Raw genomic sequence first — 57,671 nt, forward strand, 5'->3', positions numbered from 1 at the left:
AACTCTGGGACCAGACCTTTTTTCATGTGTAGACGGAGTAGGAATTGTCGTATGACAAATCAAGAAGCGCATCGCCGAGTAACTGTTGTGCTATTCCCCGGGTTCGAGCTCTTGGACGTATTTGGACCGGTTGGCCTTTTTGGCCATGTCCCAGAGATTGAGGTCGAATATGTCGCCAACATTGCCGGTCCGATAACCAGCGCTCAGGGGACGGAGGTTATCGCCACGCGCTGCATCGCTGAACTTGAGGCAGTCGATATTCTCCTGGTGCCCGGTGGAGCAGGGAGCAGAACACTAGTTGAAGATGCAGAGTTTTTGGAGTGGCTTAAGCGCATCGGATCCCAGGCGCGGTTAGTGGCGTCGGTCTGCACGGGTTCGGCGCTGCTTGCTGCGGCTGGGCTACTTGAAGGAAAGCGGGCAACTAGTAATAAGTTGGCTTTTGATTGGGCCACCTCGTTCGGAAACGAAGTGATGTGGGTGAAAGAAGCCCGATGGGTCGAAGACGGTAATCGGTGGAGCTCATCAGGGGTCGCAGCAGGTATGGATATGGCTGTTGCTTTAATTAGCAGCATCCTTGGCAAGGAAGCTGGTCGATTGGCCGCCAGAAAGATTGAGTATCGGCCCCAGACAGACGCCACTGTCGACCCTTTTGCGAATTGAGCGAAATAGCGGCGCCGGACTTCTTCTAAATATCGAAACCGTCGAATCCGCCGTCGAAGAATCCGCCACCGTCGTCGCCACCGTCGCCGCCGAAGAGGCCGTCGAAGAAGCCACCGCCGTCGCCTGCGTCACCAGCATCGGCAGCGCCGCCACCGAAGTCGTCTCCACCGAAGTCATCGGAACCAAAGTCCTCAGTGCCGCCGAAGTCGTCAGCACCGGTGCCCATGCCGCTGGCGAACTCATCAGCGCCGTAGGCAACACCGGCCATACCGTGGAAGAGAGTAGAGAACAGCAGCATCGAGCCAGCGGTCCAGACACCGGTGCGGAGCGCGGACTTCCACCAGGGCTCGGAGTACCAACCGGCTGGAACCGGACGGCCAGCGACACGGCCGCCGGGGTAGTAGTTCGGAGTTTCCGGGGTGGCGTATGGCGAGGCGGTAACCGAGTGGCCTTCGTGCTCAATGGTGCGAGTTTCGGTCACAGAACCAGCGGCCTTCTGCCCCTCCAGCGGTGGCAGTGTCGGCCCCGCCGGCAGACCCATAATTTCGCGAGCAGCATTGATGTAGTGCAGGCCCTCCAGCGCCGATTCGCGCGCCATTCGGGCCTGTGCCGGGGTCCGAGCAGTAGAAATCTGCGAGGATGCGGCGTTGTAACGCTCGGATGCGTCGGCAAGAGCCTGCGTGGAAGCCGAATCGGTGCCAGCGAGATTCAGCACCTGTGAGCCCAGCCGCTCAATCCAACGGCGGGCGTCTGCGACGGCGTCTTCCAATTGATTGTTCTGGCGGGCATCAAATGCCCTGTTAGAGCGGTTTTGAGCCATCGACGCGATGATAATCGCACCGCCGACGGTGATAGCGATCAGGATTAAAGCCCCCATGGGCTAGGCCTCCAAAAGGAAATTGCGAGTATTGCTAGTAATTACTTGAAATAACGCACGTAGAGCGCAAAAAGTTCCCGAGCTGACATCTCTGTGCGACAGAGGCAGCTCGGGAACCAGGAAAAGATTGGGTATGGGTAGGTATCTATGACTCGGCGGAGTCGGTGCGCTTGGTGCGGCTCTTTCGATTGGCGTGCCATGCGCGAACTTCTTCGGAATCCCACAGGGTCAACCCATGAAGCTTCGCGACGGGCTCAGGAGCCTTCTTGCGGCCAGCGTAGCTGGTGAAAGTGCCACGTGCGGTGCCGGAAAAAGCAGCGCATTCGACCGCTGTCCATAGTTCGTGTCCAGTATCGGCATCGATAATGGTGGGCTTCATGGTGCCCAGAGTACCCGTAGCACTGGATCCTGAACAGAGGTCAGAAGAATTTCTGGTCCCCGGACGTCGGCTCAGAAAGCAAAAACCGGGAGCAATGCGCCCGGTTGCGTGGAGGGGATGACGGGAATCGAACCCGCGTCTTCAGCTTAGAAGGCTGACAAGTGGGGTTCCTAACGTGATTTTTGATTTTTTTGGGGGGGGGGGACATCGTCAACAACGGGCCGGGGCTCCGATTCGTTCCAGGGGGAGCGGATTTTTCGCGAACGATCCGGTTGCTCTACTCGGTTGCTTTACGACGACCCCGTCGACGCGCGAAACCCATAACATTTTGTTTGAAAACCAAAAACTACGCGTGATGTGTGACATAGGATGTCGGCATGTCAACCAATGTGCCTGCCAATGACCGAACTCTCCATCCTCAGCCGCGCACGTCGCCGCTCGCGAAGCCGTTGCATCACGACGTCGATCTGCGGGGTCTGCTGATCGGCACGGCGTCGGCCGCCGGGCAGATCGAGGGCGGTGACGAGAACAACGACTGGTTCGATTGGGCCCGCGAGCCCGGCAACATCGCCGATGGTTCGACCCCGCTGCGCGCCACCGACCACTGGAACCGGTGGCGGGAGGACAACGAGCTCATGGCGTCGCTGGGTCTGCCCATCGCTCGCATCGGCGTGGAGTGGGCGCGTATCGAACCGCGGCCGGGGGAGTTCGACCATGCGGTGCTGGATCGCTACCGTGAGGAGATTGCCGACCTGCGGGACAAGGGGATTCGTCCGCTGGTGACGCTCCATCACTTCGTCAATCCGCTCTGGTTCGCTCGGCGCGGCGGCTTCACCTCCGATGAATCGCCGGCGGCTTTCCTGCGCTATGCGGAGACGACCGTGCGGGCGCTCGACGACCTCGTCGACGAGTGGATCACCGTCAACGAGCCGAACGTGTACGCCACCCAGGCGCACATGTTCCGCTCGGGCCCGCCGGGCAACCGCTCGTGGGGCGACACGATGGCCGTGCTGCGCAACATGGCGGTGTCCCACATCCGCGGTTACGAGGTCATCCACGGCATCCAGGGGGATCGGGCGAAGGTCGGCATCGCCCACCACGCACGGGCGTTCGCGCCGCGCAATCCGCGCAACCCCATCCACCGCGGCCTGGCGCGGATCAATCGGCATCTGTTCCAGGACATCGTCGCCGACGCGCATCTGGCGGGGAAGTTCCATCCGCTGCTGGGCGGGGCGAAGGTCGGCCGCGGGTTGCCGTCGGGCCGCCACCACGACTTCCTGGGCCTGAACTACTACTCGCGCACGGCCGTCGACAAGTTCGACGACGGCACCTTCGTCGGGGCTCCGGTCAACGACCTCGGGTGGGAAATCCACCCCGAGGGCCTGGTCGAATGCGCCCGCGACCTGAACGAGCGTTTCGGCGGACCGGTCTGGATCACCGAAAACGGCACCTGCGATCTCGGCGATCTGGAGCTGTCGGTCGGTGGCGTGGACGCGGGCGTCGAAAAGACGAATCCGGCCGGGGACTACGCCAACCCGGACGCCGGGGCTGCCGACCGCAGGCTGGAGTCGTTCCGGCCGCGGTTCATCCTGGAGCACCTGCGGGCCATCGCCGAGTCGGACGTGCCCATCGAGCGCTGGTACCACTGGTGCTTCGTGGACAACTGGGAATGGGCCGACGGCGAAGAGCCGCGATTCGGCATCGTCCACCTGGACTACGAGACGCAGGAACGGACGATGAAGCCGTCGGGCCGCCTGCTGGCCGAGCTGGCCCGCACCGGGCGGATCACCCCGGAGCTGCACCGGCGCTACACCGCAGGCCGTCGTTACCCCGTCGCGGACGAACACACCGACCCCAACGTGCGGGCGCAGCCGCCGGAGCCGGATGGGGTGCAGGGATGAGCTCCTCCGAACACGCCGGCTCCTCCGAACGCGCCATCTCCGACGTCGGGCGTTTCACCGCCGACCCCGCCCAGCGCACGCCGGTGACCACCGGCTGGATCGTGCGGTACGGCCTGCTGTACCTGGGGCAGAACATCTCGTGGGCAGCGCCGACGCAGCTGTTGTTGGCGCAGCAGATCCTCATCTGGCATCCGGGGGAGAAGGAGGAGAAGTTCGCGCTCCTCATGGCGGTCGGCGGGTTCTTCTCCATCATCGGGCATCCGCTGGCCGGGTGGTTGTCGGACCGCACGGACACGCGCTGGGGCCGCCGCGCCCCGTGGATCCTCTTCGGCGGGCTGGCGGCGGCCGGGTCGCTGGTGTTCCTGGGCGCCGCGCCGGGCTTCATGGCGTTGACCATCGGGTGGGCGGTGTTCCAGCTGGCCATCGCGGCGTCAATCAACGCGGCCCAGGCGGTGGCGCCGGATACGGTGCCGGACAATCAGTACGGCGTGGTCTCGGGTGTGCTGGGGCTGACGTACACCCTCGGCGTGGTGCTGGGCACCGTCGTGGCCACGGTGTTCGACCTGGGGCTGGCGTACATCGTCACCGCGGCGCTGCTGCTGGTGCTCATCGGCCAGTTCCTGCCGGGCTTCCGCGACGTGTCCCGGGTGCGGTCGCAGGCGGCCGCATCTCCGGTGCTTGACGACGCCGGCGGGGACGCTGACGCCGTGGTGCCCGCCGTCGCCGAGGTGCCCGGAGGGCTCTACCGCGACTTCACGTGGGTGTTCATCGCCCGGTTCCTGGTGACCACGGGCAACTCGGTCGCGTTGTTCTACCTGTTCTATTACCTGCGCGATCACATCGGCCACCCCGATCCGGATGCCGGCGTGCTCGTCCTCACCGGCGCGTATGCCCTGTGCGTCATCGTCACCGCGATCCTGTCGGGCAAAGTGTCCGACAAGATGGGCAAGCGCCGGGTGTTCGTGGCGTTGTCGTCGATGGGCGTCGCCGGGGCCTGCGCGATCATGGCGTTCGCCGGGAGCTTCGCCATGGTCGTCGGCGCGGCGGTGCTGTTGGGTCTGTCGTGGGGCGTGTTCATGGCCGTCGATCAGGCCCTGATCAACCAGGTGCTGCCCAAGGCCGATGAGCGCGGGCGTGACGTGGGCGTCATGAACCTCGCCGTCGCCGGCCCGAACATGGCCGCCCCGGTGCTCGCCGCCTTCGCGTTGGCGAACCTCGGCGGGTACCCCGGCCTGTACGTTTTCGCGGGCGCGCTCACCGCCGTCGGTGCGGTGCTGGTGTACCGGGTGCGGTCCGTGCCCTGATCTCCGTGCGTTGAACAGCGTGCGGCCGGTGCCCTAATCTTCGTGCCTTGAACGGCGTGCGGTCGGCGTTACGGTTTGATACCGTTCGTTGCAGTCGATGAAAGGTGTTTATCCCCGTGCGCCCCACGAAGAAGTTGTCCCCCGCCGAATTCGGCGCAGCGTCCCCCGCCGTCTCCTCTGTGGAGACCGGTGCCGAGGCCCGGTCCGCGAGCCGAGTCTCAGCGGCCCCGTCGTCCCGGACGTCCTTCGTCCGCAGGGCGTTGGCCCCGGTCACGGCGCTCGCGCTGGCGGGCACGTTGCTGTCGGTGCCGCAGGCGTCGGCCGGCGGCTCCGCCGGTCCGGCCGATCTCGGCGGGTTGGACTGGGGCGCGTGCCCGACCGCGGCGATGACCGCGCCGGGCACCGTGTGCGCGGACATCGACGTGCCACGTGATTATTCCGACCCGGAGGGCGCGACGATTTCCCTCACTGTCAGCCGGGTTCCGGCGACGGGGGAGCGCCGTGGCGTCATCGCAGGCAATCCGGGTGGCCCCGGCGGCGACGCGTTGGGAATGTTCTCCGACGAGGCCGTGAGGATGCCGACCGCCGTCCGGGAGCACTTCGACCTCATCGCCGTCGAGCCGCGCGGCCTGGCCTGGGGCACCCCGCTGAACTGCAACGTGGCGGACATCCCGATGACGGGTCTGCTCTCCGGGCAGGTCGGCGCGATGTACGCCTCCTGCGAAGCCAACGAACCGGGATACGCGGCGACCATCACCACGGAGAACACCGCTCGCGATCTCAACCATGTCCGCGACGTGCTCGGCCAGGACGTCATGCACCTCTACGGCCTGTCCTACGGCACGGATCTGATGAGCACGTACGCGACTCTGTTCCCGGACAAGACGGGCCGGATGGTGCTGGATTCCTCGGTCGATCCTGCCGACCGTTACTTTCGGCTCGGAGACTCGCGCGAGCCGTGGCGCCGCGAGGCTCTCAACGCGATGTTCCAGTGGATCGCCGACCGTGACGACGAGTACGGCCTGGGCACCACCGCCCTGCAGGTGTACGCGCGCTGGTCGCAGCGCATCAACGAGGAGGTTGGCGCGCCGGGTCAGGTCTACCCGCCGCCGACGCAGGTGGGCGACGTGCCCGCCGCCTTCGCCGACGACCCGGAGGCGTTCATGCAGCTGGCCGACGGCGTTCTGCCCGTCGCGTGGCGCAGCCATTCCTTCGCGGCGAACCTGATGCGCCCCGGCGCCGGCAATCAGTCGGTGCTGCTGCAGCAGACCTTCGCGGCGACGTACTCGGAGAGCATGTGGCCCGACATCGCCGACGCCGTGGTCACCGGCGAGGTGGAGACCCCCGAACTACCCGAGGGCGTGACCCCGGAAGACATGATGGCGCAGACCGAGGCGATGGGAACCATCGAGCGGGCGATCATCTGCAACGACAACGTCACCGCCGCCGACCCGTCCCGCATTCCCCGCACGTACCTCGACCAGTTCACCGGCGGCGACATCTTCCGCCTCAACGCCGATGCGCTGTCGTCGGGGCAGCTATGCCTCGGCTGGCCGGGGCAGGGCGCTGCCGTGGAACTCAGCGGCGACGCCCTCGAGTCGAAGCCGCTGCTGCTCCACTACGACCGCGATGCGGCGGTGACCGGCACGGGCGGCCGCGCGATGCAGGCGGTCATGGGCGGCGAGCTCATCGAGCTGCCGGGCCACGGCCACGGCGTGCTCGTCGCCCACAACGACGCCGACGAGATCGCCAACGTCGTCGCCGCCCACTACTTGGGCTGACCGGTCATGCCGGGCTGACCGGTCCGAGATTGGGCCGGCTACTTGCCCTTCGCCTCGTGGCCTTTCTGCCACTCGCGCACGTCGTCGGAGTTCCGCGGGTTCAGCCCGTGGAGCTTCGCCGCCGGCACCGGCGCTTTGCCACGGCCCGCATAGCTGGCGAACGTGCCGCGCGCGGTACCGGTGAACTCCGCGCATTCGGCGACGGTCCACAGCTCGACGCCGGTGTCCTTGTCGATGATGCGAGGATTCATGCCGCCGGGACTAGTTGTGCGTGACGACGGCAAAAGACCCGACATGACAGTGCCACCGACTTGTTACCGACGCTGTATGAAACCGTGACGCGCGCACGCGGTCGTGACATGCCTGTGACGGATTTCGGGACGGATCCCGTCAAAAAGAAGAACACCCTCCGACGCTGGCCGGAGGGTGCTTTCACATGGAGGGGATGACGGGAATCGAACCCGCGTCTTCAGCTTGGAAGGCTGAGGTATTAGCCACTATACGACATCCCCATAGACAGAAATCCGGTTTAGATGCGCACTCGCCTCAACCAGACCGTGTCTTGGTACAAGGCATATTAACTCGTTAAAGCGCACATACAAAAATCGATGCCAGGTTTTTCTCGAAGGATTTAAAGAAAAGTGGCTGTGGCCGGGAAAAACAGAAAATGAAACTAAAGCAATATGGGGTATATGAAACAGGCGTATAGCCGTTGATTACACTGTCACACGACTCAACAAAGGGGCAGTCGTTTTAGGCGGCTTCTTTGGAGGGTCGGCCGACGAATGGAGTGTTTGCAGTAAACGAGGCCGCCAAAAGCAGTGCCGAGGTGATGCAAACGCCCTGTGATATGCATGGATTTCATGAAACCAGTAGTAGTTGGCAGGTTGGCTCTCGATGGCGTCGTAAAGCGTTTTCAGACAGAGTAATGGCCTGGTTGAACGCGTGGTTTTGTGATTTCATTAATCGTCAGGTAAATCTATACGGGTCCGTTGTGGAAACGCGATTTCGCGCCTATGAGGGCCCCGGTGCAGATGCTCCAAAGGGGTTTCTGCTAGGTTTCGAATGGCGCATACGGGGTATGGCGCAGCTTGGTAGCGCGTCCGCTTTGGGAGCGGAAGGCCGTGGGTTCAAATCCCGCTACCCCGACCAGTATCACGGGCACTCCCGTGGTCTATGAATTAATCATCGAGTTGCAGGAGAGTGCACCAGTGAAGTCTTCCGTTGAGAAGCTCAATGAGACCCGAGTGAAGATTACCGTCGAGGTCCCGTTTGACGAGCTGAAGCCAGAGTTCGACAACGCCTACAAGGCACTGGCTCAGCAGGTCCAGATTCCGGGCTTCCGTAAGGGCAAGGCACCGGCAAAGCTGATTGAGGCCCGCTTCGGCCGCGGCCCGATCCTGGAGCAGGTGCTCAACGACATGGTCCCGTCCCGCTACGACGAGGTCGTTCGCGAGGAGGACCTGAAGGTTATCGGTCAGCCTGAGGTCGACATCACCAAGCTGGAAGACGGCGAGCTCGTTGAGTTCACCGCTGAGGTCGACGTCCGTCCGGAGATTGAGCTGCCGAAGTTCGAGGACATCGCAGTTGAGGTTGACCCGCTGGTCGCCGACGACGAAGCTGTTGAGGCTGAGCTGCAGAACCTGCTCGCTCGTTTCGGCACCCTGACCGGCGTCGAGCGTGCAGTTGAGAAGGACGACTTCGTCTCCATCGACCTGTCCGCCACCATCGACGGCGAAGAGCTGGAAGAGGCCTCCACCGAGGGCCTGTCCTACCAGGTTGGCTCCGATGACCTGATTGACGGCCTGGATGACGCTGTTGTCGGCCTGTCCCAGGGCGAGTCCAAGGAGTTCACCACCAAGCTGGTTGCTGGCGAGCACGAGGGCGAGGACGCTCAGGTCACCGTTACCGTTCAGTCCGTCAAGGTCCGCGAGCTGCCGGAAGCTGACGACGACTTCGCTCAGATGGCTTCCGAGTTCGACACCATCGACGAGCTGAAGGAAGATCTGGCTCGCCAGGTTGAGAACACCAAGAAGGGTGAGCAGGCTCAGCAGGTTCGCGACAAGGTTCTGGCTGCCGCTATGGAGCAGACCACCATCGCTCTGCCGGAGGGTGTTGTCAAGGAGCAGGTCGAGGGCCAGCTGCAGCAGCTACTGGGTCAGTTCGGCGGCGACGAGAAGGTTCTGAACTCCATGCTGGAGGCACAGGGCACCACCCGTGAGCAGTTCGACGAGGACTCCAAGAAGTCCGCTGAGGAAGCTGTCCGCACCCAGCTGTTCCTGGACGCACTGGCTGAAGAGATCCAGCCGGATGTTTCCCAGCAGGAACTCACCGACCACATCCTGTTCACTGCTCAGTCTTACGGCATGGACCCGAACCAGTTCATCCAGCAGATTCAGCAGTCCGGCCAGCTCGGCAACCTGTTCGCAGACGTTCGCCGCGGCAAGGCTCTGGCTACCTCGATCCTGAAGGCTTCCGCCAAGGACACCGAGGGCAACGAAATCGACCTGAACGAGTACTTCGGTGAGGTCGAGCCGGAGGCTGAGAAGGCTGAGTCCGACAAGGCTGAGGACACCTCCGCTGAGTAAGCCCCGCAATTAGCGCGGCGCGTTCGACATGACGCAACGCTTATAGCGAACAAGGGCCGTTCCCGAAACAAAGGGGCGGCCCTTTTCGTTACCCTCTAATGAACGACAAAACTCGCACACGTACGAAAAAGGAGTACACAGATGAGCGATAACGCCCAGATGTCGACGAACACGGTTTTCGACAAGCTGCTCAAGGAGCGCATTATTTGGCTGGGTGAGCAGGTCGACGATGAGATTGCCAACAAGCTCTGCGGTCAGATGCTGCTCCTGGCAGCCGAGGACCCGGAGGCGGATATCTCGCTGTACATCAACTCCCCGGGCGGCTCCGTCACCGCTGGCATGGCCATTTACGACACCATGCAGTTCGTTCCGTGCGACGTGGCTACCTACGGCATGGGCTTGGCAGCTTCCATGGGCCAGTTCCTGCTCGCCGCAGGTGCTAAGGGCAAGCGTTACGCGCTGCCGCACGCCCGCATTATGATGCACCAGCCATCTGCAGGTATCGGCGGAACCGCATCCGACATCACCATTCAGGCTGAGCAGTTCGCTGCCACCAAGAAGGAGATGGCTCGCCTGATTGCGCAGCACACCGGTCAGCCGGTCGAGCGCATTGAGGAAGACTCGGACCGCGACCGCTGGTTCACCGCGGCTGAGGCTAAGGAATACGGCCTGGTTGACCACGTCGTAACCGCCCTCAAGGACACTGCACGCTAAAAGCGGACAGTAGCGAATAATTAGAGGCGATTTAATCAACATGGAGATGAACAATATGCAGATGCCGCAGTCGCGCTACGTGCTTCCTTCTTTCGTGGAGCACTCCAGCTTTGGTGCTAAGGAATCCAACCCATACAACAAGCTCTTCGAAGAGCGCATTATCTTCCTCGGCTCCCAGGTCGACGACACCGCCGCTAACGACATCATGGCGCAGCTGCTGGTGCTCGAGGGGCTGGACCCGGATCGTGACATCACGATGTACATCAACTCCCCAGGTGGCTCCTTCACGTCGCTGATGGCCATCTACGACACGATGCAGTACGTGCGTCCCGACGTGCAGACGGTGTGCCTGGGCCAGGCTGCTTCCGCGGCAGCCGTCCTGCTCGCTGCGGGTGCACCGGGTAAGCGTGCAGCTCTGCCGAATGCGCGCGTGCTCATTCACCAGCCGGCCACCCAGGGTATCCAGGGCCAGGTTTCCGACCTGGAGATTCAGGCGAACGAGATCGAGCGCATGCGCAAGCTGATGGAGGAGACTCTGGCTCGCCACTCCGGTCGCACTGCAGAGCAGATCCGCAAGGACACCGATCGTGACAAGATCCTGACCGCCGAAGAGGCCGTCGAGTACGGCATCATCGACCAGGTCTTCGAGTACCGCAAGCACAACGCTTAAAAGGGGACATGGTCTCTCTGGAGTGCTGTGCACTGGCCGTCGTAAAGCGCCGAGCGAGATTGCGTGAAATTCGCCTCGCCCTGGCGTGGAAGCCGGTAATTGCGCACTCTCACGGTAGGCTGGTCTGAAGCAATTATTGGCAACGAAGCGGAAAGGCGGCGGCGGGAGCCTCATGGCGCGTATGCAAGAAAGTGCGGATTTGCTGAAGTGCTCTTTCTGTGGAAAGAGTCAGAAGCAGGTCAAGAAGCTGATTGCCGGACCTGGTGTGTACATCTGTAATGAGTGCATCGAGCTCTGCAACGAGATCATCGAAGAGGAGCTCAACACCGGCGGCGAGGCAACTGGCAACGACGACCGCCTGCCGCGGCCGATGGAAATTCGAGACTTCCTCGATGAGTACGTCATCGGCCAGGACATGGCTAAGCGCACGCTGGCCGTCGCGGTCTACAACCACTACAAGCGCCTTCGTGCTGCGGAGACCAAGTCGGACAACGACGTCGAGCTGCAGAAGTCGAACATCCTCTTGCTGGGGCCGACTGGCTGCGGCAAGACTTACCTCGCGCAGACACTGGCTCGCAAGCTGGATGTGCCGTTCGCGATCGCTGACGCCACCAGCCTGACCGAGGCCGGCTATGTCGGTGAGGACGTGGAGAACATCCTGCTGAAGCTGCTGCAGGCTACTGATTTCGACGTCGAGAAGGCACAGCGCGGCATCATTTACGTCGATGAAATTGACAAGATTTCGCGCAAGTCCGAGAACACCTCCATCACCCGCGATGTCTCCGGTGAAGGTGTGCAGCAGGCGCTGCTGAAGATTCTCGAGGGAACCGTAGCCGCCGTGCCCCCGCAGGGTGGGCGCAAGCTGCCGAACCAGGAGTTCATTCAGTTCGACACCTCCAACGTCCTGTTCATCGTCGCGGGTGCGTTTGCCGGTCTGGAAAAGGTCGTTCAGGAGCGCGTCGGCAAGAAGGGCCTGGGCTTCGGCGCAGATGTCACCTCGGCTAACGACGAGGACATGAAGGATCCATTCCGCGACGTGCTGCCGGAGGACCTCGTTCGATTCGGCCTGATTCCTGAGTTCATTGGCCGCCTGCCCGTTATCGCATCGGTCACCAACCTCGATGAGGACGCGCTGGTTCGTGTGCTCACCGAGCCGAAGAACTCTCTGGTCCGCCAGTACCAGCACCTGTTCGACATGGACGGTGTGCGTCTCACCATCGACGATGAGGCACTGCGCGCCATTGCTGCCAAGGCGATTAGCCGCAATACCGGCGCCCGTGGTCTGCGCGGCATCATGGAAGAAATCTTGGTTCCCGTAATGTTCGAGGTACCAGAGCGTGACGACGTTGCGGAGGTCATTGTCCACAAGGAATGCATCACGGACGGTGCAGCGCCGGAACTCGTTGAACGCAGCGAGGATAAGAAGACTGCGTAAAGGTAGCTAAAACCCGGTTAGAGTAGCCGCTCTAACCGGGTTTTTGATGTCTGTATGGAGCCCTAGTCGTCCATGCCGTAGATGTCGCGGTAATCCGGGGCATCGTCAGTGGTCAAGTCCTGAGTCTCTGGGTTGGGCTGATCGCCGTAGACCTCTGCGCCAAGCGCGGACGAGTTCGCGCCATGGGAGGCCAGCAGGGAAGTGTACGAGCTGCCCGGTTCGTTGCGAGGCGAGGCCGTCAACAAGCTGGTCACAGTGTCCTGAGCAAACTCACGCAGCTTGTCCGACAGCACCGTCGATTGCATTTCAATGCCGTAGAGGTTTTCAAAAGTCCGCTGGTGAAGGGTGGGGAAGGTAGCCAGCGAAAGCACGAGAATATAAAGATCAAGTGCGGAAATATCAGTGCGGAATGCACCGTAATCGCGGCCGAGCAACAAGATGCGGTCAAACTCCAACACAATAGGGCTCTGACCACCAAGCCCAGTCATGCCTTCTAGCGGCAGGACCGGGTGTAGGTTTTCCTGGATGATGAACCGCACGGCGAGCGGGTTCGCCGAGAAGTAGTCGTAGATAACGCCGACCACATGCTGCAAGGCTTCCACCGGCACATTGGAGTGCGGTCGCAGGTCGTCGTCGTCAGGCCTTACGGTCTCCAGCACATGTGCCCACGTCGCCCTGTAGAGTCCCAACTTGTCACCACAGTGGTAGTGAAGCATGCGCTTGGAGACACCAGAGGCGGCAGCAATGGCATCCAAACGGGCATCTGCATACCCCTTTGCGGTGAATTCTTGAAGTGCTGCCACCAAGACTGCATGGGGGATTGCATCAGAGGAGCCTGGAGACTTCATGAAAATCCTTTGCTTGGACTAGAGGGCGACTACGGGGTTTTGGCTATCTAACGGGGGTGAAATTGCTCGGTCGCGGACTTCTTTCTAGTGAAATGAGTACATGACCGTAAGTCATGCCTAATGCTATCCGTTTTTCAGAATTGGCCTGAGCCCGTCGCCCCCGTCTGCGCCAATTCTGTAGTCGCATTAGAGTGGGCAGCGAATTGATTCTCTCTCGAGAAAGGCCTGAAGTGAACAAGACTCCCGTAAAGGTTGCAGTTACCGGCGCCGCCGGACAGATCGCTTACTCCCTGCTCTTCCGCATTGCCAGCGGTTCGGTTTTCGGCCCTGAGACCCCGGTTGAGTTGAACCTGCTGGAGATCACTCCGGCGCTGCACGCCACCGAAGGCGTCGCCATGGAGCTGTTTGACTCCGCCTTCCCGCTTCTGACTGGCATCAACATCACCGATGATCCGGCAAAGGCATTCGACGGTGCTAACGCCGCCTTCCTGGTCGGTGCAAAGCCGCGCGGCAAGGGCGAGGAGCGCTCCGCACTGCTGGGCGCCAACGGCAAGATCTTCGGCCCGCAGGGTGCCGCACTGAACGATCATGCAGCAGACGACATCAAGGTTCTGGTTGTCGGCAACCCGGCCAACACCAACACCATGATTGCCGCATCCCACGCTAAGGACATCCCGGCAGAGCGCTTCACCGCCATGATGCGCCTGGACCACAACCGCTCCCTGTCTCAGCTGTCGGAAAAGATTGGTGTTCCGACCACTGAGATCAAGAACATGATTGTCTGGGGTAACCACTCCGCAGACCAGTTCCCGGACATCACCTACGCCACCATTGCAGGCGAGAAGGTCTCCGACAAGGTGGACGCTGCATGGGTCGAGCAGGACTTCATTCCGCGTGTCGCCAAGCGTGGCGCAGAAATCATCGAGGTCCGTGGTTCCTCCTCCGCAGCTTCCGCTGCCGCTGCCGCAGTTGACCACATGCGTGACTGGGTCACGGGTACCCCAGAGGGCGAGTGGGTCTCTGTCGCCCTTCCGTCCGATGGCTCCTACGGCATCGACGAGGGCCTGGTCGCTGGTGTTCCGTGCTACGCCAAGGACGGCGAGTGGGTTCGCGTTGAGGGCCTGGATCTCTCCGAGGTTCAGCGCGCTGGCATCGAGCGCAACGTCAAGGCACTGCGCGAAGAGCGCGAGGCTGTTAAGGACCTGCTGGTCTAAGAGTTGTTCAACGGCCGTTTAGAGGCGCTCTCTTGTGATGATTTCACAAGAGAGCGCTTTTATTTTGCGCGGTAATCGCGGTTTGGCTCGGAGCGGGAGAAAGGCTTGAATTAGGCGGTGTATAAGTCGCCGATGGCAGATATGGGTGGGGTGCAAGGGCCGTCGTAAAGCCCCTGGAAAACCAAATCCGGGCAAGGCGCTAAGATGTGACGCGTGACTGAGAACAACGTGGACCTAAACAGAGCAGATAAGTTGCCCAAGTCGTGGAACCCGGCTGACGTGGAGTCGGACCTGTACCAGGGCTGGGTAGACGCCGGTTATTTCAAGGCTGATCCGTCTAGCTCCAAGCCGGCTTACTCTATTGTGCTGCCCCCGCCGAATGTGACGGGTCAGCTGCACATGGGCCACGCACTGGACCACACTTTGATGGATGCGCTGGTGCGACGTAAGCGCATGCAGGGCTACGAGGTGCTGTGGCTGCCGGGTATGGACCACGCGGGTATCGCAACGCAGACCAAGGTCGAGGCGATGCTGAAGGAGTCCGAAGGTAAGGACCGCTTCGATTATGGCCGCGAGGAATTCGTGGAGAAGGTCTGGGAGTGGAAGCATGATTACGGCGGACGTATCGGCAACCAGATGCGCCAGATTGGTGACTCCCTGGATTGGTCTCGTGAGCGCTTCACTCTGGACGAGGGGCTGTCCCGTGCGGTTCAGACGATTTTTAAGGAACTGTTTGACCGCGGCCTGATTTACCGCGCCAAGCGCATGGTCAACTGGTCGCCAGTGCTGCAGACTGCAATCTCGGATATTGAGGTCAAGTACGAGGACGCTGAAGGCGAGCTCGTGTCCTTCCGCTACGGCGATGGGGAAGACTCCATTGTTGTGGCGACGACTCGTGTGGAGACGATGCTGGGTGACGTGGCAATTGCCGTGCACCCGGAGGATGAGCGCTACACGCACCTGGTGGGCAAGGTTCTGGACCACCCGTTCCGCGAGGACCTGAAGATTCAGGTCATCGCCGATGACTACGTGGATCGCGAGTTCGGTACCGGCGCGGTGAAGATCACGCCGGCGCACGATCCGAATGACTTCGCCATGGGTCAGCGCCACGACCTGGATATGCCGGAGGTCATCGACACCACTGGCCGTATCTTCAACACTGGCACGCGTTTCGACGGCATGGATCGTGCGGAAGCCCGTACTGCGTTGACGGAGGCGCTGCGTGAGCAGGGACGCATTGTCAAGGAGATTCGCCCGTACGTTCACTCGGTCGGTCACTCGGAGCGCTCGGGTGAGCCGATTGAGCCGCTGCTGAGCCTGCAGTGGTTCGTTAAGGTCGATGAGCTGGCCAAGATGTCTGGCGATGCTGTTCGCGAGGGCGACACGGTTATTCACCCGGCTTCGCAGGAGCCGCGCTGGTTCGACTGGGTCGATGACATGCACGACTGGTGTATCTCCCGCCAGCTGTGGTGGGGTCACCGCATCCCGATCTGGTACGGCCCGAATGGCGAGGTCGTCTGTGTCGGCCCGGATGATGAGGTCCCGACGGGCGAGGGCTGGACGCAGGATCCGGACGTGCTGGATACCTGGTTCTCCTCTGCGCTGTGGCCGTTTTCCACGATGGGCTGGCCGGAAGCCACCCCAGAGCTGGAGAAGTTCTACCCGACATCCGTGCTGGTCACCGGCTACGACATTCTGTTCTTCTGGGTCGCGCGCATGATGATGTTCTCGACCTTTGCTGCCACCCTGCCTGATTCACCGCTGGGTAAGGGCCGCGACGGTCGTCCGCAGGTGCCGTTCAAGGATGTCTTCCTGCACGGTCTGGTCCGCGATGAGCAGGGCCGCAAGATGTCGAAGTCTCTCGGCAACGGCATTGACCCGCTGGACTGGGTGCGTGACTACGGTGCGGACGCACTTCGCTTCACGCTGGCTCGTGGCGCTAACCCGGGCTCTGACCTGCCGGTCGGTAACGACGCCGCACAGAGCTCCCGTAACTTCGCTACCAAGCTGTTCAACGCCACCCGCTTTGCGCTGATGAACGGTGCCCACGTGGGCGAGCTGCCGGACCGTGACCAGCTCACCGACACCGACCGCTGGATTTTGGACCGCCTGGAACAGGTCCGCGCCGAAGTCGACTCTGCGCTGGATAAGTACGAGTTCTCCAAGGCCAACGAGGCCCTCTACCACTTCGCATGGGACGAGGTCTGTGACTGGTACCTGGAGATGACCAAGGTCGACTTCCCACGCCTGAATGACGGCGAGACCATGACCGAGGAGCAGGCCGCCCGCGCCGCCTCCACTCGTCTGGTTCTAGGCCGCGTGCTGGATACGCTGCTGCGTCTGCTGCACCCGTCCATGCCGTTCGTCACGGAGACGCTGTGGAAGGCGCTTACCGACGGCGCGGAGGGCTTCGAGGACTCTCTGGTTATTTCCGCCTGGCCGGATGCAACCATGACCACCGACAGCGCTGCTGTCGACGAGGTTGCCGCACGTCGTATTGCCGATGCCCAGAAGTTGGTTACCGAGCTGCGTCGTTTCCGCAATGACCAGGGTGTGAAGCCGTCGCAGCGCGTGCCGGCACGCATGAACCTGGCGGATGCTGATCTGACTGCTCAGGAAGAGATGATTCGTTCGCTGGCTCGTGCTGAGGCACCGGAGGATGGATTCACCGCTACCGCTTCCATTGAGGTGCGTCTGTCTCAGGCCACGGTCCTGATCGAGCTGGATACCTCCGGCACCGTCGACGTGGCCGCGGAACGCAAGCGCCTGGAAAAGGACCTGGCCAAGGCAGAGAAGGAACTGGCCGGCACCGAGAAGAAGCTCGGCAACGAGGCCTTCTTGTCCAAGGCTCCGGAGCAGGTCGTGGAGAAGATTAAGACTCGCCACCAGTTCGCACTGGAGGAGATTGACCGTATTAAGGCTCGTTTGGAGGGACTTCCGCAGGCATGACCGATCCACGGGATGCTGAACCACGTGATGAGGCCGCAGGCGAGATTCGTTTGAATCTTGGCGGCGGCGACGATTCGGTGACGCAGGAAGAGTCTGCGCTGCGAGAGGAGTCCACTGCAGCGCCTGAGTTCGAATTCGATCCGGCTGACTCCCAGATCGTCGAGGACCTCGAACCTCGCGAAATCGCCGGTGTGATGGCTGATGACCGCATGCCCGATGACATGCGCCTCGGTGAGGTCTCCGTGTCAGAGGAAGGCCTGAGCCTGCCGGTGGATGTGGATCGCCCAGTCAACGAGCCGGCTCCGCTGGAGGCCACCGCAGAGGAACTGCGCGAGCTCGCAGAGGTGGAAGCCGAGCTGGATCAGCGCTGGCCGGAGACCAAAATTGACCCGTCGCTCGAGCGGATCGAGATGCTGATGGACATCCTTGGCCATCCCGAGCGTGCCACTCCGGTCATTCACGTTGCCGGCACGAATGGCAAGACTTCCACTGTGCGCATGATTGAGTCGTTGGTGCGCGCTCTCGGTCGTCGCACCGGCCGCACCACCAGTCCGCATCTGCAGCTGGTTACCGAGCGCATCGCCATCGATGGCCAGCCCATTCATCCACGCGATTACGTGCGCATCTGGCGCGAGATTCAGCCCTACGTGGAAATGGTTGACGCCAAGTCCGCCGAAAAGGGCGGCCCGCAGATGAGCAAGTTCGAGGTCCTCACGGCCATGGCCTACGCCGCTTTTGCCGACGCTCCTGTCGATGTCGCCGTGGTGGAAGTCGGCATGGGTGGCACATGGGATGCGACCAACGTGGTGGAGGCCGACGTGGCAGTCATCTGCCCAATTGGTCTCGATCACACGGAGTACCTCGGAGATACCCTGGCTGAAATCGCTTCTGAGAAGGCCGGCATCATCAAGTCGCGGTGGAATAAGGACGACTTGCTCACGCCACCGGACAATGTCGCCATTGTCGGCGAGCAGGAACCGGAAGCAATGGACGTCGTTTTGCGCCGTGCCGTGGAAATGGACGCCTCCGTCGCCCGCGCCGGAGTTGAGTACGGCGTCGTCAGTCATCAGCTGGCGGTCGGCGGGCAGAACCTGACGCTCAAGGGCCTGGCCGGCGAGTATGACGACATCCATCTGCCGCTGCACGGTCCGCATCAGGCGCGTAACGCAGCCACAGCACTGGCTGCGGTGGAGGCGTTCTTCGGCGCAGGTCCGGGGCGTCCGCTCAACATTGATGCGGTTCGCGAAGGCTTTGCGACGGTCGCATCGCCCGGCCGCCTGGAGCGCGTGCGCTCGACCCCGACGGTGTTCATCGATGCCGCCCACAATCCGCACGGTGCCCGTGCGCTACGCACGGCCCTCTCCGCTGAGTTCGACTTCCGCCGTGTCATCGGTGTGCTGTCGGTGCTGGGGGAGAAGGATGCTCGTGGGCTGCTGGTTGAGCTGGAGCCCTACTTCGAAGAAGTGGTTATCACCCAGAACACCTCGCCGCGTGCGCTGCACTACGACGACCTGGCTGACCTCGCGGAGGAGATTTTCGGCGAGGAGCGCGTGCATCGCGTGCCAACTCTGCCGTCCGCCGTTGAGCTAGCTGTCGCGCTGGCTGAGGAAACCGACACCGGAGACGGTATTGTCTCTGGATCCGGTGTGATCGTCACTGGATCTGTTGTCACTGCGGGCGAAGCCCGGACACTATTTGGAAAGGACCCGCAATGAGCGAATCTCAGGCGAGCCAGCCACAGGGCAATAGCGCGGAGGACTACACCGCTGCCGACCGCGAGGCCCTGCGCGCCTACCGCGAGGGGCGTGACCTGAGTGAGGGCGGCAAGTATGGCCCGCTCGGTGCGGGACACGATCCGGCTAAGGACCCGCTGAAGGGTCTGCGCGGTGTTATGTCCGGAACGCTGATTATGCAGGCTATCTCGGTGCTGCTTGGTCTGACTGTGGTCACGCGCATTCCCGACGGCCAGATCAACCAGACCTTTTCGGTTACGTACATCACCATCCTGGGCCTGGCTCTGATTGCGATGGCCTTCCTGCAGAAGCAGCCCTGGGCACTGAAGGCGAACATTGTGCTGCAGGTCTTTGGTGTGCTGGCTATCTTCACGCATGTGTCCATGGGCGTGGTGGGTATCTTCTTCGCCCTAGTGTGGGCCTACATTCTGCACCTGCGGAAGAACCTCCTCCAGCGTATGGAGCGCGGTCTGTTGACCACCCAGCACTCGTAAGTCTCCCGCGCTCGTAGTCGCGACTTTCACCCCGCTGCACCACCACTCCGGTGCAGCGGGGTTTGTCATAGTATGATGCTCACCATGACTGAACGTACTCTTATTCTGATCAAGCCAGACGGCGTTTTCCGCGGTCTGGTCGGCGAAGTTATCTCCCGCATCGAGCGCAAGGGCCTGAAGCTGGTCGCGCTTGACCTCCGTGTTGCTGACGAGGCAACTGCGAAGGAGCACTACGCAGAGCACGTCGATAAGCCGTTCTTTGGTGAGCTGGTTGATTTCATCACCTCTGCACCGCTGGTCGCTGGTGTTATCGAGGGCCCGAACGCAATCGCTGCTTGGCGTCAGCTCGCTGGCGGCACCAACCCGGTTGAGGCCGCAACCCCAGGCTCCATCCGCGGTGACTTCGCACTCGAGGTTGCTAACAACGTTGTTCACGGTTCCGATTCTCCGGAGTCCGCTGAGCGCGAGATTGGTATTTGGTTCCCAAACCTCTAAACGTTGACGGTTCAGCATTGACCCGTGAGCGTTGAACTGGCGCCGAACTGAGCAAGCAAATTGTTTGCCGGTTCGGCGCTTTTTGCTTGTCGACGACCGTGGGGCGGCCCTTCAGCGGGCTGCACGAGTGAATGCGGGCACGGGCTGCACGTGTGAATGCGGGCACGGGCTGCAAATGTGAAACTGTAGGAGTTTATGACACTTTCCGGCAATTTTTCAGGCCATTTCTGTCATAAACGCAGTCAGTAACTCGGATTGGCCCGCCGCCACCAATGTCGGTGCGCGCCACCTGCTCGATATGTGCGACAATGGACAGCAGCAGTAGTGCCCGGGAGTTCGCTCCGGCGGATGAAATATGCCGCATGTGATCGCTGAATCCCCGAGTCAGCCGGTAGGCCTGCCAATAAGACTTTCATAATTGTTCATCGTTTTCGGCCCTCTATCTGCGCATTTGGCGCAAATGAAGTGGCTGTCGCAACATCGTTGCTCCGCCTGGTTTCCAAGGCCACAACGGATGTAGGCGCACATGGAATGACAAAGAGTGTGCTTCCTGTTGTCGGGTTTTGCGTGGTGGGGTGTCAAGGAGAAACAAATACAGTGGCAAATTTCAGCCAGGATGTTGTCGCTAAGGCACGCGAATTTGATCGTGAGTCAGCGGCTCTGAAAACCCGAGTCCACCACCTGGCCAAGAGCTTGGGGTTGACCTCGAAGGAGACCATCGAAGCACTGGGGCACGCGGGGATCGTCGTAAAGTCCGCTGCGTCCACCATTAATCAAAATCAGCTCGACGCAGTGCTGAATTTCATCGGCGATCATCCAGAGGATGCCTCGCTTGACGACGGGGCTGCTGCGACCAAGCCAACCGGCGAAGAGCCGGCCGCGAAGGAAAAGCAGTCGGCAGGTAAGCCGAACGCGGCGGATGAGAAGTCGGACGAGCAAACCGCAGCTAAGTCCGAGAAGAAGCCAGCTGCTAAGAAGAACAGCAAGAAGTCGGCTGCGAAGAAGGCCACAAAGAAGGCTGCGCCGAAGGCAGAAAAGAAGGCCGACCAGAAGGCAGCTCAGAGCGAAGCTAAGTCGGACGCAGCGCCTGCCGAGGAAGCGACCGAGAAGAAGGACACCAAGAAGGCCTCGGCTAGAAAATCCTCGGCAAAGCAGAGCGCAGAGAAGCAGGCTGAAGAGAAGCAGAGCGCAGAGAAGAAGAGCACGACTAAGAAGCGAGCAACGCGTAAGCGGGCTGTGAAGAAGACCGCTGGCGCTCCGGAAGAAACCGCTGCGAAGGACGAGCAGAAGGACTCGAACTCGGTCGTCGAGGAAGCTGTTGAGGCTGTCGTTCAGTCGTCGTCGAAGAGGGCTGCAGATAAGAATGCTTCCGATAAGAAGGCTGCCGACACCGTAGCCGAGACCGCTGAGAAAACCTCCGCTGAGGAAGCTTCCGCCGAAGCACCTGCTGCAAAGAGCGCTGCAGTGACCACACGTCGTGGTCGCCGAGTTCGCCGTGCGGTCCGCACGACCAGCGCTCCAGCAGCAGAGGAAATTCAGGAAGCGCAAGAGCCGCAGGAAACTCAGGCAACTCAGAGCGAAGCCCTGCAGGACATCGAGCCGCCGGTAGTCCCGGAGCCGCCGGTTGCGGAAGAGCAGACCGCGTTTGCGCCTATCTTCCTGGCGCCGCAGGCTGTCCCGGCTACGGCCAAGAATTCGGCCACCGAGGATGCAGCTTCAGCTGACAACGGGGCCTCCAACCAGGGCACCGATGACAACGCGGGGGAGGGGCAGGACGGCTCGTCGTCAAGCGAAACGGAGCGTCAGCCGCGCCCGCGTCGTCGCCGTCGTGGACGTGGGCGTCGTAATGATGACGCGCAACAGGCGGAGAAGACCACCGAAAACACAGAGCGCGAGGAAGAGGACACCCGCGAAGAGGTCGAGGAACCGCAGGCGATTAAGGGATCGACTCGCCTGGAGGCGCAGCGACGTCGCCGTATCGAGCGTCGTGAGGAATCGCGCAAGCGCCACGTAATCTCGGAGGCGGAATTCCTGGCTCGTCGTGAGTCGGTGGAGCGCACGATGGTGGTGCGTGAGCGCAAGCGCCATGACCACGCGGGCATTGTCACTGAGGTGGGTGTGTTGGAAGACGACCTGTTGGTCGAGCACTTCGTTACCTCTGACACGCAGACCACGCAGATCGGCAATATCTACCTCGGTCGCGTGCAGAACGTCCTGCCCAGCATGGAAGCGGCGTTCATCGATATCGGAACCGACCGCAACGGTGTCATTTACGTAGGTGACCTGAACTGGAAGCTGCTGGGCACGAAGTCGCGTTCGCGCAAGATTGAACATGCGCTGAAGGCCGGCGACCAGATTCTGGTCCAGGTGTCCAAGGACCCGATTGGTCACAAGGGTGCGCGTCTGACCACCCACATTTCGATGGCTGGTCGATTCCTGGTGTACGTGCCGGGCGGCCGTAGCGCGGGTATTTCCCGCAAGCTGCCGGAGCCGGAGCGCAAGCGCCTGAAGTCGATTCTGAGCGAGGTTACGCCGGAGGGCTCGGGCACGATTATCCGTACCGCCGCCGAGGGTGTGTCCAAGGAGGCCATCGAGGCCGACATTAAGCGCTTGGAGACGCAGTGGCAGGAGATCTGGGAAGCCTCCGAGGCGGCGAAGGCGAAGCGTGGAGCAAAGCCGATTGCGCTGTACGAAGAGCCAGACATGCTGGTCAAGGTCGTCCGCGACGTCTTCAACGAGGACTTCTCGCGTCTCGTGGTGGAGGGCGATCGCCCGTGGAACACAGTGACGGACTACATCGGCGACCTGGCGCCGGAGCTGGAGCCGCGACTGCAGCGCTACTTCGCCAAGGAGCACGGCGGCGCCGATGTCTTCGAGCACTTCCGCATCGATGAGCAGCTGGCCAAGGCACTCGACCGCAAGGTCTGGCTGCCTTCGGGCGGCACGCTGGTCATCGACCGCACCGAGGCCATGACGGTCATCGACGTCAACACCGGTAAGTTCACCGGCGCTGGCGGAAACCTGGAAGAGACGGTCACTCGCAACAACCTGGAGGCCGCTGAGGAAATCGTCCGCCAGATGCGTCTGCGCGATCTGGGCGGCATGATTGTCGTCGATTTTATCGACATGGTGCTGCCGGAAAACCAGGATTTGGTGCTGCGCCGTCTGAAGGAGGCTCTCGGCCGCGACCGCTCGCGTCACGAGGTCTCCGAGGTCACCTCGCTCGGCCTCGTCCAGATGACGCGCAAGCGTCTGGGCACAGGCCTGTTGGAGACCTTCTCCACGCCGTGTAGCTGCTGTAATGGCCGCGGTCTGATTATCCACATCGATCCGGTCGAGCAGGACAATCAGAGCCGTGGCCACAAGAATGGCCGTCGCAACGACGAGCAGGGCAAGTCCAAGCGCCGCAACAAGTCGCGCTCGGAGCACAATCCGGCCAACCACCCGGCCGCGCTGGCCATGCACCGCGATCAGGGCGACCAGGCAGGCTCTTCCAAGGCAACGCGTGACGACGACGCGGAGACCAACCAGCGCGACAAAGACGCAGCCGACAAGCGTGTTGCAGCTGCTGTCGAAGCTGTCATCGTCTCTTCTGAGAACGATGAGCCGAAGCCGCCGCGTCGTCGCCGGGTTCGTAAGAGCCAGGGCCGAAACGATGAGCAGCGACAGAACGGCCGTGGCCGTCAGGAGCGCCGCGAGCGTACTGAGCAATCGGAGAACTCCAATGACCTGGCTGCTCTGGCGGCCGCAGCTGTTGCGGAAGCCCGTGAGAAGGACCCAGAGGAACCGTCGGATGACCGTTACATGCCGCAGGAGGGGCAGCGCCGCCGCCGTCGGGCTACGCGTCGCCGGGTAGCGGAGCATGTTGCCGTTGATTCGGCTGCACGCGACGCTGATGACCGCGACGAAGAATATGGTGATCGTCGTAAGCGTTCGGAGCGCCCGACCCGTGCTGAGCGTGCCGAGCGCACCGATAACGGTGGCTCCGGTGGAGGCCGTGGCGAGGCTGAACGCTCCAGCAGCGCTAGTGCTCGACGTCGCCGTCGTCGCGCTGTGCGTCGTACTGCTGTGGATGAAACCACTGCGCCTCAGGCTGAGTCTCAGGCAGCTGCCACCACAGATGTGAGGGAGCCAGCCAAGGATGGCAAGGGCGGCAACGCTAACAAGACCGGTAAGGCTGTGGCCGCGGAGTCCCAGACCTATGAGGAGGCCAAGGAGGCGTTCGAGCGTTCTCCACGCCGTCGTCGTCCGACGCGCGGTAACTCCCGCTCGGATCGCGCACCGCGTCGCGAGGACTTCGAGTCCACTAAGCCAAAGGCGGACTCTGAAGGCAGCAAGGGCGGAGATCGTGCGAAAGACAACCGCGATGACAGCAACCGCAGCACCAACCGCAGTGGCGGTGGACGCCGCTCGGGCAAGTCGCGTGTTGAGGTCGTAGCGGTTCAGGGCTCGGGAGCTCGCCGTAATCGCCGTCGGGCGGTGCGCAGGGTTTCGTCGCAAAGCGATGCCGGAGCGACTGCGCCGAAGCAGCGAAAGGACTCTTCGAACCGGAGCGCTAAGCCGGAGCGGAAGCAGTCTAATCGCAGTGCATCGGCGCCGGAGACGAAACCGGCCAATCGTCGCCGCCGCGTGCGTCGTGCGGTGCGCCGAAGTGGCCAGAACTAGGTAGCGGAAATCTGGAATAAGGCCAGATAGAAGACCATTTTCCGTTCCCTAAAGCAGGGAGTGGAAAGTGGCTTCGGAAACTGCCCGAGATGACCGTGGAAACCAATGGGGGACAGGGTCTTACTCGGGCAGTTTGTAATTTAGGGGGATTTTTCGCTACTCTTGACCAGTCGCTGATTAGTAGGCGTATCTGGTCATGCCCACGGGTGCTTGAGGCGCTGGTGGTAAGGAAACGGCCAGAGCGGGGAAATCTACTCGGATTTGGCTTTCGGGTATGTCCCTGAAGTGTTCTGCACACGCAACTAATCGCAATTCCATTGTCCAGTCAAGGAATTACAAAGATTCCTTGAGTCGAGTTTCTCAGATAAAGGGGTAGCCCTCCTATGTACGCGATCGTCAAGACCGGCGGCAAGCAGTACAAGGTTGCCGAAGGTGACCTCGTCAAGGTCGAGAAGATCGAGGGTGAGCCGGGTTCGTCCGTGGCTCTCACCCCGGTTCTGCTCGTCGATGGCGCAGATGTCATTGCGGATGCCGACAAGCTTGCCAACGTTACCGTTAACGCAGAGATCGTCGAGGCCGCAAAGGGCCCGAAGATCCGCGGCATGCACTACAAGAACAAGACTGGCTACAAGCGCCGCTACGGCCACCGTCAGCCGCTCACTGTTCTGAAGATTACCGGCGTCTCCAAGTAAACCGCCGAAATTCCAATTAGCTTTTCCCTAGGAGAAAATCATGGCTACTAAGAAGGGTGCATCCAGCACCAGCAACGGCCGCGACTCCGAAGCTAAGCGCCTCGGCGTGAAGCGCTTCGGCGGCCAGCAGGTTAAGGCAGGCGAGATTCTCGTTCGTCAGCGCGGTACCTCGTTCCACCCGGGTGAGAACGTTGGCCGTGGCGGCGACGACACTCTCTTCGCTCTGAAGGCAGGCGCAGTCGAGTTCGGTACCCGCCGTAACCGCCGCATTGTCAGCATCGTTGAGAATAACTCCTAAGAACAACCCTCGGTTGTCCACATAGGATTACTGCAACGTTGAATTTGAGGCAGGTTTAACTGCCTTGCAGAAGAGCCGATTCCTTTCCCACTGCGAAAGGTAATCGGCTCTTTTGTTGTTTATGTACTGTTTCGCGCTTTTAGGTTGCGAGGCAGCGTTTTGTTACCGCCTAGACTTCTGCCCGTCGGCTCGCTTAAATTAGGGCATTACTCCAGGCACTAGAAGATGGCTCTCCGCTCGGAAGTGTGTGTGATTTTATGTCTCGTTTTGTAGATCGTGTCGTACTGCATTTGCAGGCCGGCGACGGTGGTCACGGCTGTAACTCGGTGCTGCGTGAAAAGTTCAAGCCACTCGGCGGTCCCGATGGCGGCAACGGCGGCCACGGTGGCGACATTGTGCTGGTCGTCGACCCGCAGATTCACACTCTGATGGACTTCCACTTCCACCCCCATATCAAGGCTGCCAACGGTAAGCCGGGCGCGGGCGATCACCGCAACGGTGCTCGTGGTGAGGACCTGGTTCTCGGAGTGCCGGAGGGCACGGTTGTCATGACCGAGGATGGGGAAGTGCTCGCGGACATGACAGGTAAGGGTGCCCGCTTCATTGCCGCTGAGGGCGGTTACGGTGGCCTGGGCAACGCAGCGCTGGCGAACAAGAACCGCCGTGCGCCGGGCTTCGCTCTCCTCGGTGAGCCGGGTGAGGCCAAGGACCTTGTCTTGGAGCTCAAATCCATGGCAGACGTTGGACTGGTGGGCTTCCCGTCAGCCGGAAAGTCCTCGCTGGTCAGCACCATGAGCGCTGCTAAGCCGAAGATTGGTGACTACCCATTTACCACGCTGCAGCCGAACCTGGGTGTAGTCAACGTTGGCTACGAGTCCTTCACCATCGCAGATGTGCCGGGTCTTATCCCGGGGGCATCTGAAGGCCGAGGTCTTGGGTTGGACTTCCTGCGTCACATTGAGCGCTGCGCTGTGCTGGTTCATGTGGTTGACGCTGCTGCGCTGGAGGGCGACCGCGATCCGGTCTCTGACATCAGGGCGTTGGAGACGGAACTCGCCAACTACCAGTCGGTGCTGAAGGCCGACGTGGGGCTTGGGGACCTCGCAGAGCGTCCGCGCGTCATCGTGCTGAACAAGATTGACCTGCCCGATGCTCGCGAAATGATTGACATGCAGCGCGAGGAGCTGGAGAAGTTCGGCTGGCCGATTTATGAGATCTCTACGGTGACGCACGAGGGGCTCAAGGAGCTGACCTACGGTCTGAAGGATCAGATTGCCGCCTATCGCAAGGCGCATCCGTTGCCAACAGAGCAGGAGCCCCGTGCGGTCATCCGTCCGGAAGGTGTGCGTGGCAAGAAGCGCGAAGGCGCGGACTTCACTATCGAGCGCGATCCGAATACCCCAGATGGGTTCATTGTGCGTGGCCGTAAGCCGGAGCGCTGGATTAACCAGACGGACTTCGAAAACGACGAGGCAGTCGGCTACTTGGCTGACCGCCTGGCCAAGCTTGGTGTCGAAGATGCCCTGGCAAAGGCTGGGGCAACGGTTGGCTGCCCGGTGACGATTTCCTATCTCACCTTCGAGTGGTACCCGCAGCAGGTCGCGGGCACCGATGACTTCGTGCCGAGTGGCCGTGGTACCGACGATCGTCTCTACGTCAACGAGCGCACTAGCGCCGAGCAGCGTAAGCGTGCATCGCAGGCCCGCCGTGGTCTGATTGACGAGTACGATTTCGGAGATGGCGAAGAGGCTATTCGCGACCGGTACTCATAGTCGCGGGCGACAGCGTCGTCGGCAAGCGAAGACTTCAAACTTGCATTTTGCCATTGATTGTTTAAACAATTATATAGTCAGAATTACATTAGACCGTCATGTTTTCCATTAGTGAAATGAGTGAGTCAGTTATCCCTTCCGACACCGTTGCCAACGATGTTGACGTCACTGGAGCAGATGCATTAGATGCCCCGGTAGCTACCGCGCCGAAGTCTGAATCGGACGCGCCGATTTCCCGTGAGGAGGTCGACGAGCTGCTTCACAACAATCCTGAGTCCACCGTCGCTGAGATTGAAAAGGCGACTGAGAATTTATCTCCGGGAACCAAAGGCGGTTTCGATTCCGAGACTCGTGAGGCAATTCGGACCGCGAAGCGTGTCGTGGTGAAGATTGGTTCTTCCTCGTTGACCGGATCTGACGGTCGTACCGATCCCGAACGCATCGACTTCATTGCCGATGCCCTGGAAAAGCGTATGGGCTTTAGCGATGTCATTGTCGTGTCCTCCGGCGCGGTGGCATCCGGAATGGGGCCGCTGGGGCTGACTTCGCGTCCCACTGATTTGGCGACCAAGCAGGCGGCTGCAGCGGTGGGGCAGGTGCGCCTGGCACAGGAGTGGGGACGCTCCTTCCTGCGCTATGGCCGCACTTCTGCGCAGGTGCTTTTGACCTCGGACGATGCAGGTGTGCGTTCGCGTGCCCGCAACGCTCAGCGCACTATCGACCGCCTGCGCCAGCTGGGTGCAGTGCCAATTGTCAACGAAAATGACACGGTCGCGACCTCGGAGTTCCGCTTCGGCGACAACGACCGCCTGGCCGCCCTGGTCAGTCACCTGGCGTACTGCGATGCACTGATTCTGCTTTCCGACGTCGACGGCCTCTACGACCGTAACCCGGCCGATCCAGGTGCAACCTTTGTGCCAGAGGTGCGCAGCGGTAACGACTTGCGTGGTGTTATCGCCGGTGACGGTGGGGCACTGGGCACCGGTGGAATGGCCTCGAAGGTGTCTGCCGCACGCCTGGCTTCGCGTGCTGGGGTGCCGGTGCTGCTGACTTCGGCGTCCAACATTGAGCGAGCACTTGACCAGGCAGACGTGGGAACCGCTTTCGCCGCGAAGGACAACCGCTTGAGCGCCTGGAAGTTCTGGATGCTCTACGCAGCGGATAGCTCGGGCCTGCTTCGCCTGGATGCCGGCGCGGTCGACGCTGTGACCCGCATGCGCAAGTCGCTGCTCCCGGTCGGTATCACCTCGGTTGACGGTGAGTTCTCCGCTGGTGACATCGTCGACCTGATTGGCCCGAGCGGTGAGGTCATCGGACGCGGCGAGGTCAACTATGACTCTGAAGAACTGCTGGGCATGATCGGCTACCACACCGAGGAATTGCCGAATGACATGCAGAAGCCTGTCGTCCATGCCGACTACCTGTCGGATTTCGCCTCCCGCGCTTAGGAGAGCGTTGCGCTGAGAGCTGCAGCGCTTAAAGACGCGCACCTGGGCGCGCCCGGACAGAGGTGCCTCGGCAAAGACCGGCTGAGTGGGGACTAGCTGAGTGCGGACTGGCTGGGGGAGGAGTGCCTGAGCGCGGACTGCCTGGATGAGGAACTTTCGGGCATAATCCTAAGTGTGTTATCGAAAATTATTGGCGTCATCGGCGAGTTGCTCTTGACCGCTGGAGTGCTGGTGGCGCTCTTCGCCTTTTATCTGCTGTACTGGTCTGGTCTTGAAACCGGGAAAGCTCAGCAGCAGGCTCGTGATGAGCTGCAGCAGGCATGGTCCGCACCGGCATCGGCCCCAGCTCCGGCGCCAGAAGGCACGGAGCCAGCTGTTGAGGGCTCCTGGGTGCCTGGCTCTGCGGTGGCGATGATTTCCGCTCCAAAGGCCGGTTTTAGCGATTTGGTCGTATTCGAAGGTGTCTCTCAGGAAGTTTTGCGCGGTGGCCCCGGCCATTATCCGAGCACAGCCCTTCCGGGGCAGGTGGGCAACAGTTCTTATGCCGCCCATCGTGACGGCCACGGAGCTCCCTTTGACAACATTGACCGCCTGCAGACGTGCGATGACATCACTGTAGAGACGCGTGATGCTATTTACCGCTACAAGGTATTACCGGTCGACGGTATGGCTGGCGCAGGGGAAAGCTTCGACTGCGTGCCAGAAGGAACTAACGTCCCCGAGATTCCCGGCCAGCACATTGTCACTCCAGACCGCGCCGATGTCCTCAATCCGGTCGGTGACGCGACTCTACTTACGCTGACTACCTGCCATCCGCAGTGGGACAACACTCATCGGCTCATTATTCACGCGGTTCTCGCCGGTGTTGAGACCAAGGAGGTCAACTAGATGTACGCAGCTTTTTGGCGATCCCTGCCGGGTCCGTGGTGGGTGAAAGCGATCATCACCATCGTGATTGCCGTCATCGTGTTCCTGCTGTTGATGAATTACATCTTTCCTTGGGTTGCTGAGCTAATTCCCTCAAATGATGTCTCACTCTAGTTATGCTGGTAGGCATGACTGCTCAAACGAACGAAACTGCTAACACCAATCAACAGGGCATTGCCGAGGATTCGGCTCTTAGTCCGGAGCGTGCTGCTGAGCGCGCCGAGGTTTTAGATAAGGCACAGCGTGCCAAGGCTGTCGCGGGAGAGCTGGCTCGCTTTACGTCGGCACGCAAGAACGAGCTCCTGCTGGCCGCAGCAGATGCGCTGGTCGCCCGTACTGAAGAGATTCTGGTAGCCAACGCCAAGGACATCGAGGCCGGTAAGGCCCGTGGTTTTAGTGACTCCCTGCTGGATCGCCTGCGTCTTGACGCCGATCGTGTTGAGGGTATTGCCGGTGGGTTGCGCCAGGTTGCGGCCCTGCCGGATCCGGTAGGCGAGGTGCTGCGGGGCAGCACTCTTCCTAACGGCATTAAGCTTTCCCAGGTCAGCGTTCCGCTGGGCGTGATGGGCATGGTCTACGAGGCTCGCCCGAACGTTACTGTCGATGCCTTTGGTCTGGCGCTGAAGTCGGGCAACGTGGCCTTGCTGCGTGGCTCCAAGTCCGCCGTCCACTCCAACACGCAGCTGGTCGCGGTTTTGCGTGAGGTGCTGGCCAACCACGATGCACCGGAGGACCTTGTTCAGCTGCTGCCGTGTGAGACCCACGATTCCGTGCAAGATCTCATAACTGCCCGCGGCCTGGTTGACGTGGTGATTCCGCGCGGCGGTGCCGGTCTGATTGAGGCCGTCGTGACGAAGGCAACGGTGCCGACCATTGAGACCGGTACCGGTAACTGCCACATCTACATCGATGCTTCCGCCGATATCGACGAAGCGATTGCGCTGATGATTAACGGTAAGACCCGCCGTCCGAGCGTCTGTAACGCCACTGAAACGGTTCTCATTGACTCGGCGCTGTCCGCGCAGGATCAGGTCCGCATTTTGGACGCGCTTGCCGACGCTGGCGTTGCGGTCCACGGCGATGTCGATAATCTGGCGGCCTCTGGGTGGACTGGTGAGGTCATTCCTGCGACGGCGGAAGACTGGTCGGATGAGTACCTCTCGCTAGACATTGCAGCGCGCATCGTCGACGGTGTGGTGGCCGCGACGGATCACATCACTGAGTACTCCTCGGGCCACACGGAAGCTATCTCTGCACGTGACTGGGGCGTGTGCCAGGAGTTCGTCGACCGTGTTGATGCTGCTGCCGTCAGCGTCAATGCCTCCACTGCATTCACCGATGGTGAGCAGTACGGTTTCGGCGCAGAGATTGGTATTTCCACTCAGAAACTGCACGCCCGTGGGCCCATGGGGCTGCCGGAGCTGACCAGCAGCAAGTGGGTTTTGGCTGGTCGTGGACAGACTCGTCCGTAGTGCCCAGGTAAAGTGCCAGTCATGATTAAGCGCAAGAAAAGTGTGCGGTCGCGAGTACACGCCGCGTTGACAGCGAAGTCGGCGGACGCGCCCCGGCAGCGCATTGGCGTAATGGGTGGCACTTTTGATCCCATCCACAATGGTCACCTGGTTGCCGCCAGCGAGGTGGCAGACCGTTTCGACCTTGACTTTGTGCTTTTCGTGCCCACGGGTGAACCGTGGCAAAAGCGTGGCCGGAAGGTCTCTCACAGCGAAGACCGCTACCTGATGACGGTCATTGCCACTGCGTCGAACCCGCAGTTTTCGGTCTCGCGGGTTGATATTGATCGGCCGGGTGCGACCTATACCGTCGATACGCTGCGGGATTTGAAGGTCATCTATCCCAACGCGGATCTGTTCTTCATTACCGGTGCCGATGCGCTGCAGAAGATTATGACGTGGCGGGACTGGGAGGAGATGTTCGACGCAGCAACGTTCGTCGGTGTCACTCGTCCAGGGGTTCACCTGCGGGCAGAGGACCTGGAAGGAATCGACGCTTCACGGTTGCACCTCATCGAGATTCCCGCCATGGCTATTTCTTCTACCGATTGTCGAAAGCGCGCGGAGGCAGGACGCCCTGTTTGGTACTTGGTGCCGGATGGCGTGGTGCAGTACATCGCTAAGCGGGGTCTGTACCAGTCTGCTGAGGGCACGGTTGGTTCTGTGGGCCCCGCATCGGTGAACTCGACCTCCGAGGATGCGGCATCGGTGGATGCGAAGTCCGATACCGCGGACTGAAAGTTAGCAAAATCCCGCTGAGACGGTAAGTTACAAGTACAAACGCTGTTTTTCACGACTTTTAATCACAAGGAGCTGAAGTCTTTCGTGACTGCACAACCACGCGCCATTGAGCTGGCGACCGCCGCGGCGAAGGCCGCCGATAGCAAAAAGGGTGAGGACGTCGTTGTTCTCGATGTCTCTGGCCCGGTGGTGATTACGGACGCATTCGTCCTGGTCAGTGCTGACAATGAGCGTCTGGTTGCCGCAATCGTCGACGAAATTGAGGACGATCTGCGTGACCTCGGCGCAAAGCCGGTTCGCCGCGAAGGTGTCCGTGAGGGACGTTGGGCGCTGCTGGATTACGGCGACATTGTCGTGCATGTCTTCCGCAGTGAAGAACGCGACTTCTACGGCCTGGATCGACTGTGGCGCGATTGCCCGCGCATCGAGGTCGAGGGCATCGAGCAGCCGAGCAACGAGGACGGCGAAGATTCCGCCCGCAATGCTCGTTCCATCGACGAGATTCCGCTGGCTGCCGAAAACCCGGACACGGACGAGTTTTAATTGTGGCGGGCTCACGCGAGGCACATGTTGCCGCTCGACGTCGCCTGATTATGCTGCGGCACGGGCAGACATCGTATAACGCTACCGGCCGCATTCAGGGACAGCTGGACACGCAGCTTTCCGACGTTGGTCGCGAGCAAGCCCGTACTGCGGCGCAGTACCTGGCGGAGGCTGAACCGCGAATCACAAAAATCGTGTCCTCCGACCTGATCCGGGCAGCCGACACCGCCCGTGCGCTAGCTGAGGCCACCGGTGCAGAGTTGAGTTTTGATAAGCGCCTGCGTGAGACCAACCTCGGTGAATGGCAAGAGCGCACCTACGACGAGATTGACTCCGCGTTTCCCGGTATGCGTGACCACTGGCGCCATAATCTCAACTGGGCGCCCAAGGGCGGCGAGACCCGTTTTGAGGTTTCCAACCGAATGCTGGCGGTCATTGCTGAGCTAGCGGCCAACTCCGATTGGGAGTCGGATACCTTTGTGCTCGTGTCCCACGGTGGTGCCATTGCTGCCGCTACCGCAGCCTTGCTGCAGATGCCGCGCGACTACTTCAGCACGTTCAACGGACTGGGCAACACTGCGTGGGTCGAAATGGAGCAGCGCACGCGCGTCAATGGTGAGACCTCCTGGTACCTGAATGCTTTTAACGCGAAGGTCCGTGAGCGGGAGTTGCAGGTTTCTGATTCTTCAGGAGGCCGCCATGCCCGGTGACGGTCGCGTTCGCATTGTTGTCGATGACACCGCGTGCCTGATGCCCGAGGTTGCCCGCAAGCTCGACATCACCGTGGTTCCCATCGGCCATGACATCAATGAAGATGCCGTCACCACGTCGGCAGTCAGTCCGCTGAAGCTGTGCGCCGCATATGCGCGTGCGCTGGAACGCTCCAACAAGGATGGTTCTGACGCTGGCGTTGTCGCCCTGCATCTTGGCAAGGGAATGTCCGCTACCTGGTCTAACGCTGTCACCGCTGCTGGTGCGCTGGACCGTGTGACCGTCATCGATACCGACACCGTCGGAGCTGGAGTCGGTGCCGCTGCCATCGCGGCAGCTAAGGCCGCGCGTGCCGGGGCCAGTCGTGATGAGGTTGCCGATGTAGCTCGTGATGTGCTGCAGCGCTATCGACTCTGGTTGTTCGTACCGAAGCTTGACTCGCTGCGCCGTGGCGGTCGCATCTCTGCAGGCCAAGCAATGCTCTCCACGGCTCTCGCTATCAAACCCATCGTCGGTATTAAAGATGGCTCACTAGCGCTGGTCGCCAAGTGCCGGACAGAGGCGAAAGTCAAGCAGCGCATGGTGGATTTCGCCACGAAGATGGTGCGGTCCGCGTCATCGGCGAACCGTCCGCCTGCGGTATTGCTACATCATTCCGACGCGCTTGACGACGTTCACGAGCTCCAGGCCATGCTCGCCGAAGAGCTACCCGACGATACCCGGTTTAGAATACTGGATTTGCCGGAGTCTCTTACTGCTCATGTCGGGCAGGGAGCCTATGCAGTTGGCATGGTCTCCGGTGGCTCGATTGATTCGAATGCCATGGATTTTGAAACAGAGATGGGCGTGACAGCGCTGCTCCACAGTGTGGAGAAGAGTGACGCGCCTGCTGTTGATGCTGTGGCTGCAGACGCGGTAGACGACGATTCCGGGAACATAGACAATTCCGGTGACTCTGCTGACACGGACGGTTCGGCTGAAAACGCTGGCACCACAGACCCAGGTGAGCCGATCACCGATCAGGCTGCGGTGAAGGTAGTTGAGAATCCGGCTGCCAGTCGCAACCGCAGTAAACGAATCCATCGCACAGTAGTGACTAATGAACAGGGAATTCCGCTTTTCACCACGGCGGTTTCTAAATTGCCAACGTGGAGTGAGAATCGCCAAGCAGCTCTGGATAAAGCTGAGCGTCTAGCGAAGGCTATCTCTGATTTGGCGCTGCGCGATAAGTCCGATCCCGAGGGAGCTGTATTTGGCACCGAAGGGGAGAAATCGCGGGAGTCGTCGTCAAGCGACAAGCGTGATGATGACGGCGACGAGAAGAAGAAGTAGTTGCTGAACTGCGAAGATGATCTGGCCTGTGGATAACCTCCGCAGGTCATTTTTTATCCACAGATGACGTCTCGATGAGTGCTTTCGTCGAGGTGGCATGTGGGGCGGGGCGCTAGTGTGCGCATCGTGACGAATTTGCGGAATCGGCTGGCGGACTATCTGGAACCGATTGATCAAGACAAGCGCATGGCGGTGGACTTTTCCACGCGCCGGGCGGTGGTGACGCCGCGGGTGGCGATGGCTGCGTGCCTTGTGATTGCGGTGTTGGCCTTGGGAGTAATCGCTGCGGTGGTGTGGCCGTCGACGCCGCAGGTGGAGATGCCTGCGGTGCAGGACGCGGCTGTCGCGGGGACGACACCGGAGACGACCGAAACCCCAGCGGAGACGCCAGCCGGTGCGGGAAAGGAGACTAACGCTCAGGCACAGATGGGGCCGTTGATTGTGTCGGTGGTGGGATTGGTTGTGAATCCAGGCGTGGTGGAGGTGCCAGTGGGTGCGCGGGTGGTGGAGGCAATTGAGCGTGCGGGTGGGCTTTTGCCGGAGGCTAATCCTGCCAGCGTGAACCTGGCGGCACCGTTGGTTGATGGTCAACAGATTGTGGTCGGGACAGAGGCGCTGCCAGCAGGAACGGCGGAGGGCGGTTCCGATGTTTCTGGCGGTTCTGGCGGCGGTGCTGCAGGCGGGGCTGGCCCGGGTGACTCTGACGGAAAGATCAACATCAACACCGCCACTGCTACGCAGCTGGAGGAATTGCCCGGGATTGGACCCGCAACAGCGACCAAAATCATTGACTTTCGTGAAAAGAACGGGCCTTTTGCGAGTATCGACGCACTTGAGGAGGTTCCGGGAATCGGCCCGGCGAAGGTAGAGGCTCTGCGCGATGCCGCCACCGTCTGACCTGCGCGCTCGTGCTGGGCTCGATGTGCGGCTAGTGCCAGCAGCGGTGTTGGCGTGGGCGACTGCGGTGGCAGTGATCATGCGCCCAGAATGGGCGATAGTTGTGGCACCGTGCGCGATTGTGACTGCGGTGGTGTTGCCGTGGGCGTGGCAGCGTTGGTCGTGGCGATGGGGCAGAGGTGCGGTGACCTCCGGCTGGCGAGTGATCGCCACTATCGGGGTGCCAGCTGTGGCGGTGGCCAGTGTTGCGGTGGCCACGCGAATCCGCATAGCGCAAGCCCGAGCCCACGGGCTCTATGACGACATTGGTGGGATGGCGAAAGTGCAATTGCGCCTCGTCACCGAGCCGAAAGCTACCGAGTTCGGGGCCAGTGCGAAGGCCCGCATCGAGGGTCTTCCGGGGCAGGTGTCGGTTTTCGGCGACGAGTCACTGTTGGCGGTCACGAGAGACACCGTAGTTGAATCCACAGCCGGTATACGTGTGGCCAGCAAGCCCTGCATTAGTGGTATCCAGCTGAATCTGCGCGGCGATGCTGAGGTCATCGCGCCACCGCAGGGGCTGGCGGCTCAGGTGCGCCAGCAGCTCTTTGACTCGGCGCAGAATCTCCCCGTTGGTCCCGACCGTCTCATTCCCGCCATGGCCATCGGCGACGAGCGCGGCTTTAGCCTCACCGACGGCGACATGATGACTGCTTCTGGGCTTTCGCATCTATCAGCGGTCTCTGGAGCGAACGTTGCGCTTGTTGTCGGGGCTGTTGTAGCCGTGTTTTCGTGGGCTGGACCGCGGGTGCGCGTCGCAGTCGCCGGATTTGCTTTGTATGTCTTTGTAGCAATTGTGGGCACCGAACCGTCGGTGCTACGCGCAGTGGTCACCGGCTGCATTGGGCTGTTGGCGATTCTCGTAGGACGAGCTGGCCAAGCCATCGCGGCGCTATCGGCTGGCATTATCGGGTTGATTCTCCTGGCACCAGACCTATCGGTATCAGTGGGCTTCGCCCTCTCGGTCGCAGCCACCGCCGGGCTAGTCCTTCTTGCCGAGCCCCTTGCCAGACGCCTGTCTGCCACCACCGTTATGGGTACCTGGCCCGCCCCAGTAGTCCGCGCCGTCGCCGTATCGATTGCCGCACACGTGGTCACCATGCCCGTGTTGGCGCTCCTTATCGGCGAAATTAGTCACGTCTCACTGCTCGCCAATCTCCTCGCCGCGCCCGCCGTCGCACCGGTTACTATCGCTGGTTCGCTCGCTGCCGTTGCCGCCGCACTGCATCTCAATTGGCTGGTCAGTGCGCTGCTCTGGTGCGCCGCGCCGTGCGCATGGTGGATTCATCAGGTCGCACGCCTCGCTGCGGGAATCGTCGCGCCCGCCACTGGGACGGTCACGTTGGTCATCTCCTGCACGCTCACGTTCGCATGCTTGACGGCGCTCTGGGCGTGGCCCCGTCTTGCGCTCCGCGCTGGTTGCTTCGCAGTGGTACTTGCCGTCTGTAGTTACGCGGTTATTTGGGTGTTCGGGCTGGACATTGCGCGTGCCCCACAGGGGTGGAAGGTTGCGGCCTGTGCGGAGAAGAACCAGGTTGTTCTCATTCACGCGGAGGCTGTCGGAGAACCCGCCAACCATGTGGCATCGGTTGGTTACCCTGCACCGACCTCGCTCAGCCGGCAGTGCCGAATTGCACTCGGACTCACCGAGGAAGAGGCGGGGTACGTCCAGGTGCTCGATGACACCACCAATAACCCCACGACAGAAACCGTGGCGGTGGAGTCCCCGTCGTACATCGCTGAATCCGTGAGCGGCCAACCGTCCCAATCAGGCCGCTCACCCCAGTGGTTTATCGCTCGCGAGTGTGGTCCGCGCGTGCGAGAAACCGTAATGACACCCGAGCAGATTCCTGTGGTGTGCCCGCAGCGAGATGGGCCGCAAGCCCTGTATTCCAATGGTGAAGTCTGGCGAGGAAGGTGAAATCCGGGCTGTCCCGTAGGCTAGAAACAACAGTCGCAGGAATTAACGCGGAAAAGAGGTCGGGATTGAGCGCCGTCGCACCCGTGAATTTGATTGTGGGCAAAGAGGAGCTGCTGAAAGACCGCGCCCGCCTCGCCATTGTCGCTGCCGTCCGCGCGCAGGCAGCAACGGAGTCCGATCCGGGTGGACGCTCGGTGCCTGTGACCACCATCCGCGCAGGGGACATGACCACTGTCGATGCCGTGGAGCTCTTCAGCCCTTCGTTGTTTGGAGATGACCGGATCGTGGTTGTCACCGACTGCCAAGACGCCGGCAAAGAGCCTGCCAAGCTGTTGATGGATTCGGTTAAGGATCCCGCGCCGGGCATCACGTTGATTCTCCTTCACAGCGGTGAGGGGCGTCAGAAAAAGATGGTCGCTGACCTGCGCAAGTTGGGGGTCCGCTTTTTCGAAGCTCAACCGCTCAAGCGAAACGACTTGCCCGGTTTTGTTGGCGAAGAGTTCGCCTCACACGGGGTTAAGGTGCGTCGCGACGTCATCGATACCGTCCTGGATGCGGTCGGTTCAGACCTCCGCGAGCTGGCCACCGCCATTTCCCAGCTGTGTGCGGATACCGCGGGCAAGGTCACCTCGGAAGCAGTGCGCACCTACTACGGTGCTTCGGCGGAGGTTTCGGGCTTTGAGATTGCCGAGCTCGCACTGCGCGGCCGGGGTGGGGAAGCGTTGGCCAAGATGCGCCGTGCCTTGCAGCTGGGCATGGCACCGGCACTGCTGTCGGCTGCAATCACGGGAATGGTTGGTGATGTAGCTCGGCTCCACGGTGCACGTGGTGTCAATGCGCGTAGAGATGCCCACCGCTATGGCATGCCGCCGTGGAAGTTGGAGAAAACTCAGCGGTTGGCATCTGCCTGGTCAACCCCGGCGGTTGCTCGCGCTGTGGTTGTCGCGGCACAGCTGGATGCAGACACCAAGGGAGCCTCATCGACGCCGGAACTATCGCTGGAACAGTCGGTGCTTCGTATCGCGGAGCTGGCCCATTCGTCCCATAGGCGTTAAAATTTCCGGGCTGCAAATGTGAAACTGTGTGAGTTTATGACACTTTCAAGCCATTTTTCAGGCCATTTTTGTCATAAACGTAGTCAGTAACTCGCATCGCCCCACCGCCGCCAGCCATAAACGCAGCCACTAACTCGCGTTGGGGTTAAATAATAAAAACCGCCTCCCGCCACATCCGAAATGAAATCGGAAAATAGCAGGAAGCGGTTAATTTCACGGCACAAGCGCCACAAGAACGGCACAGCGCCAAAAGGGAATTAGCCCTCCAGCTTGTTGAAAGCCTTAGCCATACCGGACTTCTTGTTAGCCGCAGTGTTGCGGTGGAAGACGCCCTTGGTGACAGCCTTGTCCAGCTTGCGGGAAGCAACGCGCAGCTGAGCCTCAGCAGCAGCCTTGTCGCCAGCCTCAACAGCAGCCTGGAACTTGCGGATCTCAGTGCGGACTGCGGAGCGGATAGCCTGGTTACGCAGGCGAGCCTTCTCGTTGGTCTTGTTGCGCTTGATCTGGGACTTGATGTTTGCCATCGTGAATACCTCTTGTATCCGTAGTAGTTGGAATTGTTACCGCCCGCCACCAAGAAAAGTCCTGATCACAGTGCAAATTTTGGCTCCAACCCCTGCTGGTCAAACTAATTAACCAGCATAATCGAAGCCACGCACTGCGCTTATACGACGATGAAAACGCGAACCCAAGGTCCTGCCCGCGCTCGCCGCAAAGGAACGCAACGGTAAACAACTTGCAGAATTCTAGCAAACAGCGCTGCCTAACTCCAGCTACTGCCTAATTCCAGCCGTAATCCCCGCGAAGTCGGGCGGCGATGAGCTCAAAGCGCCTACGGGGCATCATCGCACCTGCGCGGCGAATACCCGATTCTGGAATGAGCAAGATACGGTCCATGCGAACCCACGATGGCTTGGGGTCTTCATTCCAGAACCCACTACCGATAAACAGCCACTCCGGGTGCTCACTGTGCTCGGTGCGTGTGGAAATCAGCATGCCCAGAAGATACTGGTCGTGGCGACCAACCACGACCACAGCGCGCTCACGCAAAGCGGCATTTTCACCTTCGAGCTGCAGCGGAATCCACACCACTTCGCCGGGGTCGGCCTGGCCATCCATGTCGGGGCTGTAGACGATTGTGCGGGCCAGCTCCGCGGTTGGGCGCGCGATGGTCACCGAATCTCGCAGTCGAAGTAGGGCCTCCTTGGACTCGTCGGAAAGCGAGGTGTCCTGGGCGAGGCCTAGCTGCATGTTGAGCTTTAACAGCGCCTCATCGAGTGTGTCGGGGCCACGGAACCACTCGGTACCGGCGAAAAGACGCGCGCTGATGCGATTACGCAGGCGGCGTGGCCAGCTTTCGCGTTCATTTTGATCGGTGGACGAAGTGGAGCTCATGGAATCTAAGTCTAGAGGTTTAGTGCGGAGGGAATCGATAGGTAAGATTGTGCGTGATTGTATTTAAGCCCGGCTGGTCGGTTTTCGAGGCCGGCGCATATGGGTCGGCCAACGCCGCGCCCCAATGCCCATAACGTCTTTATTTTTCGGAGTAGACCCAACGTGACCAAGAATTTTGCGGAGCAGACTTTTACGGACCCCTCACGGATTCGAAATTTCTGCATTATTGCGCACATTGACCACGGTAAGTCCACCCTGGCGGACCGAATTCTGCAGCTCTCGGGCGTTGTTGAAGCACGCGATATGCGCGATCAGTACCTCGACAACATGGATATTGAGCGCGAGCGCGGCATCACCATTAAGGCTCAGAACGTGCGCCTGCCGTGGGTTCCGCGCACCGGCGAGCACGCGGGCGAAGAGATTGTCCTGCATCTGATTGATACGCCTGGTCACGTTGACTTCACCTACGAAGTCTCGCGTGCGCTAGAGGCGTGTGAAGGCGCGATCCTGCTTGTCGACGCTGCTCAGGGCATCGAAGCGCAGACGCTGGCCAACCTGTACCTGGCCATGGAAAACGACCTGGAGATCATTCCGGTTCTGAACAAGATTGACCTGCCGGCCGCGGATCCGGATAAGTACGCGGAGGAAATCGCGCACATCATCGGCTGTGAGCCGGAGGATGTCATGCGTGTATCGGGCAAGACCGGTGAGGGCGTTGCGGAAATGCTCGACCGAGTCTGTGAGCTCGTCCCGGCACCGGTCGGCGATCCGGAGGCACCTGCTCGTGCGCTGATTTTTGACTCGGTCTACGACACCTACCGTGGTGTGGTCACGTACATCCGTGTTGTTGATGGGCAGCTCAAGCCGCGTGAAGTCATTCAGATGATGTCCACCGGAACTAAGCACGAGCTGTTGGAAATCGGCATCGTCTCGCCGCAGCCGAAGAAGTGTAAGGGCCTCGGCGTCGGCGAGGTCGGTTACCTCATCACCGGTGTGAAGGACGTCCGTCAGTCCAAGGTCGGTGACACCGTCACGCTGAACTCCACGCCGGCGGAGGAGCCGCTGGAAGGCTACGCAGAGCCAAAGCCGATGGTCTACTCCGGTCTGTTCCCAATCTCTCAGCAGGACTATCCTGACCTGCGTGATGCGTTGGAAAAGCTACAGCTTAACGACGCTTCGTTGACATTCGAACCTGAGACTTCGGTGGCCCTCGGATTCGGTTTCCGCGGGGGCTTCTTGGGCTTGCTGCACATGGAGATTACCCGTGCCCGCCTCGAGCGCGAGTTCGACCTGGATTTGATTTCGACGGCTCCGAACGTTGTCTACCGCGTTGTCATTGAGGACGGCACCGAGGTCACTGTTCACAATCCGAGTGACTGGCCGGAGGGCAAGCTCCGCGAAATTTACGAGCCGATGGTCAAGTGCACCATCGTTGTGCCGAGTGAATTCGTTGGCCCCACCATGGAGCTGTGTCAGCAGAAGCGCGGTGAGATGGGCGGTATGGACTACCTGTCGGAAGACCGCGTGGAGCTGCGCTACAAGATGCCACTGGGCGAGATTATCTTCGACTTCTTCGACATGCTGAAGTCCCGTACCAGGGGGTATGCCTCGCTGAACTACGAAGATGCCGGCGAGCAGCTTGCGGATCTGGTCAAGGTGGATATCCTCCTGCAGGGCGAAGCAGTCGATGCTTTCTCCGCTATCGTCCACCGCGACAACGCCCAGTGGTACGGCAACAAGATGACCAAGAAGCTGCGCGAGCTGATTCCTCGCCAGCAGTTCGAGGTCCCGGTTCAGGCTGCAATCGGTTCGAAGATTATCGCCCGCGAAAGCATCCGTGCACTGCGCAAGGACGTCCTTGCTAAGTGTTACGGCGGTGACATTTCCCGTAAGCGCAAGCTGCTGGAGAAGCAGAAGGCCGGTAAGAAGCGCATGAAGAACATCGGTTCGGTCTCGGTGCCACAGGAGGCATTCGTGGCTGCGCTGTCCACTGATGAAGGCGGTAAGTAGAGGGGAAACTGCATGCCACGGAAGCGGAAGAAACTGGTCGAGGACTTCGAAGAGCTGCTCGAAGCCGGTGACATGGATGCGCTGAAGGCCGTCTATGACGCTTGCGCACTCAACGCAGTTTTCGGATACAGCAAGGACACTGCACTAGCGCTCCGTGGCACCCCGCCGGAGCTCATGCGCTGGCTAATCGACCAGGGAATCGACGTCAACACCGAGAACCGCTTCGGTAAAACCGCCCTGGCAGAGCACGCAAGCCGGGGCGATACCGACAAGATGAAAGTCCTGCTCGAATGCGGTGCTGACATCGAAGCTGGCAAACACTGGCCTCTATTCCAGGCAGCGAAGAGCCATCAGCCCAAGGCCATTGCGTTGCTGTTGGAAAATGGCGCTGACCTTCACCGCGAGAACCGCCTCGGTCACGGCCGGACAGCGTTCAAAGAGGCCGTCGCTACCGCCGATATCGATTCCCTCAGTCGAGTCCTAGCGAGTATCGAGGTGCTCCTGGACGCGGGTTCGGAAATCGACGACGAAGCTCGCGAAGAGTTCACTAAGTTCGGTCGCCGCTACAACCGCCTGTCAGACAAGCAGCGCGACAAGTACCAGCCAGTCATGGATCGACTATATGAGCGCATCGGTGCTGACCGCCCGCAGGAAATCACGCCTCACGACGGCCACAGCGACATTATTGTCCCCGCAGACAAGTCGATCAACGGCCAGTTCCGATACCTCTGGAACTACCTGGTGCCGGGTGGTGGCCCAGCCGCGACTGTGCAGGGCGAAGTTATCCGCATCGTGGGCCGGCTCGGGTACGAAGCGCTGGAGATGGGCTACGTCAACTGGGACGAAGACTATGCCAAGATGATCGACTTCTGGCTGGAGACGGTTGGGGCCGCCGAGGATGCCATGGCCGTCGTAAAGCAGCGCAAAGCTGGTGAGGCGGACATTGATGCGCTGACGGAGGCGACAATCGAGTGGGTTACAGAGCACCCGCAGCCGATTGCGTTGGGCGAGGTCCCGTACCGGCGCTAACTCCCAAGAAGCTAACCCCGGTTTGGTGTTAAAAATCTGTTAATGGTTAGCCACTGCATCAATCGGTAGTGTCAGCTGATATCTTTGATGGGTGGAATCCGTATACCTAACAGCAATACTGTTTTCGATTATCGGCGGACTCGGTGCGTCGTTGCTTCGGCTGCCGCCGCTGATTGGTTTCCTTGGGGCCGGTTTTGCCGTTCATGCAATGGGGCTTGAGGAAATCCCGTTCATTGATTCGCTGGCCGAGCTTGGTGTTACCACCTTGCTCTTCACAATCGGTCTGAAGCTAAATCCGAAGGATATCGTGGCGCCACGAGTGGTCTTTTCGGGGCTTGGCCACGCGTTTTTAAACACGGTAGTTTTTGCCGTGCTGTTCGGTGTCGCCAGTTTCTTGCCGCTGCGTGAGCTCACGGGACTGTCGGTGACCGCGCTAATTTACATCGGCATCGCGACTTCATTTTCGTCGACGGTGTTTGTGATGAGCCACTTGGAGGAGCAGAACCGCGGTGCTTCGGCCATCGGACGTATCGCGATTGGTGTACTCATTCTGCAGGACATCATTGCGGTCGGCGTGCTGGTGGCATCGTCGGGTAAGACCCCGGAGCTGTGGGCGCTGGCGCTGCCACTATTGTTCTTCATTCGCCCGCTGGCGGCGCGGCTTCCCAACCGCATGTTCCGCACTGAGCTGCTGGTTCTCACCGGTATTGGTATTGCAGTGGCTTCTTACTCGGCTTTCGAACTGGCAGGGCTCTCTGGCTCGCTGGGGTCCCTGGTCGCCGGTATTCTGCTGTCTTCGCACCCAATTTCTGACCGTCTGTCGGAAGCACTGATTAGTATTCGTGAGCTACTGCTGGTCGCGTTCTTTATCGAGATTGGTCTCGGTGGTCTGCCAAGCGCGGGCGGCTACGTCATCGCTGCGATTATGGTGCTGTTCCTGGTGCTCAAGGCCACTATCTTCATCTGGATTCTCAAGCGCATGGGACTGTCGCTGCGCACGAGTGCGCTGGCGGGGCTGACGTTGAGTAACTACTCGGAGTTCGGCCTAATTGTGATGGCGGCGGCGACGCAACAGGACATTCTGCCGGAAGAATGGACCTCGATTATGGCAGTCGCCGTGGCGGGTAGCTTCATTGCCAGCTCGCTGATGGCCCCGCACGAAGACAAGATTGTCAGCTTCCTGCAGAAGTTCGTCCCAGAAACCCCAGAGGACCGCCTGGTGCCAGAAGAGGCAAAGGTCATTATTGATAGCGCCGATGCTCTCATCATGGGTATGGGGCGAGTCGGCGTTGGTGTCTACGGCAGGTTGGTCAACGAGTACGGCATGAACGTCTTCGGTGTTGATTTCGACGAGGATCGCATCGAAGAGCTGCGCGAGCAGGGCTACCAGGTCATCCCAGGCGATGTGACAGACCCAGAGCTCTGGCACCACATCGAGCTGGAGAAGAAACCAGCGCTGTACGTGTTGGCGCTGTCTGAGCACGCTGAGACCTACGCGATGATTCAGAACATCCGTAAGCAGGACACCGAAGCCGTGGTTGCTACCACCACTAAGGTGCAGAGGTTTAAGGATCAGCTTCTCAACGTTGGTGCCGACATGGCCGTCTACCTCTACGACGGTGCTGGCGAGGAGCTCGCCGACCGTGCAGTGGAGACGCTTAAGCAGCGGTCTTAGTCGCATCCGTTAAATACGGCAAACAACAAGCCAGCCGATTCGTTCGGCGATAAGCTGATTTCATGTCAGTCACCCAAAACCAGATGCCCGCGAGTCCTATTCGATCCAGTCGCAGTGCGATGTTTCGGATGACCGCGGGCCTTGCTGTTGTCATGCTCGGAACTCTCGTCGGCTGCTCATCTTCAGATTCCGAAGATGCCGCCGCATCACAAAGCAACAATGATCAGAGTGAGGTACAGTCGCAATCGACGTCGGCAAGCGAGGGCGATAATCCGAAGATGCCGTCGCCGACGAAGGGGACAAGCGTCGACAGCATCGGATTTGATGAAAGCGCCTACCAGAAAATTGACGTTCAGCGGTTTAGCCAGAACGGAATCAAGGCGTTCTACGTCACGCTAGACGGGAAAAAGAGCGAGTGTTTCTACTCAGACGGCGCGGTGACGTGCATCGGTAAGGCTGATTCGTCGATTCCCGACGTGGAGGTTCCGCCGTTCCCACCACAGTCGCCGGGCGCAATCATGCTGAATACTTCAGGTGCCGCGTACACGCTCGTCGAAGGGGTACCGCCGGCTCAGGAAGAGCTTGACGACGGCCAATGGACGAGCTTCGGCACCGCTGCGTGTGCGAAGACGGATGCGAACAAGCTGGTGTGCCAGTCGGATAACGCGGCCTTTACCATCGAAGGCAAGGACAAGAATATTCGCACCTCCGGCAAGGTTTTCGATTCCGCCGAGGAACTCATGGCCCAGGGGAGTGAGCCGGCGAGGGGCTACAGTCAGGGCACGGATGCACTTGTTCAGGGGCCGATGATGTGCGGTGCCATGGAGGGCCATCGTCTGGCGGAAGTGGTCAAGGGTGAGATGACCTGCGCTGAGGCCATGGATGTGTTGGATCGGTACGACGCAATCAAGGACACTGAGGGCGGTGGCAACACCCTGACCGCTCAAGTAGGGGACTGGACCTGTAGCTCTCCGACGGCGGCGAGGTCTGAGGAGTTGGGAGCGGTAACGGTGTGTGAGGACCCGGAGCATGGCTTGGAAGTCCGTGACCCCGTGATGGGCTAGCAGGGTTACCGCGGCTAACAGCATTTTCAAATAAGCCTAAGCTGGAACTATGACTGATTTATATCTCGTGCGGCACGGTGAAACTGAGTGGTCGCGCACTGGGCAGCACACATCGGTAACTGATCTTCCGCTGACTGACAACGGTCGGGAAGAAGCCAAGGCCCTCAACGGCTGGCTGGATCCGAAGGACTTTGGGCTAGTGCTGGCATCACCCCGTCAGCGCGCCCAGGAGACCGCTCGATTGGCGGGGTTCCACGACTTCGAGGTCGAAGAGGATCTCGCGGAATGGTTCTATGGCGACTACGAGGGGATTACCTCGAAGGAAGTGCAAAAGACCGTTCCCGATTGGCAGATTTGGACTCACGGTGTGCCCAATGGCGAAACCGCGGAGGAAGTCCGTGAGCGAGTTGAGCGAGTGGTGAAAAGGGTGCGTGAATCGGGCGAAGACAAGGCGATTCTGTTCGCCCACGGTCACTCGCTGCGTGCGCTCACCACAGCCTGGTTGGAACTGCCCATTGCACTTGGCCAGTCCTTCCCATTGAATACCGCATCCCTGTCCGTGCTCGGTCGCTACCATGACCGACCTGCGGTTCTGCGCTGGAACCTCTCGCGGGGATTGTAGCGGCGTTGTACAGGTGTCTCGGTGAATTCGCCGATGCCATTCAAGCCGCCAACGCCGTCAAGCTCTGTAAGAGGTGCCTGTGAATCACAATTCCGATGCTTTCGCCCGCGTAGTCGACCGTGCCCGCGGCGTGCTCTATGGCCAGGTCATCGGCGATAACCTCGGCGCGCTAGTGGAGTTTTGTAGTGCCGAGGAGATTGCACAGCGCTACCCACACGGTGTCTGTGAACTTGCCGATGGCGGCACCCACAACATCGCCGCCGGCCAGCCCACTGATGACTCCGAAATGGCGCTGGCGCTGGCACGCTCACTGGTGCGCTGCGAAGGCTACGATGCCGCCGATGTCCGCGAGTCCTATGTGCGCTGGGCAAACTCCGACGCTTTCGACATCGGAGAGGCCACCACGGCGGCGCTGTTACGACACGCACCGAACCCGAACTCCCAGGCCAACGGCGCGCTCATGCGCATCTCACCGCTGGCCGTCGCATACTGGCGCAATCCCGCACGCGCTGGCGAACTCGCACGCAAGGACGCCGCCATCACGCACCCGCACCCAGTGTGCATAGAGGCCAATTCACGTTACGCATCCGCGCTTGCCGACGTCATCAGCGGCGGCCTCCACCAGCCGCGCCGCGGCATTGGCGTGAGTGCGCTGATGGAGTGGCTGGCTTCCCAGCGCGCGCAGTGGGAAACCGAGTGGCAGGCCAGCGGTGCCGTGGTGGATAGCGGGGAGCCGGATTTCTCGGTGCATCAGGGATGGCTGCGCTTTGCGCTGTGGGCACTGCATGAAGAACTGCGCCGGGTAGAAGACAAAACCACGACCTTTGAGGACTCTCTGGTCCGAGTCATTGGCCGTGGCGGCGACACCGACACTAACGCGGCCATTGTTGGTGCTTTTCTCGGTGGCGTCTTTGGGGCCTCCGGCATTCCGCAGCGGTGGCGGGATGTCATTGATTCCTGCTCGCCGAAGCGAAACCGGCCCGCGCAGTATCACCCAAACGATGTTGCGGAGTTGGCGGAGAAACTGGTGGGCATGGAGAGCTAATATTCGGCGACGCACTCACTAATGAGTGGACGTATCGTCAGATTTCTTTCCACTTGACGCCGTTTCTTCTCGTCGTCCACGCCGAGTCTCCTTGGTTTACTTTTTATCCAGTTAACTCTCTTTCCCGAAGATTTTCTTCATTTAGATAGTTGGCGTGGGCATTAGGGGACTCGGTGAGTCCAGCCCTCCGTGCCGTATTTGGCGTCAATAAGATGCTGCGCCGCAGCGAAGTCCTCATCGGAAAGCGATGCCTCGGCGGCACCGTAGCGGTTGATGAATGTCTGCTTCATCGTGTCAATGACTTCCGCGCGGCTGGCACCGGTCTGGCGACGGAGCGGATCGACGCGCTTCTTCGCGCTGCGCAGGCCCTTATCGGCAATCTTGGCCTTGCCAATGCGCAGGACTTCCATCATTTTGTCAGCGTCGATGTCATAACTCATGGTGACGTGGTGAAGCACTGTTGAGCCACGGCGCTTCTGTGCGGCACCACCAATCTTGCCGCCATCGGAGGTGATGTCATTGATGGGGACATACCACGCATTGACCCCGAGCTGCGCAAGTGCAGCGATGACCCAGCGGTCGAGGAATTCATAGGATTCGACGTAGCTAAGACCAGCGACCAGCTTCTCTGGTACATAGATCGAGTAGGTGACGCAGTTGCCGCCCTCCATGAACATCGCGCCACCGCCGGAGAGACGACGCACCACTTGCACATCGTGCTTCTCTACACCCTCGGGCTCGAGTTCGTTGACATAAGACTGATATGAACCGATCACAGTGGCACGATCATCCCAATCCCAGAAACGCAGAGTCGGTCCGCGCTGCCCGGAATTGACTTGATCAAGAAGGACCTCGTCGAGCGCAACATTCATCACCGTCGGCAGGACACCCGGCTGCAAAACCTCCCACTCCAAATCAGTGAAGTCGACGGCCTGTGTCAGTGCACGTCGAACGACTTGCGCAATGATGTGGGTATCAAAACCGTGCAGTCGCACCTCGCGGCCAGACTGATCCTCAAAATCCTTCAGCGCCGCATCGAGGCGAGCCTGCAGGCGCTCTGTATTGTCCTCGGCAGGTGCACCGAGGAGCGCGTCATTAATGATGTCGTAGGCTTCATCGGGTTCGAGGAAAAAGTCGCCCGAAATGCTTATCGACGAAATAGTGTCGCCTGTGGTCTCGCAGTCGGCGACAACCAATTTGCCGCCGGGAACCTTCATCTCTGAGTGGAATTTCTGTGCGGAGGTCATAGGTTTCGATGGTACTCGCGGCGGGCGTTACGATATCCCCCGTGTTTACCTCATCGACTTTGGATCACCGCGCCCGCAAAATTGTCGCGTGGGTAGCGGGCTTGAATCTTCTCGGATTCTTCGTTGAATTAATTGTCGCCTCGATTATTGGCTCCGCAGCCCTGTTTGCTGACGCTGCGGACTTTCTTGAAGATTTCCTCATCAACCTGCTGGTTCTCACCGCATTGGGTTGGTCGCTGGCGAGCCGTCGTAAAGCGAGCTTCGGCCTCGCCGGATTGATCCTGATTCCGGCAATCGCGGCGTTCGGCACTGCCATCTGGAAGATGATCAGCGGTGAGCCGCCAGAGCCGCTAACACTGTCGGTGACGGCGATTATCGCGATGGTTATCAACCTGGTTTGCGCGATTTTGCTGATGAACCTGCGCAAGGCCGACAGTGCGCTTATGCGGGGCGCATGGTTGGCGGCGCGTAACGACGTCCTGGCGAACCTGCTCATTCTCGCCGCCGGAGTGGTCACCATTTTCTGGTTCAGCGCATGGCCGGACATCGTCGTGGGACTTGTCATCGGCGTCATCAACCTGACGGCCGCGAAGGAAGTTTACGAGCAGGCGCGTGCCGAAGACCCCGAGCTAGAGATGGATGATGACGACTAGCGCTGGCTAGTCCGGGGGGAGCGAAGGTTGGGAAGGGGCCGGGGAGGGCCGGGGCCTACTTCCACATATCCTTCTGCCACTGCGGCTTATGAGCGTAGGTGAACTCGTAGTATTCCTTGTTCTTCAGCTCACTGGCTGCAGCTTGGTCAATCACAACCGTGGCTCGCGGGTGCAGCTGCAACACGGAAGCCGGCATGGAAGCGCTCAGTGGGCCCTCGATGGAGGCGGCAATAGCGTGCGCCTTTGCGGTGCCGGTGGCCAGCAGCAGGAGGTGCCCCGCACGTGAAATGGTGCCAAGCCCTTGGGTGACCACGTGGTACGGCACGTCTTCTGCAGAGTCGAAGAACCGGGCGTTATCCAGCACGGTCTGCGGGTGCAGCGTCTTAATGCGAGTCAGAGAGCCAAAAGAGCTGGCGGGCTCGTTAAAACCAACATGCCCATTGGTGCCGATGCCCAGCAACTGAATGTCAATGCCGCCGGCCTCGATAATCTTTCGCTCGTAATCCTCGCAGGCCGCGCCGATATCGTCCGCGAGGCCATCGGGAATATGGACCCTCGCCGGGTCAACATCCACGTGATCGGAAAACTCATTGTGAATCACGTGGTAGTAGCTCTGCTCATGCTCGATCGGCAGGCCCACGTACTCGTCGAGTGCGAAGAAACTGCAGTCTTTGAAGGTGACTTCACCAGCCCGATGGCGACGAATCAGTTCCCGATACGTCGCAAGCGGGGTCGATCCTGTTGCTACACCGAGGTTTCCACCTTTGTTGGCGTAGTGAGCGAGGTAGTCCGAAGCGATGCTCGCGATTTCGGCCTCAGAATCGACGATGATGATTTCCATGGTGGAACACTCCTGAAAACGAGGGCTCGTGGCAGAAATTGCAAAAGGTGCGAGACAGAGTACCAGTGACTCCACAACGCTAAGCGCTATAGCCCTATTCAGATGAGGTTAATCTGCCATGGGGTTAGACCTGTAATTGAGCCCTGTTGTTCCTGCGTAGGCTACTTCACCCAGAAGTTGCCGTTTTCATCCTTGTAGATGATGTCGCCAGCCTGAGCGACCTGGGTGTCGTTAACCTGAAGCTCAACCAAATCCAGCGTTTCGACGATTGGTTCAATGTAGACGCCACCGTTAAACCAAACCTTGAAAGCATCTGCTGAAGTCGAAGAACCGGAGAAACGGTGTTCTTCATACTTGTGCACTGGTGCAAAGGGGCAACCAATAGCCTGTGCGACAGCTGGAGAGGCAGCAACAGCGCCCAGCACAGTAGCGGCACCGATGGCGACAGCGGCGATAGAGCGAGAGAATTTCATGGTTAATTCCTTCCCGAGTCTGGGGTATGACGGAGTTATGGGGATGCCGAAGTGTGCACTGTCGGCTGCTGTTGCTGTGGGCTAGACTGAGCCTTCTTTTTCAATGACAAGCATGCGCGCCTCGCCTTGCGGGTGCGCGACATGTTCGTCGCCGGCTTCTGCGAAACAGATAGTGCCAGGCGTTAATGTGCGTACGCGTTCCTGTCCCGCATCGCGGTAGTGCATATCGACGGCTCCGTCGACAACCACAAAGACCTCTTCGCCATCATTGATGTGCCACTTGTATGGCTGATCGCTCCAGTGGAGCCGGACGCTTGTGGCTCCAGTCATAGTGACCACATCCAGTGCGCCCCACGGGTGATCAGCGGTGAAGTCTGCGGCTTCGATGAATTTCATGAAGCAATTCTATGCCGATTCAGTCCCGGATGGGAAGACCGGGCTGAACGGCTGCTTCCCTGTATTTACCGCCACTCGGCAGTAGCCGGGTCAATGCCTTCCTTACGAGCCTGAGCTTCAATCAGCTCCAGCAGGTAGCCAGCATTGCCGCGGTAGTACCGATCAAACCGGGAATCAGCGACGTACATGCGAGCCAGCAGAATCTGCTTTTCTCGGCCAGCCTCGTAGAAGCGGGTAATAGTGGCTAAGTGACGGTCAACTAGCTCGGCCGCCTCGGTGGAGCCTGGCTCGACGTGGCGCTCGGCGGCGTCGGCAAGCGCATCGGCAAAATCCTTAGCCTCTGCCTCAAGAGCAGCCCAGTCGCTGTCCTTCATCTTTTCCTGAGCCTGCTGAGACTGCTCCCACTCAGTAGTGTCGCCCCAGCGCTCCTCAGCTTCGGCTTCGAGTTTCTGCCAGTCACGGCCCAAAAGCTCTGCCTTCGTCTTTGCTTCCATCGTGTGTCCTTCCTCAATCAGTTTGTCCAAAGACTGCACCATGTGGTGCAGGTCAGCGATCTTTTCGGTGAGAACAGTTCGCTGTGCGAGCAAACGATCTTTTCGACTTCTCGGGGAGGAATCGCCGTGGATGAACTCCTCGATAGTCTTCAACGGCACACCAGCGGCGCGGTAGACCAGAATCTCCAGCGCGGTGTCGATGTCCTCGTCGGTGTAGAGGCGGTAGTCGGACCACGTGCGATACTGCGGGCTGAGTAGTCCGATGGCGTCCCAATGTCGCAGCGTGCGCGTGGTAACGCCCAGGAGTTCGGCCGTTTCACCGATGGTGTACTCGTTGTCGTTGTTGCTCACGGGAATCATCTTTCTGTTTGACGTCGCGTCAAGGTCAAGCCCTGACGCCGAAATCAATTGAGGAAGTTAGCCGCGGCAGCCGCAGGGGCGGGGCTGGTCCACGAACCTTCGAGCCGCTACCGCAAGAGCCGAAGCCTGTTGATTGCCGCCGCAACCTCCTGGAAACGCGGTTCCGCGAGATGACCAGAGTTGGTGGACGCAGCTGTCGCATCGAAGAGCGAATGACAAAAGTTGTCGTATTCGCGCTGGATCAGCTCGGTGAGGTCAGTACGCCCATCGAGCTGCTTGACGACGGCCCCCAGAATTCGGGCAATGGCTTCTGTTTGGGAGGAATCCATCAATTGGCCGACAGCACGCAAGTCAAGATTGTCCTTGCCCACCTGAATCAGCTCGAGACCACGCGCACGCGGTGGCTTAGGTGGTTTCGAGCCTCGGCCACGACCACCGCGACCACCGCGACCACCGCGACCACCGTGTCCACCACGGCCACCGTGACCGCCACGTCCGCGGCTCTCGCCGGCGGGGAAGTCAGCCTGCAGAAAACGCTCACCGATCTGCGCAAAAGCAGGCGAAGGCTCGGCCGGAGTAGCCGATTCGCGGAGCTCACGGGCGCGCTTGGTGACGTCGTAAGGCGTGTACGCATCCATAGCAATCACGGTGTCCGCGACATCGATGAATGCACCAGAACCACCAGCGACGATGACCGTGGAGATTCCGTGGTTTTCCCAGAGCTCGCGGACCCGTGCGACCAGTGGAGTAATCGGCTCCCGGTCATCGGGGATGAGGCGGCGCATGCGCTCATCGCGAATCATGAAGTTGGTCGCGGAAGTGTCCTCATCGATGAGCAGCACTCGCGCACCGGAACCCAGCGCCTCCATCAGACCAGCAGCTTGGGACGTCGACCCCGATGCGTTCGCCGTGGAAAACCGGGTCGTGTCATCACCGGAGGGAAGGCCGTTGATAAACGGCGAGATATCCACACCAGTGATGGCTCGGCCGTCCTCGGCACGCAGCGCAACCGCAGTCTCGTCGGCGACTACAAACTCGCGGCCATCGCCAGCGACATGGTTATAAACACCCGTGACCAGGGAAGACAACAACGTGGACTTGCCGTGATAACCGCCACCAACAATCAACGTCACGCCCCGCGGAATACCCATGCCGTGCACGGTTTTGCCCGACGGCAGCTGAAAACTGTGCTGCAGCGATTCCGGCGAGGTAAACGCAGTCGCGCCGGGCTTCGGAAGCTGGCTATTGCCCGCCTGACGAGGCAACACCGCACTGTCTGCCACAAACCCAATCAGGTCCGCGTCCGCCACTGCACGGCGCAAAAAGAGCTGGTCATACTCCAATTCCGCGGCTGCCTCGAGCGCATCGATGGGTGCGTTCACGATGGCGTCGTCAAGCGCGTCAAACAGATCCTCACAGATCAAGCGCGCCGCCTCACGCCCGAGAATGCGTCGGCCGCGGGCGGGCAGTTGGATTTCTAGGCTGATCTGTAGGGCATCGCCATGCTTATCGACGTCGTGCGCATCCGCACGGAGCTCAGCGACAGCTGCTCGGCGCAAGACCTGCTGACCTGGAGAATCAATGAATAGCCCGCGACCATACTTCTTCAAAGCGCGCACGAGACGGCGGTTCAGCAAATCGAGCTCCGCCGTGCTGAACCTGCCGGGCTGTGACCGGGAGGCGCCGCGATAGTCCAGTACGGACAGCGGAATATGGACGCGTGCCCGTGATGCCGGGGCATAGGGGTCGGATTGGACCTTGTCGATAAACAGCGTCGCGTCCAGATCCGGCAGGTCGTGGGAGCCACGCAAAGATTTGTATGCACCGTAGCTCTTGCCATCGAGGTTGGAGAGACGCCGATAAAGGTCAGCGGGCATATTTCTACTTTCGTTGAAGCTGTTAGATGTTCTTCCCGCGAGTGTAGTGGCTGAGGGGACAAGCGCGATTCGGTCTTTGACTGGCCTGGGCAGACAGCCACGTGCGGTAGCGCCGTTGCTACAGGCAGGTAGCTTAAAAGGTATGACTGATAGCTCGGAAGCTGCCAAACTCGCAGGGGAAAACCCAGAGGCGGTGCAAAAACACGCCAGCGCCAACGCCAAGCGCTACGTTTGGGCGCACGGCCTGCAGAATATTGGCGATCAAATCGTTGCGGCAAAGACGCTGTTGCCATGGCTGCTGCATTCGGCTGGGGCGCCGGGCTTCTTCATCGCCATGCTTGTGCCAGTGCGTGAGTCCGGCTCGATGCTTCCGCAGGCAGCGCTGACACCGTGGGTGAAATCTCGGTCTCGCCGCACCACCGTCTGGATTGCCGGGGCGTTGGGGCAAGCGGTCGCGGCAGCGCTGATTGGTCTGGCGGCGTTGTTCCTGGAAGGCACCGCGCTTGGCATCGCTATCATCGTCGCGCTTGCAGGCTTTGCGACGGCACGAGCGCTGTGCTCGATGGCCTCCAAGGATGTTCAGGGACGCACGATTCCGAAGGGGCAGCGCGGGCAGATCAGCGGCCGAGCTGCGATGTTGGGCGGTGTCGCCGCAATTATTGTTGGTGCGGTGTTGTGGATCATCCGCGATAACGTCACCAAACCGATCGTGGCGGGGCTCATCTTTGCTGCAGCTCTGTCATGGGTGGCAGCGGTTTTGATTTTCCGCGGAATTGTCGAGCCCACCAATGAAGATGACAAGGAAGAGCCGAATAAAACCTGGTGGCAGGACACCTGGCGGCTATTTGCGGAGGATAAGAACTTCCGTGACTTCGTGATTGTCCGTAGCTTGTTGCTGGTCACAGCACTATCTACGTCGTTCATCGTGACCTTGAGTGCGCAGGTGGGTGCTGATCTGGAAGCTTCAGACGGTAGCGGCGGGGGAGTGAACGCAAACGTCGGCATCTTCATGCTCGCTGCGGGTTTCGCTTCTCTGATTGGTGGAAAAGTCGCCGGAATCTGGTCGGATAAATCCTCAAAGAAGGTCCTGACCTACTCTTCGCTCGTCGGCTCGATCGTGCTTTTCCTGCTGGTCGCAAGTGCGCACTGGCTTTCCACCAGCGCCAATGCCTGGATTTTCCCACTCGGTTTCTTCGCAATGTCGGTCGTCCACGCCGGTGTTCGTGTGGCTCGTTCGACCTATGTTGTTGACATGGCAGAAGGCGACAAGCGCACCGAGTACGTCGGAGCGGCCAACACCATCATGGGTGTTGTCCTGCTCATCGTCGGTGCGCTGTCGGGTGTTATCGCTAGCTTCGGCCCTGCGGCGGCTCTAATCTTCCTGGCGCTGATGGGACTGGTTGGTGTCGCTATGTCCAGCAGGCTGAAGGAAGTCTCGGCTCCGCGCAGGGCAGTTCTTTAGTTCGTTAGAACTCTACGACCATCTTGCCGGTGTTGCCTCCGCTAAACAGCTCGAGGAATGCAGCTGGCATGTTCTCGATACCGTGGCGAGTGGTGACATCGTAAGCGACCTTACCGCTGACGACCAGCGGAGCCATTCGCTCCTGGAATTCACCTGCCAGGTGCAGGTACTTGCCCAATACGAAGCCGCGCAACGTAATGCACTTGCCAATGGCCAGAGCTAGGTTGCGTGGTCCGGTCGGAGCTCCGGTGTTGTTGTACTGGGAGATTGCGCCACACATAGCGACACGGCCAAAGGTGCGCATCGCGCCGATGGCTGCCTCCAGGTGGTCTCCACCAACGTTGTCGAAGTAGAAGTCAATGCCCTCCGGAGCTGCCTTTGCTAGCTGCTCTGCAACCGGGCCGTCGTTGTAGTTAAAAGCGGCATCAAAGCCGAGTTCGAGCAGGCGCTTAACCTTCTCGTCCGAGCCGGCGGAGCCAATGACGCGGGATGCGCCCATCTGCTTGGCGAACTGACCAGCAGCCGAGCCGACCGCACCAGCAGCGCCAGAGATAAAGACGACGTCGCCTTCCTTCATCTCTCCGACAGCCGTCAGACCAACGTAAGCAGTAAGACCAGTAAGACCAAGGATGCCCAGGTAGGCAGCAGCCGGTGCAACGTTGAGGTCAACCGGCGTTGCCTCGGAATCGGCGATAACAGCATTGGTCTGCCAGCCGTAAGAGTGGCGGACAGCGTCGCCAACCTGGAACCTATCCGACTTGGACGCAAGGACGGTGCCTACAGCACCGCCAGTCATTGGCTGGTCGAGCTGGAATGGTGGGATGTACGACTTGGTGTCGTTCATGCGGCCGCGCATGTATGGATCGACGGTAGCGACCGAGTTGGCTACCAAAATGTCGCCGTCGTTAAGCTCTGGCAAATCGACGGTCTCGAGGCGGAAATTCTCGTCAGTTGGCAGGCCAGACGGACGAGAAGCTAAAACCCACTGCTGAGTGGTGGTGGTGGGCAGTTCGGACGTGGATGAAGTATTAACGGAAGTCACGATTATTCTCCTGTTGCGTATTCGCGGATTTATTGTCGGTTTAATTGCTGAATCGCAGGTTACGCCTCTTGTACCCAGGAATCGAGGCGCTCAATAAGAACGCCCAGGTCCGCTAGCAAAGGCAAGTCGGGCAGTCGTTCGGCAATCACGTTGCGGACGCTTGTGTACCACCACAGTTGCTGGCTCGGAGTTGACCGAAAGCGTCGCCACAGGGAGTGGCCTTCGCGGTCTAAATCCTCCAGAGTTTGGCTGAGATTGTGGAACTTATCCGCGGCGGCCACGATGATTGACTCCGCGCTGCCACGAGAAAGTTGCTCCAGGTAGGCATCGGCACGCTCCTGCCAGGAGGGCAAGGAAGAATTCTTGGTGACGCCCTCGACGATCGTGGCCACGCGAGGCCCGAACTCATCTTCCATCTCGGCACGTGAGTAGTTTTCCGGCACGTCTTCCAAAATGTCGTGGAAGAGGGCTGCCAACAGCACGTCTTCGTCGTTAGTCACGCTCGCCGCAATCAACATCACTGACATCGGATGGCTGATATAGGGAACGCCAGAGCCCTTTCGGTAGTGCCCATCGTGTGCGCGGGAAGCAGTTGCGATGCCGCGCATGAGCCTGCTGCTGGGGCGTGCTGAAGCAAAGGTGTCAGCGTTTTGCATGGGTATCCCGACCTTTCGTTGATGCTTGAAAAATAGCAGCGTCTAAGCTTGAACATCATGAACGTCGCAGAAGTAGATCCGCTCATCGAGTCGATGTACCGGTGGTCCGATGTCAGTGGTGTCCTGCTCATGGGCATCATCGGTGGCACCATCGCCCGGCAACGAGGCTACGACATCATCGGGTTCTTCTTTATTGCGTTGTTCTCCGCACTGGGTGGCGGCATGATTCGCGATGTTCTGATTAACCAGGGCACCGTCGCCGCAATGAGCCAGCCGGAGTATCTAATTCTGGCGTTTACTGGTGCGCTCATTGCGCGATTTTTCTATTTCAAAGGAAAGACCTGGGAATACGTTCAGGTCCACGGTGACGCTGTGGTCTCGGGACTCTGGGCAGCTACGGGAACGGTCAAAGGCGTCACTTATGGTCTGCCCATTCTGCCGTGCATCATGATGGGCGTTTTCACCGCCACTGGTGGTTCCATGATCCGCGACATTGTGACCGGGCGAGTACCCGCTGTTTTCGGCGGCAACCAGCCCACGGTCATCCCGGCCGTGGCTTGCGCGGTCATTGTCATCGGAGGCCACCATTTGGGGTTTATGGCCGTGTCCATGGTCATTGGTCCTATCGTCAGCATCCTGCTTTCGCTGCTGGGGTACTGGGGTAATTGGCGAGTGTCGGCACACTCGGAGTGGGCGCCACTGAACGACACCGCGGCGCAGATTGCGGTCCTCGCAC

Annotated in this window: 51 protein-coding genes and 2 tRNA genes (1 of these 53 running past the window's edge); 38 read left to right on the forward strand and 15 right to left on the reverse strand. The window is 60.2% G+C overall.

The genetic code is table 11. From position 1 onward, the window contains the following. The first annotated feature begins 51 nt into the window (after positions 1 to 51). The gene (locus CRD20_RS08425; RefSeq protein ID WP_187405241.1) at positions 52 to 660 is read left to right on the forward strand and encodes a DJ-1/PfpI family protein; all 609 of its coding nucleotides are present in this window, start codon (positions 52 to 54) and stop codon (positions 658 to 660) included. Positions 661 to 685: 25 nt separating this feature from the next. On the opposite strand, the gene CRD20_RS08430 is transcribed toward CRD20_RS08425, so the two are convergent. Both CRD20_RS08430 and CRD20_RS08435 read right to left on the reverse strand, forming a co-directional pair. Next, the gene (locus tag CRD20_RS08430; RefSeq protein ID WP_187405242.1) at positions 686 to 1,537 is read right to left on the reverse strand and encodes a DUF1542 domain-containing protein; all 852 of its coding nucleotides are present in this window, start codon (positions 1,535 to 1,537) and stop codon (positions 686 to 688) included. 145 nt (positions 1,538 to 1,682) lie between these two features. After that, positions 1,683 to 1,916: a hypothetical protein gene (locus CRD20_RS08435; RefSeq protein WP_040361601.1), complete on the reverse strand. Its 234-nt coding sequence runs from the start codon at positions 1,914 to 1,916 to the stop codon at positions 1,683 to 1,685. A gap of 377 nt (positions 1,917 to 2,293) precedes the next feature. Here CRD20_RS08435 and CRD20_RS08440 point away from each other — a divergent pair, with 377 nt between their 5' ends. The 3 genes from CRD20_RS08440 to CRD20_RS08450 all read left to right on the forward strand — a co-directional run bounded on the left by CRD20_RS08440 (position 2,294) and on the right by CRD20_RS08450 (position 6,902). Further along, positions 2,294 to 3,817: a glycoside hydrolase family 1 protein gene (locus CRD20_RS08440; protein ID WP_016422297.1), complete on the forward strand. Its 1,524-nt coding sequence runs from the start codon at positions 2,294 to 2,296 to the stop codon at positions 3,815 to 3,817. Then, a complete protein-coding gene (locus tag CRD20_RS08445) occupies positions 3,814 to 5,121 on the forward strand; it encodes an MFS transporter (protein WP_016422298.1) in 1,308 nt (435 codons plus the stop codon). The genes CRD20_RS08440 and CRD20_RS08445 overlap by 4 nt, the downstream gene beginning before the upstream one ends. 260 nt (positions 5,122 to 5,381) lie before the next feature. Beyond that, entirely contained in the window at positions 5,382 to 6,902 is a 1,521-nt protein-coding gene (locus CRD20_RS08450; RefSeq protein WP_126107929.1) for an alpha/beta fold hydrolase, read from the forward strand. Between the two features lie 38 nt (positions 6,903 to 6,940). Here the strand turns inward: CRD20_RS08450 and CRD20_RS08455 are convergent, their stop codons facing one another. Both CRD20_RS08455 and CRD20_RS08460 read right to left on the reverse strand, forming a co-directional pair. Next, the gene (locus CRD20_RS08455) at positions 6,941 to 7,153 is read right to left on the reverse strand and encodes a hypothetical protein (RefSeq protein WP_042388516.1); all 213 of its coding nucleotides are present in this window, start codon (positions 7,151 to 7,153) and stop codon (positions 6,941 to 6,943) included. 186 nt (positions 7,154 to 7,339) lie between these two features. Next, positions 7,340 to 7,414, reverse strand: a tRNA-Gly gene (locus CRD20_RS08460). A 563-nt stretch (positions 7,415 to 7,977) separates the two neighbouring features. On the opposite strand from CRD20_RS08460, the gene CRD20_RS08465 reads away from it, so the two are divergent. The 5 genes from CRD20_RS08465 (at position 7,978) to clpX (ending at position 12,309) form a co-directional block, all read left to right on the forward strand. Next, positions 7,978 to 8,054, forward strand: a tRNA-Pro gene (locus tag CRD20_RS08465). Then, complete coding sequence (gene tig, locus CRD20_RS08470) at positions 8,027 to 9,490, forward strand: trigger factor (RefSeq protein ID WP_101687704.1); 1,464 nt, start codon at positions 8,027 to 8,029, stop codon at positions 9,488 to 9,490. Before CRD20_RS08465 ends, tig begins: the two co-directional genes overlap by 28 nt. Positions 9,491 to 9,631: 141 nt before the next feature. Further along, complete coding sequence (locus CRD20_RS08475) at positions 9,632 to 10,204, forward strand: ATP-dependent Clp protease proteolytic subunit (protein ID WP_016422302.1); 573 nt, start codon at positions 9,632 to 9,634, stop codon at positions 10,202 to 10,204. A gap of 46 nt (positions 10,205 to 10,250) precedes the next feature. Continuing rightward, positions 10,251 to 10,874 carry an ATP-dependent Clp protease proteolytic subunit gene (locus CRD20_RS08480; protein ID WP_369707172.1) on the forward strand — a complete coding sequence of 208 codons (624 nt, stop codon included), beginning with the start codon at positions 10,251 to 10,253 and terminating at the stop codon, positions 10,872 to 10,874. Positions 10,875 to 11,046: 172 nt separating this feature from the next. Next, positions 11,047 to 12,309 (forward strand): ATP-dependent Clp protease ATP-binding subunit ClpX, encoded by a 1,263-nt coding sequence (gene clpX, locus CRD20_RS08485; protein WP_042388518.1) that lies wholly within the window; start codon positions 11,047 to 11,049, stop codon positions 12,307 to 12,309. A 62-nt stretch (positions 12,310 to 12,371) separates the two neighbouring features. Here the strand turns inward: clpX and CRD20_RS08490 are convergent, their stop codons facing one another. Beyond that, positions 12,372 to 13,157 carry a TetR/AcrR family transcriptional regulator gene (locus CRD20_RS08490; RefSeq protein ID WP_187405243.1) on the reverse strand — a complete coding sequence of 262 codons (786 nt, stop codon included), beginning with the start codon at positions 13,155 to 13,157 and terminating at the stop codon, positions 12,372 to 12,374. A 230-nt stretch (positions 13,158 to 13,387) separates the two neighbouring features. Between CRD20_RS08490 and CRD20_RS08495 the strand changes: the two genes are divergently transcribed. From CRD20_RS08495 to holA, 20 genes are all read left to right on the forward strand, one after another. Further along, positions 13,388 to 14,371 carry a malate dehydrogenase gene (locus CRD20_RS08495; RefSeq protein WP_016422306.1) on the forward strand — a complete coding sequence of 328 codons (984 nt, stop codon included), beginning with the start codon at positions 13,388 to 13,390 and terminating at the stop codon, positions 14,369 to 14,371. Positions 14,372 to 14,584: 213 nt separating this feature from the next. Next, a complete protein-coding gene (locus tag CRD20_RS08500; protein ID WP_187405244.1) occupies positions 14,585 to 17,320 on the forward strand; it encodes a valine--tRNA ligase in 2,736 nt (911 codons plus the stop codon). A 209-nt stretch (positions 17,321 to 17,529) separates the two neighbouring features. Continuing rightward, complete coding sequence (locus CRD20_RS08505) at positions 17,530 to 19,035, forward strand: folylpolyglutamate synthase/dihydrofolate synthase family protein (protein ID WP_231367219.1); 1,506 nt, start codon at positions 17,530 to 17,532, stop codon at positions 19,033 to 19,035. Further along, the gene (locus CRD20_RS08510; protein ID WP_070595796.1) at positions 19,032 to 19,547 is read left to right on the forward strand and encodes a DUF4233 domain-containing protein; all 516 of its coding nucleotides are present in this window, start codon (positions 19,032 to 19,034) and stop codon (positions 19,545 to 19,547) included. The genes CRD20_RS08505 and CRD20_RS08510 overlap by 4 nt, the downstream gene beginning before the upstream one ends. Positions 19,548 to 19,631: 84 nt before the next feature. Then, on the forward strand, positions 19,632 to 20,042 hold the full coding sequence (gene ndk, locus CRD20_RS08515; protein WP_187405245.1) for a nucleoside-diphosphate kinase: 411 nt from the start codon (positions 19,632 to 19,634) through the stop codon (positions 20,040 to 20,042). A 597-nt stretch (positions 20,043 to 20,639) separates the two neighbouring features. Then, on the forward strand, positions 20,640 to 24,707 hold the full coding sequence (locus tag CRD20_RS08520; protein ID WP_187405246.1) for a translation initiation factor IF-2 N-terminal domain-containing protein: 4,068 nt from the start codon (positions 20,640 to 20,642) through the stop codon (positions 24,705 to 24,707). A 383-nt stretch (positions 24,708 to 25,090) separates the two neighbouring features. After that, on the forward strand, positions 25,091 to 25,399 hold the full coding sequence (rplU, locus tag CRD20_RS08525) for a 50S ribosomal protein L21 (RefSeq protein ID WP_005511541.1): 309 nt from the start codon (positions 25,091 to 25,093) through the stop codon (positions 25,397 to 25,399). A gap of 40 nt (positions 25,400 to 25,439) precedes the next feature. Further along, on the forward strand, positions 25,440 to 25,697 hold the full coding sequence (gene rpmA / locus CRD20_RS08530) for a 50S ribosomal protein L27 (RefSeq protein ID WP_016422312.1): 258 nt from the start codon (positions 25,440 to 25,442) through the stop codon (positions 25,695 to 25,697). Positions 25,698 to 25,954: 257 nt separating this feature from the next. Then, positions 25,955 to 27,469 (forward strand): GTPase ObgE, encoded by a 1,515-nt coding sequence (gene obgE / locus CRD20_RS08535; RefSeq protein WP_070866543.1) that lies wholly within the window; start codon positions 25,955 to 25,957, stop codon positions 27,467 to 27,469. Between the two features lie 98 nt (positions 27,470 to 27,567). Then, positions 27,568 to 28,917: a glutamate 5-kinase gene (gene proB, locus CRD20_RS08540; RefSeq protein ID WP_016422314.1), complete on the forward strand. Its 1,350-nt coding sequence runs from the start codon at positions 27,568 to 27,570 to the stop codon at positions 28,915 to 28,917. A gap of 174 nt (positions 28,918 to 29,091) precedes the next feature. Beyond that, positions 29,092 to 29,805 (forward strand): class E sortase, encoded by a 714-nt coding sequence (locus CRD20_RS08545; RefSeq protein ID WP_187405247.1) that lies wholly within the window; start codon positions 29,092 to 29,094, stop codon positions 29,803 to 29,805. Continuing rightward, entirely contained in the window at positions 29,806 to 29,958 is a 153-nt protein-coding gene (locus CRD20_RS08550; protein ID WP_016422316.1) for a hypothetical protein, read from the forward strand. It abuts the gene before it with no gap. 14 nt (positions 29,959 to 29,972) lie between these two features. After that, positions 29,973 to 31,316: a glutamate-5-semialdehyde dehydrogenase gene (locus tag CRD20_RS08555; RefSeq protein ID WP_224783791.1), complete on the forward strand. Its 1,344-nt coding sequence runs from the start codon at positions 29,973 to 29,975 to the stop codon at positions 31,314 to 31,316. A gap of 21 nt (positions 31,317 to 31,337) precedes the next feature. Beyond that, a complete protein-coding gene (gene nadD / locus CRD20_RS08560; protein ID WP_070546418.1) occupies positions 31,338 to 32,093 on the forward strand; it encodes a nicotinate-nucleotide adenylyltransferase in 756 nt (251 codons plus the stop codon). Positions 32,094 to 32,180: 87 nt separating this feature from the next. Continuing rightward, positions 32,181 to 32,639 carry a ribosome silencing factor gene (gene rsfS / locus CRD20_RS08565; protein ID WP_005511538.1) on the forward strand — a complete coding sequence of 153 codons (459 nt, stop codon included), beginning with the start codon at positions 32,181 to 32,183 and terminating at the stop codon, positions 32,637 to 32,639. A gap of 2 nt (positions 32,640 to 32,641) precedes the next feature. After that, positions 32,642 to 33,349, forward strand: coding sequence for a histidine phosphatase family protein (locus CRD20_RS08570; RefSeq protein ID WP_187405248.1), 708 nt, complete (start codon positions 32,642 to 32,644; stop codon positions 33,347 to 33,349). Then, positions 33,339 to 34,682, forward strand: a complete 1,344-nt coding sequence (locus tag CRD20_RS08575) for a DegV family protein (RefSeq protein ID WP_187405249.1) — start codon at positions 33,339 to 33,341, stop codon at positions 34,680 to 34,682. Before CRD20_RS08570 ends, CRD20_RS08575 begins: the two co-directional genes overlap by 11 nt. Positions 34,683 to 34,808: 126 nt before the next feature. Continuing rightward, positions 34,809 to 35,579 (forward strand): helix-hairpin-helix domain-containing protein, encoded by a 771-nt coding sequence (locus CRD20_RS08580; RefSeq protein WP_370546157.1) that lies wholly within the window; start codon positions 34,809 to 34,811, stop codon positions 35,577 to 35,579. After that, positions 35,563 to 37,539, forward strand: coding sequence for a ComEC/Rec2 family competence protein (locus CRD20_RS08585; protein WP_187405251.1), 1,977 nt, complete (start codon positions 35,563 to 35,565; stop codon positions 37,537 to 37,539). The genes CRD20_RS08580 and CRD20_RS08585 overlap by 17 nt, the downstream gene beginning before the upstream one ends. After that, entirely contained in the window at positions 37,536 to 38,594 is a 1,059-nt protein-coding gene (gene holA / locus CRD20_RS08590) for a DNA polymerase III subunit delta (RefSeq protein WP_005511539.1), read from the forward strand. Before CRD20_RS08585 ends, holA begins: the two co-directional genes overlap by 4 nt. 257 nt (positions 38,595 to 38,851) lie before the next feature. Here holA and rpsT read toward each other — a convergent pair whose 3' ends face one another. Together rpsT and CRD20_RS08600 are read right to left on the reverse strand one after the other, a co-directional pair. Next, positions 38,852 to 39,118 carry a 30S ribosomal protein S20 gene (rpsT, locus tag CRD20_RS08595; protein ID WP_016422323.1) on the reverse strand — a complete coding sequence of 89 codons (267 nt, stop codon included), beginning with the start codon at positions 39,116 to 39,118 and terminating at the stop codon, positions 38,852 to 38,854. Between the two features lie 256 nt (positions 39,119 to 39,374). After that, positions 39,375 to 39,989, reverse strand: a complete 615-nt coding sequence (locus CRD20_RS08600) for a type II toxin-antitoxin system PemK/MazF family toxin (RefSeq protein WP_070603350.1) — start codon at positions 39,987 to 39,989, stop codon at positions 39,375 to 39,377. Positions 39,990 to 40,151: 162 nt separating this feature from the next. Between CRD20_RS08600 and lepA the strand changes: the two genes are divergently transcribed. From lepA to CRD20_RS08630, 6 genes are all read left to right on the forward strand, one after another. Next, positions 40,152 to 41,999: a translation elongation factor 4 gene (gene lepA / locus CRD20_RS08605; RefSeq protein WP_187405252.1), complete on the forward strand. Its 1,848-nt coding sequence runs from the start codon at positions 40,152 to 40,154 to the stop codon at positions 41,997 to 41,999. Positions 42,000 to 42,011: 12 nt separating this feature from the next. After that, complete coding sequence (locus tag CRD20_RS08610) at positions 42,012 to 43,028, forward strand: ankyrin repeat domain-containing protein (protein ID WP_038628151.1); 1,017 nt, start codon at positions 42,012 to 42,014, stop codon at positions 43,026 to 43,028. A gap of 91 nt (positions 43,029 to 43,119) precedes the next feature. Beyond that, positions 43,120 to 44,703, forward strand: a complete 1,584-nt coding sequence (locus CRD20_RS08615; RefSeq protein ID WP_070429489.1) for a cation:proton antiporter family protein — start codon at positions 43,120 to 43,122, stop codon at positions 44,701 to 44,703. A 128-nt stretch (positions 44,704 to 44,831) separates the two neighbouring features. Continuing rightward, on the forward strand, positions 44,832 to 45,767 hold the full coding sequence (locus tag CRD20_RS08620; protein ID WP_224786603.1) for a hypothetical protein: 936 nt from the start codon (positions 44,832 to 44,834) through the stop codon (positions 45,765 to 45,767). 49 nt (positions 45,768 to 45,816) lie between these two features. Further along, entirely contained in the window at positions 45,817 to 46,389 is a 573-nt protein-coding gene (locus CRD20_RS08625; protein ID WP_005511515.1) for a histidine phosphatase family protein, read from the forward strand. Positions 46,390 to 46,468: 79 nt separating this feature from the next. After that, a complete protein-coding gene (locus CRD20_RS08630) occupies positions 46,469 to 47,434 on the forward strand; it encodes an ADP-ribosylglycohydrolase family protein (RefSeq protein ID WP_083276341.1) in 966 nt (321 codons plus the stop codon). 161 nt (positions 47,435 to 47,595) lie between these two features. On the opposite strand, the gene CRD20_RS08635 is transcribed toward CRD20_RS08630, so the two are convergent. Next, positions 47,596 to 48,681 (reverse strand): biotin/lipoate A/B protein ligase family protein, encoded by a 1,086-nt coding sequence (locus CRD20_RS08635; protein ID WP_187405253.1) that lies wholly within the window; start codon positions 48,679 to 48,681, stop codon positions 47,596 to 47,598. Positions 48,682 to 48,689: 8 nt separating this feature from the next. Here CRD20_RS08635 and CRD20_RS08640 point away from each other — a divergent pair, with 8 nt between their 5' ends. Further along, a complete protein-coding gene (locus CRD20_RS08640; RefSeq protein WP_070429486.1) occupies positions 48,690 to 49,334 on the forward strand; it encodes a cation transporter in 645 nt (214 codons plus the stop codon). Between the two features lie 55 nt (positions 49,335 to 49,389). On the opposite strand, the gene nagB is transcribed toward CRD20_RS08640, so the two are convergent. From nagB to CRD20_RS08665, 5 genes are all read right to left on the reverse strand, one after another. After that, the gene (nagB, locus tag CRD20_RS08645) at positions 49,390 to 50,175 is read right to left on the reverse strand and encodes a glucosamine-6-phosphate deaminase (protein WP_070429485.1); all 786 of its coding nucleotides are present in this window, start codon (positions 50,173 to 50,175) and stop codon (positions 49,390 to 49,392) included. 161 nt (positions 50,176 to 50,336) lie between these two features. Next, complete coding sequence (locus CRD20_RS08650) at positions 50,337 to 50,648, reverse strand: hypothetical protein (RefSeq protein WP_070643708.1); 312 nt, start codon at positions 50,646 to 50,648, stop codon at positions 50,337 to 50,339. A gap of 81 nt (positions 50,649 to 50,729) precedes the next feature. Beyond that, positions 50,730 to 51,044: a cupin gene (locus CRD20_RS08655; protein ID WP_187405254.1), complete on the reverse strand. Its 315-nt coding sequence runs from the start codon at positions 51,042 to 51,044 to the stop codon at positions 50,730 to 50,732. A 65-nt stretch (positions 51,045 to 51,109) separates the two neighbouring features. Then, positions 51,110 to 51,898: a MerR family transcriptional regulator gene (locus CRD20_RS08660; protein ID WP_187405274.1), complete on the reverse strand. Its 789-nt coding sequence runs from the start codon at positions 51,896 to 51,898 to the stop codon at positions 51,110 to 51,112. 107 nt (positions 51,899 to 52,005) lie between these two features. Further along, on the reverse strand, positions 52,006 to 53,775 hold the full coding sequence (locus CRD20_RS08665; RefSeq protein ID WP_187405255.1) for an ABC-ATPase domain-containing protein: 1,770 nt from the start codon (positions 53,773 to 53,775) through the stop codon (positions 52,006 to 52,008). A 142-nt stretch (positions 53,776 to 53,917) separates the two neighbouring features. On the opposite strand from CRD20_RS08665, the gene CRD20_RS08670 reads away from it, so the two are divergent. Continuing rightward, positions 53,918 to 55,237, forward strand: a complete 1,320-nt coding sequence (locus tag CRD20_RS08670) for an MFS transporter (RefSeq protein WP_255468798.1) — start codon at positions 53,918 to 53,920, stop codon at positions 55,235 to 55,237. Positions 55,238 to 55,241: 4 nt separating this feature from the next. On the opposite strand, the gene CRD20_RS08675 is transcribed toward CRD20_RS08670, so the two are convergent. Beyond that, the gene (locus CRD20_RS08675; protein ID WP_187405256.1) at positions 55,242 to 56,279 is read right to left on the reverse strand and encodes an NADP-dependent oxidoreductase; all 1,038 of its coding nucleotides are present in this window, start codon (positions 56,277 to 56,279) and stop codon (positions 55,242 to 55,244) included. A gap of 59 nt (positions 56,280 to 56,338) precedes the next feature. After that, positions 56,339 to 56,935 (reverse strand): HD domain-containing protein, encoded by a 597-nt coding sequence (locus CRD20_RS08680; protein WP_187405257.1) that lies wholly within the window; start codon positions 56,933 to 56,935, stop codon positions 56,339 to 56,341. A gap of 57 nt (positions 56,936 to 56,992) precedes the next feature. Between CRD20_RS08680 and CRD20_RS08685 the strand changes: the two genes are divergently transcribed. Beyond that, positions 56,993 to 57,671 carry the 5' portion of a trimeric intracellular cation channel family protein gene (locus tag CRD20_RS08685; protein WP_187405258.1) on the forward strand. It continues 416 nt past the right edge of the window, so the window shows 679 of its 1,095 coding nt (coding positions 1-679); its start codon is at positions 56,993 to 56,995; its stop codon lies off the right edge, out of view.

The sequence above is a fragment of the Corynebacterium sp. LK33 genome (assembly GCF_014334955.1).
GTDB classification, from domain to species: domain Bacteria; phylum Actinomycetota; class Actinomycetes; order Mycobacteriales; family Mycobacteriaceae; genus Corynebacterium; species Corynebacterium jeikeium_D.

Coding starts and splice junctions, on each gene's coding strand:
- CRD20_RS08600 (WP_070603350.1), bottom strand. CDS start 39,989: ATGAGCTCCACTTCGTCCACCGATCAAAATGAACGCGAAAGCTGGCCA.
- CRD20_RS08635 (WP_187405253.1), bottom strand. CDS start 48,681: ATGACCTCCGCACAGAAATTCCACTCAGAGATGAAGGTTCCCGGCGGC.
- rpmA (WP_016422312.1), top strand. CDS start 25,440: ATGGCTACTAAGAAGGGTGCATCCAGCACCAGCAACGGCCGCGACTCC.
- CRD20_RS08610 (WP_038628151.1), top strand. CDS start 42,012: ATGCCACGGAAGCGGAAGAAACTGGTCGAGGACTTCGAAGAGCTGCTC.
- CRD20_RS08650 (WP_070643708.1), bottom strand. CDS start 50,648: ATGAAATTCTCTCGCTCTATCGCCGCTGTCGCCATCGGTGCCGCTACT.
- clpX (WP_042388518.1), top strand. CDS start 11,047: ATGGCGCGTATGCAAGAAAGTGCGGATTTGCTGAAGTGCTCTTTCTGT.
- CRD20_RS08670 (WP_255468798.1), top strand. CDS start 53,918: ATGACTGATAGCTCGGAAGCTGCCAAACTCGCAGGGGAAAACCCAGAG.
- proB (WP_016422314.1), top strand. CDS start 27,568: ATGTTTTCCATTAGTGAAATGAGTGAGTCAGTTATCCCTTCCGACACC.
- CRD20_RS08575 (WP_187405249.1), top strand. CDS start 33,339: ATGCCCGGTGACGGTCGCGTTCGCATTGTTGTCGATGACACCGCGTGC.
- CRD20_RS08510 (WP_070595796.1), top strand. CDS start 19,032: ATGAGCGAATCTCAGGCGAGCCAGCCACAGGGCAATAGCGCGGAGGAC.
- CRD20_RS08550 (WP_016422316.1), top strand. CDS start 29,806: ATGTACGCAGCTTTTTGGCGATCCCTGCCGGGTCCGTGGTGGGTGAAA.
- CRD20_RS08455 (WP_042388516.1), bottom strand. CDS start 7,153: ATGAATCCTCGCATCATCGACAAGGACACCGGCGTCGAGCTGTGGACC.
- CRD20_RS08625 (WP_005511515.1), top strand. CDS start 45,817: ATGACTGATTTATATCTCGTGCGGCACGGTGAAACTGAGTGGTCGCGC.
- CRD20_RS08680 (WP_187405257.1), bottom strand. CDS start 56,935: ATGCAAAACGCTGACACCTTTGCTTCAGCACGCCCCAGCAGCAGGCTC.
- CRD20_RS08435 (WP_040361601.1), bottom strand. CDS start 1,916: ATGAAGCCCACCATTATCGATGCCGATACTGGACACGAACTATGGACA.
- CRD20_RS08480 (WP_369707172.1), top strand. CDS start 10,251: ATGAACAATATGCAGATGCCGCAGTCGCGCTACGTGCTTCCTTCTTTC.
- ndk (WP_187405245.1), top strand. CDS start 19,632: ATGACTGAACGTACTCTTATTCTGATCAAGCCAGACGGCGTTTTCCGC.
- nadD (WP_070546418.1), top strand. CDS start 31,338: ATGATTAAGCGCAAGAAAAGTGTGCGGTCGCGAGTACACGCCGCGTTG.
- CRD20_RS08425 (WP_187405241.1), top strand. CDS start 52: ATGACAAATCAAGAAGCGCATCGCCGAGTAACTGTTGTGCTATTCCCC.
- CRD20_RS08555 (WP_224783791.1), top strand. CDS start 29,973: ATGACTGCTCAAACGAACGAAACTGCTAACACCAATCAACAGGGCATT.
- CRD20_RS08660 (WP_187405274.1), bottom strand. CDS start 51,898: ATGATTCCCGTGAGCAACAACGACAACGAGTACACCATCGGTGAAACG.
- CRD20_RS08665 (WP_187405255.1), bottom strand. CDS start 53,775: ATGCCCGCTGACCTTTATCGGCGTCTCTCCAACCTCGATGGCAAGAGC.
- obgE (WP_070866543.1), top strand. CDS start 25,955: ATGTCTCGTTTTGTAGATCGTGTCGTACTGCATTTGCAGGCCGGCGAC.
- CRD20_RS08585 (WP_187405251.1), top strand. CDS start 35,563: ATGCCGCCACCGTCTGACCTGCGCGCTCGTGCTGGGCTCGATGTGCGG.
- CRD20_RS08490 (WP_187405243.1), bottom strand. CDS start 13,157: ATGAAGTCTCCAGGCTCCTCTGATGCAATCCCCCATGCAGTCTTGGTG.
- CRD20_RS08445 (WP_016422298.1), top strand. CDS start 3,814: ATGAGCTCCTCCGAACACGCCGGCTCCTCCGAACGCGCCATCTCCGAC.
- CRD20_RS08430 (WP_187405242.1), bottom strand. CDS start 1,537: ATGGGGGCTTTAATCCTGATCGCTATCACCGTCGGCGGTGCGATTATC.
- CRD20_RS08475 (WP_016422302.1), top strand. CDS start 9,632: ATGAGCGATAACGCCCAGATGTCGACGAACACGGTTTTCGACAAGCTG.
- CRD20_RS08620 (WP_224786603.1), top strand. CDS start 44,832: ATGACCGCGGGCCTTGCTGTTGTCATGCTCGGAACTCTCGTCGGCTGC.
- CRD20_RS08505 (WP_231367219.1), top strand. CDS start 17,530: ATGCCCGATGACATGCGCCTCGGTGAGGTCTCCGTGTCAGAGGAAGGC.
- CRD20_RS08440 (WP_016422297.1), top strand. CDS start 2,294: ATGTCAACCAATGTGCCTGCCAATGACCGAACTCTCCATCCTCAGCCG.
- rpsT (WP_016422323.1), bottom strand. CDS start 39,118: ATGGCAAACATCAAGTCCCAGATCAAGCGCAACAAGACCAACGAGAAG.
- CRD20_RS08655 (WP_187405254.1), bottom strand. CDS start 51,044: ATGAAATTCATCGAAGCCGCAGACTTCACCGCTGATCACCCGTGGGGC.
- rplU (WP_005511541.1), top strand. CDS start 25,091: ATGTACGCGATCGTCAAGACCGGCGGCAAGCAGTACAAGGTTGCCGAA.
- nagB (WP_070429485.1), bottom strand. CDS start 50,175: ATGGAAATCATCATCGTCGATTCTGAGGCCGAAATCGCGAGCATCGCT.
- CRD20_RS08640 (WP_070429486.1), top strand. CDS start 48,690: ATGGTACTCGCGGCGGGCGTTACGATATCCCCCGTGTTTACCTCATCG.